General features: G+C 43.7%; 53 protein-coding genes (2 of these 53 cut by a window edge). 27 read left to right on the forward strand and 26 right to left on the reverse strand.

The features are described 5' to 3' along the window. The 3 genes in view from spoT to gmk are tightly spaced (at most 49 nt apart) and all read right to left on the reverse strand, a layout consistent with a single transcriptional unit that may run on beyond the window. Positions 1-234 carry the beginning of a bifunctional GTP diphosphokinase/guanosine-3',5'-bis pyrophosphate 3'-pyrophosphohydrolase gene (gene spoT, locus BM607_RS18635; protein ID WP_006079840.1) on the reverse strand. 1872 nt of this gene lie to the left of the window's left edge, so 234 of the gene's 2106 nt are visible here — the first part of the coding sequence; it begins with the start codon at positions 232-234; the stop codon falls past the left edge of the window. A 45-nt stretch (positions 235-279) separates the two neighbouring features. Continuing rightward, the gene (gene rpoZ, locus BM607_RS18640; RefSeq protein WP_006079841.1) at positions 280-558 is read right to left on the reverse strand and encodes a DNA-directed RNA polymerase subunit omega; all 279 of its coding nucleotides are present in this window, start codon (positions 556-558) and stop codon (positions 280-282) included. Positions 559-607: 49 nt separating this feature from the next. Next, complete coding sequence (gmk, locus tag BM607_RS18645) at positions 608-1240, reverse strand: guanylate kinase (RefSeq protein WP_071940436.1); 633 nt, start codon at positions 1238-1240, stop codon at positions 608-610. 252 nt (positions 1241-1492) lie between these two features. On the opposite strand from gmk, the gene BM607_RS18650 reads away from it, so the two are divergent. The 4 genes from BM607_RS18650 to BM607_RS18665 all read left to right on the forward strand — a co-directional run bounded on the left by BM607_RS18650 (position 1493) and on the right by BM607_RS18665 (position 6861). Further along, positions 1493-3139, forward strand: a complete 1647-nt coding sequence (locus BM607_RS18650) for a hypothetical protein (protein ID WP_071940435.1) — start codon at positions 1493-1495, stop codon at positions 3137-3139. A 192-nt stretch (positions 3140-3331) separates the two neighbouring features. Then, positions 3332-4204: an NTP transferase domain-containing protein gene (locus BM607_RS18655; RefSeq protein WP_071940434.1), complete on the forward strand. Its 873-nt coding sequence runs from the start codon at positions 3332-3334 to the stop codon at positions 4202-4204. Next, positions 4197-5261, forward strand: coding sequence for an aminoglycoside phosphotransferase family protein (locus BM607_RS18660; protein ID WP_071940433.1), 1065 nt, complete (start codon positions 4197-4199; stop codon positions 5259-5261). Before BM607_RS18655 ends, BM607_RS18660 begins: the two co-directional genes overlap by 8 nt. 181 nt (positions 5262-5442) lie before the next feature. Then, a complete protein-coding gene (locus BM607_RS18665; RefSeq protein WP_071940432.1) occupies positions 5443-6861 on the forward strand; it encodes an MFS transporter in 1419 nt (472 codons plus the stop codon). 10 nt (positions 6862-6871) lie between these two features. Here BM607_RS18665 and BM607_RS18670 read toward each other — a convergent pair whose 3' ends face one another. After that, entirely contained in the window at positions 6872-7825 is a 954-nt protein-coding gene (locus tag BM607_RS18670; protein WP_071940431.1) for a sulfotransferase family protein, read from the reverse strand. Positions 7826-8210: 385 nt separating this feature from the next. Here BM607_RS18670 and BM607_RS18675 point away from each other — a divergent pair, with 385 nt between their 5' ends. Together BM607_RS18675 and BM607_RS18680 are read left to right on the forward strand one after the other, a co-directional pair. Further along, positions 8211-9326, forward strand: a complete 1116-nt coding sequence (locus BM607_RS18675) for a Fic family protein (RefSeq protein WP_071940430.1) — start codon at positions 8211-8213, stop codon at positions 9324-9326. Between the two features lie 296 nt (positions 9327-9622). Continuing rightward, a complete protein-coding gene (locus BM607_RS18680; RefSeq protein WP_071940429.1) occupies positions 9623-10918 on the forward strand; it encodes a restriction endonuclease in 1296 nt (431 codons plus the stop codon). Here the strand turns inward: BM607_RS18680 and BM607_RS18685 are convergent. From BM607_RS18685 to BM607_RS18710, 6 genes are all read right to left on the reverse strand, one after another. After that, positions 10915-12804 (reverse strand): response regulator receiver domain, encoded by a 1890-nt coding sequence (locus BM607_RS18685; RefSeq protein WP_170927474.1) that lies wholly within the window; start codon positions 12802-12804, stop codon positions 10915-10917. The two genes, BM607_RS18680 and BM607_RS18685, sit on opposite strands and share 4 nt — an antisense overlap. After that, positions 12794-15766 (reverse strand): ATP-binding protein, encoded by a 2973-nt coding sequence (locus BM607_RS18690; protein ID WP_071940428.1) that lies wholly within the window; start codon positions 15764-15766, stop codon positions 12794-12796. Before BM607_RS18690 ends, BM607_RS18685 begins: the two co-directional genes overlap by 11 nt. Before the next feature lie 76 nt (positions 15767-15842). Further along, on the reverse strand, positions 15843-16988 hold the full coding sequence (locus BM607_RS18695) for a DNA cytosine methyltransferase (RefSeq protein WP_071940427.1): 1146 nt from the start codon (positions 16986-16988) through the stop codon (positions 15843-15845). 421 nt (positions 16989-17409) lie between these two features. Next, complete coding sequence (locus tag BM607_RS18700; RefSeq protein WP_071940426.1) at positions 17410-17640, reverse strand: hypothetical protein; 231 nt, start codon at positions 17638-17640, stop codon at positions 17410-17412. 116 nt (positions 17641-17756) lie between these two features. Next, on the reverse strand, positions 17757-18113 hold the full coding sequence (locus BM607_RS18705; RefSeq protein ID WP_140393433.1) for a hypothetical protein: 357 nt from the start codon (positions 18111-18113) through the stop codon (positions 17757-17759). Between the two features lie 174 nt (positions 18114-18287). Beyond that, on the reverse strand, positions 18288-19175 hold the full coding sequence (locus BM607_RS18710; protein ID WP_071940425.1) for a LysR family transcriptional regulator: 888 nt from the start codon (positions 19173-19175) through the stop codon (positions 18288-18290). 296 nt (positions 19176-19471) lie between these two features. On the opposite strand from BM607_RS18710, the gene yjjG reads away from it, so the two are divergent. Further along, the gene (gene yjjG / locus BM607_RS18715; RefSeq protein ID WP_087486579.1) at positions 19472-20152 is read left to right on the forward strand and encodes a pyrimidine 5'-nucleotidase; all 681 of its coding nucleotides are present in this window, start codon (positions 19472-19474) and stop codon (positions 20150-20152) included. A gap of 316 nt (positions 20153-20468) precedes the next feature. Here the strand turns inward: yjjG and BM607_RS18720 are convergent, their stop codons facing one another. Genes BM607_RS18720 through BM607_RS18730 form a run of 3 tightly spaced genes read right to left on the reverse strand, consistent with a single transcriptional unit; the run spans position 20469 to position 24445 of the window. Then, on the reverse strand, positions 20469-21350 hold the full coding sequence (locus BM607_RS18720; protein ID WP_071940423.1) for a hypothetical protein: 882 nt from the start codon (positions 21348-21350) through the stop codon (positions 20469-20471). A 23-nt stretch (positions 21351-21373) separates the two neighbouring features. Further along, positions 21374-23032: a VWA domain-containing protein gene (locus tag BM607_RS18725; RefSeq protein ID WP_071940422.1), complete on the reverse strand. Its 1659-nt coding sequence runs from the start codon at positions 23030-23032 to the stop codon at positions 21374-21376. Positions 23033-23041: 9 nt separating this feature from the next. After that, complete coding sequence (locus BM607_RS18730) at positions 23042-24445, reverse strand: AAA family ATPase (protein ID WP_170927475.1); 1404 nt, start codon at positions 24443-24445, stop codon at positions 23042-23044. 356 nt (positions 24446-24801) lie between these two features. On the opposite strand from BM607_RS18730, the gene hsdR reads away from it, so the two are divergent. From hsdR to BM607_RS21950, 13 genes are all read left to right on the forward strand, one after another. After that, positions 24802-28374: a type I restriction-modification system endonuclease gene (gene hsdR / locus BM607_RS18735; protein ID WP_071940420.1), complete on the forward strand. Its 3573-nt coding sequence runs from the start codon at positions 24802-24804 to the stop codon at positions 28372-28374. 303 nt (positions 28375-28677) lie between these two features. Then, positions 28678-29796, forward strand: a complete 1119-nt coding sequence (gene fic, locus BM607_RS18740; protein ID WP_071940419.1) for a protein adenylyltransferase Fic — start codon at positions 28678-28680, stop codon at positions 29794-29796. Positions 29797-29923: 127 nt separating this feature from the next. After that, a complete protein-coding gene (locus tag BM607_RS18745) occupies positions 29924-31516 on the forward strand; it encodes an N-6 DNA methylase (RefSeq protein WP_071940418.1) in 1593 nt (530 codons plus the stop codon). Continuing rightward, positions 31513-33162 carry a restriction endonuclease subunit S gene (locus tag BM607_RS18750; protein ID WP_083548652.1) on the forward strand — a complete coding sequence of 550 codons (1650 nt, stop codon included), beginning with the start codon at positions 31513-31515 and terminating at the stop codon, positions 33160-33162. The genes BM607_RS18745 and BM607_RS18750 overlap by 4 nt, the downstream gene beginning before the upstream one ends. Beyond that, a complete protein-coding gene (locus BM607_RS18755; protein ID WP_071940417.1) occupies positions 33162-34745 on the forward strand; it encodes an ATP-binding protein in 1584 nt (527 codons plus the stop codon). The genes BM607_RS18750 and BM607_RS18755 overlap by 1 nt, the downstream gene beginning before the upstream one ends. Next, the gene (locus tag BM607_RS18760) at positions 34732-35595 is read left to right on the forward strand and encodes a hypothetical protein (RefSeq protein WP_071940416.1); all 864 of its coding nucleotides are present in this window, start codon (positions 34732-34734) and stop codon (positions 35593-35595) included. The genes BM607_RS18755 and BM607_RS18760 overlap by 14 nt, the downstream gene beginning before the upstream one ends. A 710-nt stretch (positions 35596-36305) precedes the next feature. After that, positions 36306-36923, forward strand: a complete 618-nt coding sequence (locus BM607_RS18770) for a hypothetical protein (RefSeq protein WP_071940414.1) — start codon at positions 36306-36308, stop codon at positions 36921-36923. After that, the gene (locus BM607_RS18775) at positions 36923-37303 is read left to right on the forward strand and encodes a hypothetical protein (protein ID WP_071940413.1); all 381 of its coding nucleotides are present in this window, start codon (positions 36923-36925) and stop codon (positions 37301-37303) included. Before BM607_RS18770 ends, BM607_RS18775 begins: the two co-directional genes overlap by 1 nt. Then, positions 37296-37961 carry a hypothetical protein gene (locus tag BM607_RS18780; protein ID WP_071940412.1) on the forward strand — a complete coding sequence of 222 codons (666 nt, stop codon included), beginning with the start codon at positions 37296-37298 and terminating at the stop codon, positions 37959-37961. Before BM607_RS18775 ends, BM607_RS18780 begins: the two co-directional genes overlap by 8 nt. 74 nt (positions 37962-38035) lie before the next feature. Then, the gene (locus tag BM607_RS18785; RefSeq protein ID WP_071940411.1) at positions 38036-38293 is read left to right on the forward strand and encodes a hypothetical protein; all 258 of its coding nucleotides are present in this window, start codon (positions 38036-38038) and stop codon (positions 38291-38293) included. A 3-nt stretch (positions 38294-38296) separates the two neighbouring features. After that, positions 38297-38497: a hypothetical protein gene (locus BM607_RS18790; RefSeq protein WP_071940410.1), complete on the forward strand. Its 201-nt coding sequence runs from the start codon at positions 38297-38299 to the stop codon at positions 38495-38497. Between the two features lie 56 nt (positions 38498-38553). Then, the gene (locus BM607_RS18795) at positions 38554-38706 is read left to right on the forward strand and encodes an alpha-amylase (protein WP_071940409.1); all 153 of its coding nucleotides are present in this window, start codon (positions 38554-38556) and stop codon (positions 38704-38706) included. 10 nt (positions 38707-38716) lie between these two features. Further along, entirely contained in the window at positions 38717-38857 is a 141-nt protein-coding gene (locus tag BM607_RS21950) for a hypothetical protein (protein WP_170927476.1), read from the forward strand. A gap of 351 nt (positions 38858-39208) precedes the next feature. Here BM607_RS21950 and BM607_RS18800 read toward each other — a convergent pair whose 3' ends face one another. The 6 genes from BM607_RS18800 to BM607_RS18830 form a co-directional block, all read right to left on the reverse strand. Beyond that, positions 39209-39859 (reverse strand): HGGxSTG domain-containing protein, encoded by a 651-nt coding sequence (locus tag BM607_RS18800; protein WP_071940408.1) that lies wholly within the window; start codon positions 39857-39859, stop codon positions 39209-39211. Positions 39860-40070: 211 nt separating this feature from the next. After that, a complete protein-coding gene (locus BM607_RS18805; RefSeq protein WP_071940407.1) occupies positions 40071-40898 on the reverse strand; it encodes an inovirus-type Gp2 protein in 828 nt (275 codons plus the stop codon). Positions 40899-41326: 428 nt separating this feature from the next. Next, a complete protein-coding gene (locus BM607_RS18815) occupies positions 41327-41551 on the reverse strand; it encodes an AlpA family phage regulatory protein (protein WP_071940405.1) in 225 nt (74 codons plus the stop codon). A 96-nt stretch (positions 41552-41647) separates the two neighbouring features. Next, a complete protein-coding gene (locus BM607_RS18820) occupies positions 41648-42427 on the reverse strand; it encodes a hypothetical protein (protein ID WP_140393435.1) in 780 nt (259 codons plus the stop codon). Positions 42428-42508: 81 nt separating this feature from the next. After that, positions 42509-43726, reverse strand: coding sequence for a site-specific integrase (locus BM607_RS18825; protein WP_071940403.1), 1218 nt, complete (start codon positions 43724-43726; stop codon positions 42509-42511). A 182-nt stretch (positions 43727-43908) separates the two neighbouring features. Further along, a complete protein-coding gene (locus BM607_RS18830; RefSeq protein ID WP_071940402.1) occupies positions 43909-44772 on the reverse strand; it encodes a YicC/YloC family endoribonuclease in 864 nt (287 codons plus the stop codon). A gap of 537 nt (positions 44773-45309) precedes the next feature. On the opposite strand from BM607_RS18830, the gene rph reads away from it, so the two are divergent. Then, complete coding sequence (gene rph / locus BM607_RS18840) at positions 45310-46023, forward strand: ribonuclease PH (protein WP_006079862.1); 714 nt, start codon at positions 45310-45312, stop codon at positions 46021-46023. 176 nt (positions 46024-46199) lie between these two features. Further along, a complete protein-coding gene (gene pyrE / locus BM607_RS18845) occupies positions 46200-46841 on the forward strand; it encodes an orotate phosphoribosyltransferase (protein WP_006079863.1) in 642 nt (213 codons plus the stop codon). A gap of 226 nt (positions 46842-47067) precedes the next feature. Here pyrE and folE read toward each other — a convergent pair whose 3' ends face one another. The 6 genes from folE to coaBC all read right to left on the reverse strand — a co-directional run bounded on the left by folE (position 47068) and on the right by coaBC (position 53711). Further along, on the reverse strand, positions 47068-47718 hold the full coding sequence (gene folE, locus BM607_RS18850) for a GTP cyclohydrolase I FolE (protein WP_006079864.1): 651 nt from the start codon (positions 47716-47718) through the stop codon (positions 47068-47070). A 270-nt stretch (positions 47719-47988) separates the two neighbouring features. Beyond that, on the reverse strand, positions 47989-49968 hold the full coding sequence (locus BM607_RS18855) for a S9 family peptidase (protein ID WP_071940401.1): 1980 nt from the start codon (positions 49966-49968) through the stop codon (positions 47989-47991). Positions 49969-50084: 116 nt separating this feature from the next. After that, positions 50085-51313 (reverse strand): IS3-like element ISSba4 family transposase gene (locus tag BM607_RS18860; protein ID WP_087486581.1). Its coding sequence is split into 2 segments (ribosomal slippage): positions 50085-50962 and positions 50962-51313, totalling 1230 coding nucleotides; the frame shifts between segments, so codons are not numbered across the junction. A gap of 91 nt (positions 51314-51404) precedes the next feature. After that, positions 51405-51998 (reverse strand): nucleoid occlusion factor SlmA, encoded by a 594-nt coding sequence (slmA, locus tag BM607_RS18865; protein WP_006079866.1) that lies wholly within the window; start codon positions 51996-51998, stop codon positions 51405-51407. Positions 51999-52032: 34 nt separating this feature from the next. Beyond that, a complete protein-coding gene (gene dut / locus BM607_RS18870; protein ID WP_006079867.1) occupies positions 52033-52491 on the reverse strand; it encodes a dUTP diphosphatase in 459 nt (152 codons plus the stop codon). Next, positions 52488-53711: a bifunctional phosphopantothenoylcysteine decarboxylase/phosphopantothenate--cysteine ligase CoaBC gene (gene coaBC, locus BM607_RS18875; RefSeq protein WP_071940400.1), complete on the reverse strand. Its 1224-nt coding sequence runs from the start codon at positions 53709-53711 to the stop codon at positions 52488-52490. Before coaBC ends, dut begins: the two co-directional genes overlap by 4 nt. A gap of 122 nt (positions 53712-53833) precedes the next feature. Here coaBC and radC point away from each other — a divergent pair, with 122 nt between their 5' ends. The 5 genes from radC to BM607_RS18900 all read left to right on the forward strand — a co-directional run bounded on the left by radC (position 53834) and on the right by BM607_RS18900 (position 57346). After that, positions 53834-54511 carry a DNA repair protein RadC gene (gene radC / locus BM607_RS18880; RefSeq protein ID WP_006079869.1) on the forward strand — a complete coding sequence of 226 codons (678 nt, stop codon included), beginning with the start codon at positions 53834-53836 and terminating at the stop codon, positions 54509-54511. Between the two features lie 121 nt (positions 54512-54632). Then, positions 54633-54869 (forward strand): 50S ribosomal protein L28, encoded by a 237-nt coding sequence (gene rpmB / locus BM607_RS18885; RefSeq protein WP_006079870.1) that lies wholly within the window; start codon positions 54633-54635, stop codon positions 54867-54869. Positions 54870-54875: 6 nt separating this feature from the next. Beyond that, positions 54876-55049 carry a 50S ribosomal protein L33 gene (rpmG, locus tag BM607_RS18890; RefSeq protein WP_006079871.1) on the forward strand — a complete coding sequence of 58 codons (174 nt, stop codon included), beginning with the start codon at positions 54876-54878 and terminating at the stop codon, positions 55047-55049. A 323-nt stretch (positions 55050-55372) separates the two neighbouring features. Beyond that, positions 55373-56692: an amino-acid N-acetyltransferase gene (argA, locus tag BM607_RS18895; RefSeq protein ID WP_006079872.1), complete on the forward strand. Its 1320-nt coding sequence runs from the start codon at positions 55373-55375 to the stop codon at positions 56690-56692. A gap of 120 nt (positions 56693-56812) precedes the next feature. Beyond that, the gene (locus BM607_RS18900) at positions 56813-57346 is read left to right on the forward strand and encodes a PH domain-containing protein (RefSeq protein WP_071940399.1); all 534 of its coding nucleotides are present in this window, start codon (positions 56813-56815) and stop codon (positions 57344-57346) included. Positions 57347-57368: 22 nt separating this feature from the next. Here BM607_RS18900 and rarD read toward each other — a convergent pair whose 3' ends face one another. Then, on the reverse strand, positions 57369-57671 hold the end of the coding sequence (gene rarD, locus BM607_RS18905) for an EamA family transporter RarD (protein WP_006079874.1). It continues 582 nt past the right edge of the window; only the last 303 of its 885 coding nucleotides appear in the window; its start codon lies beyond the right edge, outside the window — the gene reads right to left on this strand; its stop codon occupies positions 57369-57371.

Raw genomic sequence — 57671 nt, forward strand, 5'->3', positions numbered from 1 at the left:
AGTATCTTCGATAGTGTCGTGTAGCAGTGCTGCCATCAGCGTCTCATGATCAAGACGCATGTCAGCAAGGATGCGGGCAACCGCAACCGGATGAGTAATATAAGGTTCGCCACTCGTGCGCATTTGCCCTTCGTGGGCATCGCGCGCAATCTGGTACGCCTGCTTGAGCAATTCTACCTGTTCGGGTTCTAAGTAACCGGAAGCAGACTCCTTTAGACCTTCAAACAGATACAAGTGGCAGCTCTCCTTTTACCTAAACAGGTGTTTACTCAACAACTCTTATAATGAACGGCCTTCAGCAATGGCTGAAACTGCTGCAATTTCAGCGGCTTCACGTTCACGTACCGTTTGACGCTCATCGGCATCTAAGGTGTGAGCGTTAACTAAACCTAGTTCGATTTCACGCAGGGCGATAACCGTTGGTTTGTCGTTCATCTCTTCAACCATAGGGTCTTTACCTTGCACGGCGATTTGGCGAGCACGACGCGCCGCAACCAAGATCATATCAAAACGGTTGCCGATTTGTTCTACGGCGTCTTCTACAGTTACGCGAGCCATGTGTTGAAACTCCAGTTTATCTAGGGAAAAAATGACGCAAAATTGTACACTATGACAGTTGGCCTGCCAACAGATCGTTAAGCATATCATTTTGCGCGTGGATCTGACTAGCACAGGTTAAGCGCTGACTGCGAATGATGGCACGCAAATCAGCTAACGCAGTGTCAAAATCGTCGTTGACGATAATAAAATCATATTCTTTATAGTGAGACATTTCCGATACGGCTTGTGCCATACGGCTGGCGATCACATCGCTACTGTCTTGTCCACGGCCAGTGAGGCGGCGTTCTAGCTCGGCTTTCGAGGGTGGCAGAATAAACACACCAACGGCATCGGGCATCACAGCTTTAACTTGCTCGGCACCTTGCCAGTCGATATCGAGGAAAACATCGATACCTTGTGTGAGCGTATGCTCAATCACATGGCGCGAGGTACCATAGTAATTGCCGAACACTTCTGCCCATTCAAAAAAGGCATTTTCAGCAATTAACGCTTTGAATTGTTCAACATTAACGAAGTGATAGTGCAGACCATCGACTTCACCTGGGCGTGGCGCGCGGGTGGTATGTGATACCGAAACCTGCATGTCAGCGGGCTTGTCTTTAAGCAAGGCCGAGATCAGCGAGGATTTACCTGCGCCACTTGGCGCCGACACAATAAATAAATTTCCGCGTGCGGTCATGAGCTAAATATCCAATTGGTTAACGCAAGAAGGGCCCAGAAAGCCGAGCATTATACCGATTTTGACCATAGAAATACTAGGGCTAGTAGGCCAGCAATTTAAGCCTATTTTAGATTTACTTCGATATTATGCGCATTTTTATCCGACTAGGGTCGTAGGCACTGACAATTGCGGGTAAATTGGTTACGCTCGTGCGAATAAGGCAATGAGTGTCTTTTTGTATCTCGTTTTTACAACAATAAAGGAAGGGTCGTGCTGTTAAAATCTCTTTTCTGCCTTCACGGGCGTGATTCTCGTCCCCGCTTTGTCGCAATCAGTGTTGGCGTTTACGTCTGTATTGCACTTGCCGCCGCTGCTTTTGGGGCTAATTTCCTGATGTATTTACTGGCATTGTTGGGCTTACCTTTATTAGGGCTCGCCAGTTTGCGTCGTTTGGCCGATGCCAATAAGTCAAAAGGCTTGATTGGCGTATTCCTATTACCCTTATTTATTTTCATCGGGCTGTTAACGGCCGATGTGCATATTGCCTTGATCGGCTTGAGTTTAGTGTTAGCCGCTGGACTGACGTTTTGGGGCTGGCGTTTACCAGCGCCAACCATAGTCGATTATCGCTACGGTTATTTCGGCCCTGAGCTGGATGCGCCGACATCGCAAGCTATGCCTAGGCGCCGTGTGGAGCCGACGATCGTTCCAAAGGCGGCGGCTAAAGAGATAGAAACTCAAGAGGTTGCTGCAAGACAGGCAGCTAAATCGACCGCCCATGTTCAAGCGCAGCCTCAAGTTGAGCGACATGAGCCGCATGTTGAGCAGTCGCATACACAGGCCATTAGTGCCGCAACGGCCTCTGAGCCTGAGGTGGATTTATCTGCCCATGTTGAACCCATTGCCTCTGAACCAATAGTCGCTGAATCAACAGTTGCAGAACCTATTGCCGCCTCGACTATGAGTGCGGCGGATGCCGAGCTTGAGGCCCAGCGCCAAGATGAACTGCGTTTTGATGCCCTTACTCGGATGACGCAAAATCCTGCCGATTTTGTGGTGCCCGACAGTCATGCGGATTTTCGCCCAGCTAATGCTAGCCGTGTCGAACAGACCAATATTGATTTAGTCGACGTTGATGTCGCCAATGTTGATTTAAAACATGTCGACTTTAACGCGGCCCAATTAGATCCTGCCGAACGCAGTACAGAACCGGGTTGGCGTTTTGCCGCCGAAGAAGATGACGAGCCGGACAGCTTTAACGATCAAGATCATGCCGAAGAAGTGCGTCAACGCCGCGCCGAAGCGAAAGATTCTGGCTCGATGACCGAGCTGTTTCGCGGTTTGTTCGAGTTTTTAGCGCCGCTGAAACGTTTCTTCGTACTACCTAAGATTAAGCTGCCTAAACTGGAACGCCGTTATTGGCGTCCTGCGGGGATAGGTTGTGGTGTTGTGGTCTTGCTCGCCTTGGTTTGGGGCCTTTGGCCAAGTGGCGACGCTGAGACAGGCGACGGCGCAGACGTGGTAACGGTTAACGCGATTGCGCCCTATGCGGGTGAACGGGTGACGCTCGCGTTACCTGACGGCTTTTCTGTAGCGCTGGAGGATGACATCTTGATCATGCGTTGGCTCGGTGAGAAAGGTAAAGCGCAAAATCTGTGGTCTTTAGCGACGGCAAAGGGCGATAAAACCTGTAGCCTGTTGTCCTTTAACAATGGCACTGACTACCGCCCTGTGACTGTGGATTTGAAAGCCGACTCAGCAACCGAAGCGCGATTCACCCCACTCGACACCCAAGCCATCATAGTGGACCTTGCGCGCCGTGGCAGTATCAGCTTGTGTGGTTATAAGTTCAGTCTTAAGGGCAGCCAAGCGATATTGGAACAGAATCGCACTTTTGGTGATTACATCGCGCGTTGATTTAGACTGCAAGTTAGGTCAGCAACATAAGTCGATAAAATTTCTGCTTAAATGCTAGTCACAATTAGAGGGGTAGATTACACTTTTGCTCCTCTTTTTCTCAAACCGCGTTTTAAATGCGTTATGCCTTGGTATTGGGCGCGGCGGTTTGGGGAAACATCTTTAAATTTGAACTGAATATATCAATCCAGCATGAATACAGAATTGACCTTAGTCATTATGGCTGCAGGGCTAGGTAGTCGTTTCGGCGGCGATAAGCAATTGGCAGCGCTCGGTCCCGCTGGCGAACCCATGTTGGTGTTATCGATCATGTCGGCCATTCGCAGTGGCTTTCAGCGTGCTGTGCTGGTGATCCGCCCAGAGTTAGAAACTGAATTAACTGAGATACTGACACGGTTTTTGCCCGCCGATTTCGCCTATCATTTTTGCTATCAAGCCTTAACGGATTTACCCGAAGCGGCGCAGCTGGCTGATCTCAGCCACAGGCTAAAACCTTGGGGCACGGCCCATGCACTGTGGAGTGCACGCCATCTCGTTAAAGGGCCAATGGCCGTTATCAATGCCGATGATTTTTATGGTGATAGCGCTTTTGTCTCGTTAGCCAAAGGCTTAAGCATGAGACCGACAGAGTGGATGATGGTGGCTTATCCCATAGAACTCACATTGTCGGAGCACGGCGGTGTTAACCGGGGTCTGTGTCAGGTTGAAAATGGTCAGCTTAAATCGGTTGCCGAATGGCTCAATATCGCCGATCAAGCTGGTCAATTGGTGGGTGATGGCCCACAGGGACATGCGAGTTTGCCGCCAGCGTCCTTGGTCTCTATGACTTGCTGGGGCTTCTCCCCAAGCATATTTGATGTTATTAAACGTGAATTAACCGAATTTATCGGGCAACAGGGTCAACAACCTAAGTCTGAATGTTACTTGCCCGCCATAGTACAAGCGGGCATTGAGCAAGGTTTGCCTGTCTATGTCGATGTTGCCTGTGAGCCTTGGCTCGGCGTGACTTATCCGCAGGACACTGTCTGGGTAAAACAAAAATTAACGGAGTTATTGAGTGATTAAACTCATCAGGCAGTCAGTGTTGCCTCATTTTGGTATTGAAGCCGCCGAGGCAAAAATTTCTGCCCTCGGTAATGGCCACATTAATGACACCCTTTTGGTGCGCTGGCCTGCGGGCGAATTAGTATTGCAGCGAATTAATACTGAGGTATTTAAAACGCCCAACGCTTTGGTCAGCAATGCCGATAAAATTAGCCATCATTTATGCGCTAAATCGTTGCAGCAACAATACGGCCTGAAAGTCGTTAGCCCTTGTTTAACCCAAGAGGGGGAATTGGCTATTGATTTAGGCGAACAAGGATTTTGGCGCGCGATCAGTTACTTGCCACATAGTCTCAGCATTGAAGTGGTTAAGTCGGAACAAGAAGCAGAAATGGCGGCCAAGGCCTTTGGTCATTTTGCTTCAGCCTTGAGTGACTTTGATGCGACTCAGCTCGAAGATGTGATCCCCCAGTTTCACCATTTACCGGGACGCATGGCCTTGTTGCAACAGGCCGCCGAGCTCGATAGCCAATACCGTTTAGATCTCTGCCGTCATTGGGTTGATTACGCGTTATCTCAGCAGGCTTTGCTGGATGAACTTGCGGAAATATCGCCAAAGCTGCCGCTGCGAATTTGTCATAACGACACTAAAATCAATAACATGCTTTTCGATAAACGCGACATGTCCAGCATGGCGATTATCGATTTAGATACCTGCATGAAAGGTCATCTGATGTATGACTTCGGCGACATGGTTCGCACTTTCTGCTCACCAGAGGAAGAAGACTCTACGGCCTTGGATAAAGTTCAAGTGCGCCAAGATATCTTCGCCGCGATTTGCCGTGGCTACTTGAGCGAGTTGGGTGATGTCTTAACGGAAGACGAAAAACGCAGTCTGTGGCTCGGTGCGCGGGTGATTTGTTTGATGATAGGCGTGCGTTTTTTAACGGATTATCTTAACGGTGATGTGTATTTCCATATCCACCGCGAAGGCCACAATCTGGACCGCGCCGCCAATCAGTTTACCCTGTACCAAAGTTTGCTCGACCAAGAGACGGTACTTAAAGCCTATTTCTAAGTCAGGATATGGATCTTGGTGATTGCGCCAGTTTATCGATCCAATGCACTGATGAACAAAACGCCCAAGGCTTTGCTTTGGGCGTTTTGCTTTAATACGATTGGTATAAGCCCTAGGCAGATGGCATTTCATCCGACATAATCGAGCAATATCCCTTATATTATATGGATTTGTGCTTGGTATGGATTCACCTGTGGCGCAGCCGTTAGTCACTTGTTCACGGCGCAGCGAACGTAACTCTTGGTTAAGATGTACCCTGCGTCGCTCGCAGCAGGAGGCGGTTGCCTCGTCTATGATGACGGCGACCAGCGATAACTTCTTCAATGCCTACGCTATTTTTCTCGGTGCCAGCCTAGCGCAGATGGGCTTTGTCACGGGTTTACCTCAGCTTTTTGGCGCTATCTCCCAGCTTTTATCTGTCTGGCTCGCCAGCCATTTCTCCCGCCGAACTTTTATCGTATTTTGTGCCGCCTTTCAGGCCTGTGTTGTGCTGGCGATGGGCGCGTTAGCCGCTTTCGGCCCTGAACATGCGGTGTGGATCTTTATCGCTTTAGCCGTTGGTTACCATGGCTTTATTAATCTAATTCAACCCCATTGGCGGGCGTGGATGGGCTCTATTGTTCCCGAACGGCGCCGTGGTACTTTCTTCGCCGCGCGCACTCGGCTCACTATGGGCGCATCTTTGAGTGTGTTCTTTATTGGCGGCGGCATACTCACCTTAACCGATTCGATACAGATGGCGTGGCTGGGCTTTAGTCTGTTGTTTTCAATCGCGGCGATGGGACGGTTTGTCTCGGCTTGGTTACTGCTGCAGATGCACGATCCCGATCCGCGCGAGCCCAAACAGCGCGGCGTATTTCTGCAGACGATTGGTCATTTTCGCGAGGCGTGGAAGGATAAAACTTTTCGTCAGTACAGTTTGTTTGTCGCCAGTATGCAGGGCATGGTGGCGATCTCGGCACCATTTTTTGCCGTTTATATGTTGGAAGGCTTGAAGTTTACTTATCTCGAATTTGTGTTTGCCAGCGTGGCTTCGATAGCGACTCAATTTGTCACCTTGCGATTTTGGGGTCGCTTTAGCGATCAATTCGGCAATCGTTTAGTGATGATCATCACCAGTTGTATGATCCCAAGCTTGCCGCTGATGTGGCTATTCTCGGATAACTATCTGTATATCTTAGCTATCCAAGCTTTCTCTGGCTTGGCGTGGAGCGGCTTTACCTTAAGTACGGCAAATTACCTTTATGATATCCGCCCCTTTCGCAGTGACTTTGCGACCTACGCCGCTTTGCAAGCAGCCTTGAGTGCGGCCTGTGTATTTGTTGGCGCGATATTGGGCGGCACTATTGCCTCCCATGCGGCGGACTTTTTAGTCTGGTCGGGTTGGGATAGCGTGTTATCTAGCCCTATCTTCGTGGTGTTCTTAGTCTCGACCGTGCTGCGAGCCTTAGTGACACTCTGGTTTATTCCGCGCTCGGTCGAACCTAAAGTGCGTCCAAGGCCGCAGTTACTGCAACTTATTTTCCGTATCCGCGGCTTTAATGCGATTTCGGGCGTGAGCCTCGATTGGCTCACTGTAGTGAAACGCCGCAAGCAATAAAGACGTGCGACTAAAGCGTATAGTCAAAAAACTTACGGCTTTGCGGGCCAGCGCTATTACTGTTCACCTTATTGGGATGTTTATATTCATGCCAAGCCGCGACGTGTGTACCAGCGTTTAATTTAGGGAAATCCAGTCCATGCTCGCTGGTGTTGACTGGCAGTGGTTGGACGGCTGCCTTTGCCTGACTCGTTCCTTCCAGTGATATCTGGGTTGGTGCACTTTTTATTTGAGGATCCGAGAATGCCCTATCTGTCACTTGACCTAAGGTTGGGCAATCCGTGGTTAACCCTAAAAATTGCAACAGGCGACTCAAGCTCCCCACATGGCTAATGTCGAGTGAGATAAAATCTTCTCGGCCATGAAAGTAAGCGAGCACTTCGTTTTGATGCCTTTGATAACAATCAACAAGATGTACCTCGTCAGCGGGATCCATCACTTTATCAATAGCAAACGTGTGCCGAAAACTGCGTTTCATAATCGGGTGAAATCGCCCCGATTTTGCTTCTAAATGCGGCAGCATTTTACCCAGCAGCATCTGCATTGAAGGCACCCACTTCGCCATTTCACGATCGAGGTAGACAAATTTGGCCTGCGGGAATAGACCATCAAGCTGCCGATAATCACTAAAACAGGGCACGTCAGAAATCGCATCGGCCAGCATAAACGCCTGTTTAGTAAAGGCCATGTGCGCCACTTTAAGCCCTTGCTCCAACAACGCCACACTCACACTCGTCGTACCCGTACGCGGTAGGCCTATGATAAAGACCTTCTGTTTTTCTACACTTGCCTGTTCACTACTGAGCGTATTCGACTGTTCGGGATGCATCTCATCTGGCTTGGTAATCTGTGAATGACCAGTGTGCTGCGTATTGGCGGCATGATCTGCATTGCCAATATGTTGTGCATTAGCAGAACATTGTGCGTGAGCAGAAGCTGTTGAATTGTTGGCATTATCAGGCATAGATTGGGCTCAGAATGTGTGTGAAAGCGGTGCGGTGTAAGCAATGAGTTTTCACATCGGCGTTTCGCATTGGCGTGTCAAATCAGCGGCGGCAGTATATCTCAGCACGAAGGCTTTGTCGGTGACTATACATAAAAGTCACGCACCACAGTAAAGGCGCCACTGTATTGTATGACAGCTGTACGATAAAAGTGGAAGCCCATAAGGCTTAGGATCTGAGTTCCCGGATTACCAACAAGACTCATTTCCCTGCATTGCATAGCCATGTTGGTATTGATGAGGCGATTATTAGCACTATTTGACTCATAATGTGAGGCGAATATGTTTGTTAATCGCCTCATTATGTGAGTAGAATAGGCTTGTTATTTGACTCGTGGGGTAAGATATGTGGATTTGGCAGCAAGCCGATTGGCCTAAGTTTCATTGGAATACTAGCAGCATTGATGCCTTGCTGCGTCAGGTCTATTTCAATCAGGGCCAGCTGCTTGGGAAGCAAATGCTAAGTCACGACGACAGCCTATTAACTTCAGATGCAGCACTCGACACCTTACTCGCTAACATTATCCATTCCAGTGCCATCGAAGGTGAAAAGCTCAATGCTGCTTCAGTGCGCTCATCCTTAGCTAAAAAACTCGGCGTGACTGAAGATAAACCGTATCCGACAACAGCGCAAACCGATGGTTTAGCTGACATTATGCTCGATGCCTTAAAAAATTTAGAGACTGAATTAACCCTCGAACGGATATTGGGCTGGCATCAGCAGTTATTTCCGCTGGGTTACACATTACTTAACCCTGTTATTGGTGGAACGCTGCGTGGCGATACACCTATGCAGGTTGTCTCTGGCCGCATTGATAAACCAACAGTGCATTTTGAGGCACCCTCTAGATCGGCATTGGATGCTGAACTCTCGCAGTTCATCGAATGGTTTAATGCTTCACGGCAAGCGCAGGTTTTAGATCCGCTTATCCGTGCGGCGATAACACATCTTTGGTTTGTTACTCTGCATCCACTTGATGATGGTAATGGGCGTATCACGCGTTTATTGACTGATTTAGCTTTGGCACAAGCGGAGAAGCGCTCGATTCGTTTTTACGCTATGTCGGTCAGTATTCTTGCCCGTCGCCAAGCCTACTATGACATTTTAGAGTCCACTCAAAGGGGCGATGTAGATATTACTCCTTGGTTAGTCTGGTTTTTTGAAACCCTCAATGACTGCTTACTCAATGCGATGGCAGATGTGAGCAGAACGCTGTCGAAAACTCAGTATTGGCAAAGTGTCGACCAATCTTTATTGAGTCAGGAGCAAGCTAAAGTGCTCAATCGGATGTTAGACGGCGATTTTGAACTAGGGATTAATAGTAGCCAGTACCAAAAAGTCGCTAAGGTGAGCCGCGCCACCGCCACCCGTCATCTTGCGCAAATGGTCGAACAGCGCTTTTTAGTAAAAGCCGACGCCGGCGGCCGAAGTACGAGGTACTTATTGCCGAGTGGGAAATAGCGAGATTTTTGATTTAAGGCTCAGCTGTGGCACTCAAATGGTATTGACGCAGGCACGCCGTAAACTCTTCCATGAGGGCTCCACCGCGCCATCCATGGCGCAGATGGCCTGCTTATCGATACCATTTTCCGCTGTGCAGCCCTCGTATCGCGTCAACTTCAGTGTGAGCCTTGAATGAGGTTACAAATTAGCTGTTGAATAAGCGCATACTCACAATTGATATCTACATTTCTTTTAATTAAATATCAGTATGTTATATTTCATCAAGCTTATTGAGTAAGGATTGGTGACGAATAATGGAAATTCAGATTGGTGATGTACTGAGATATAAAAAGCCAGCATGTGGAGAAAACATGTATGAAGATGGCTACCTCAATTTCCATTTTCTAACCAAATCCATCGATGCGAACAATCTGCAGCTTGAAAAGGGAATCAACCCTAGTGCCAAGATTAAAACCAGCTTGGGTCAACTCGTCCGCCCGGCAATACTCATTTCCAGTAGTCCAAATAAGAAAGGTTCAATAGAAACACCCTGGGAAGATTTTTATGACGTTGATAACGGTCATATCCGCTACTTTGGTGACAATAAAGAACCTGGTAAAGATCCTGCTACTGCACCAGGTAACAAAGCGCTACTCGAAGCTTTTCGATTAGCGCATTCACACAATGTGGACGAGAGATTATTAACTCCACCTATCTTGTTTTTTAGACGCGTAGTTATGAATGGTGTTGCTAAGGGGTATCCCCAGTTTCAAGGATTGGGTGTGATTAATAGCATAGAGCTAGTAACGCAATGGGATAACAAACTCGGGCGTACGTTTACCAACTATGCCTATGACTTTACAGTTTTTTGTATAGCCGCAGAGCATGAAGAGTTCGAATGGGATTGGATAAATAGCCGCCGTAAAAAAGCTTTTTCTCTAGAGATGACCAATCAAACAGCGCCTAAAAGCTGGCGACAATGGCTGAGCGAAGGTAGCAATGCTTTAAACAAACTACGACGCCGAGTATCTAAGTTAAAGCTAGAGAAAGCGATAAATCAAAAGCCTATTCCGGGTTCTGAGTCTGACAAAATTTTAAATCAAATTTATGATTACTACGCTAACAAGAAGCATAGATTTGAGGCGCTCGCTGAGGAGATTGCAGAGCGTGTTTTAGATAGAGAGCTAGGCATTTATCAAAAAGGCTGGGTGACTCAAGGCTCGGGTGACGGTGGTGCCGATTTCATCGGTAAGGTGACTTTGGGTAGTGGATTCTCCAAAGTGGAGTTGATTGTGCTAGGTCAGGCGAAATGCGAGTCACTCAATACGCCTACGGGTGGTAATCATATTGCTCGTACAGTAGCCCGCTTAAAGCGTGGCTGGCTAGGTGTGTATGTAACCACCAGTTATTTTTCAGATTCAGTTCAACGAGAAGTGATTGAAGACAAGTATCCGATAGTCTTGATCCATGGACGCAGACTTGCAGAGGAAGTTGCTAAAATAGTCTATGAAAGCGAAGCGTATTCGAATGTCACAGAGTTTTTAATCGCGATGGATGCAGTGTACCCATCGCGATTAAAGCAAAGGCAAGCAGAAGAAATTCTAAATTAGTTAATGAAATCTAATCCAACTCTAGATTTTGATACCCCAAGTTTACCTAGTAGATTCAATGCATATTCGTATCTTAATTCTGCAACTACAGTACCTTCCAGTGGTGTGATTTTTAGCTCAAGACCTTTGTCACATGGCTGAGCAGAATATAGCTTCAACTTTCTATCTTCTATGTTGAAAACCCCTTGTTTTTCAACATAAAAATCCTTGGCTTTAGGGTTTGCTTTGCCATCGATTCCTACTGTGAAACTAAGGATTCTAATTTCATCTGAATCTTTATTTGGTTTGATAAATATCATATTGTTAGATGTCGAGTGTTCGAGCAGTTGTACCATTAAATCTTCATCTGAAAAGCTTGGGATATTTTCTGAGGTAATTTTTAAGCTCTTTATCATACTGTCTCTAGTACTTTTTAAAGCTTCTTTAGCATCATACATTTGGACTAATGTAACGGGAATAAGTTGATCAAAGGGATCAACATCTTGAATTTTAGGATTATGAGAAATATTTTTCTGTCCAGGTACTAAATCACAGATTGGAGTTAAGCAAAGCCAATAACTTCGATTAATTTCTAAAATATGCCCAGTGATTATATGATGTGTTGTTATTGTTCTAGAACAACTAAAACAGTTAGCATGTAAGACCTGTTCAACTTCATTTTCCATAACTTTAGTATCTACAAAGTAGTTTAGTGCACTTTGTTTATCAGTTTCTAAAGTTTTTATTTGGTTGACTAAGTTTGCCGTAAATGTACCAAGATCATATTTTATTTCTGTAGCAAGTTCCTCCCATAGCTTCGATACTGTGCCCCATGCGGCAGTTTGTATTTCACTATTGTTTTCAGCTTTTAATAAATCCTTAAGCCAAGCGGCTTGCAAGTACTTCTTATTGAGGATGTTACTTGAGGCTGATACCCCTTTACTTTCGATTTCATTTCTTAATTTAGATAAGATGAGTTTATGTGGGTGTGGTCGCCAATCTTCCATAGCTTCTAACAGTTTATCCGGGATTTCACTAACAGGCGTTTGTTTTTTTCCTATTACGGTCAGAAATAAATCTTCAGTTTTAACCCAAGTAATTGTTTCATTTTTTCCCCAGTCAAAATGTTTCGCAGTTTCTGAAGCAAACTTATCATCATATTCTTTTAATATTTCGATACATGTCCATCGGATTAATAACTTTTTACATAAAGCAATATCTTCGGGTTTTTCATCATATATAGATGAGAATTCATCAAAAAAATCATGTTCAAGCAAACCATTGGTCAACTCAATTTCGTATTTTTTCAGTAAGAATAGAAGATCAAGTTTTGGAATTGAATTAATTAGGTTTACTCTAATTTCAGGCTGTTCAATTTCCCATTGGTCTAATGCATTATTTACTAGTTTTAATGGTTTTTGATGCAAGCTGGCCAATTTAGGTTTGGCTTGTAAAGAGACAATGATGTCGGTGAAAACATCATTTACAGTGCCTTTTTCACCAGTATAGCCTTTAGTATGTACTGCAACTATATTAAAGTGTCTGTTATTGGATAGGTTTTTTATTATATTAATTGATTTTTGGCAGAAGCCATCATCTTCACCATCTAAATGATAATCCAAAATTAAAAGGTCACTGTGATGAAGTCTACTAGATACATTGTCGACAGATAGTTTGTCTTCTTCACCATCATAAACGTCTAATAGCCAGTTGTATTTTATGTCACGGCTAACTGCAATGATTTCTGAGAGACGATTAATATCATCACTATTAAATTCTTCTCTGCCTTTCGTAACAAGTGCATCTAAAGTTGGATATTCGTCATCAATGACAGTTACAGTTCTTATAGGATCAATATAAGCCTGTTTAAGAAAAGGTTTGTAATCAAATTTAATATTATCCAACATTTTTTATTCCCTTAAAATCAATTACAAAATTAGCACCATTTAATAGTTTATGTTGTGGGCGTGATTCATAAAATATTTTATGACCACCTGCTGCTAAATTCATCTTACAGAGGTACAAACCAACCCCACGACCTCCACGTTGTTTCTTTGTAAAGAAAATTGTGAATAAGTTATCAATATCATCGACATCAACACCTGAACCGTTATCACTGACGTAAACTAATCCGTCCTTGATATCTAGAGTAATTAGGCGATTTTCTTCAGTTGATTCTTTGACCCAATATCGAGCGTTGTTTATTAAGTTTATGAAAACAGGGTATATTCTTGAAGGTTGTTCATAGATAGATATTTTTGAAAACGCTTCTGTTTTTACAAAATTAATCCCCGCTTTATCTAAGCGCGATTTGAAGAAGTCATTTACATATTTGTATATGTCATCACCAGTTAATCTAGCTTTCACTTTTTCACCGGATAATTTCAACGGGCTTAAAAATCGCCATGAATCACTTAATGACTGATGAGCCTGAGTTACATTGACCAAATCTCTACTCTGTGATTCAGTAAGCTCACTTTTGCTTAATGAGTTAAGGCCACGCTCTATAGTCATGTCTAACCCTTCAATCTCATGACCTATTATTTCAACAGAAATACCTAATTGGGCTAAGGCGTGAATTTGATCAAGTTTTTTCTTTAATTTAGTATTTTCATTTACAGATTGAATCGCCAGGCCTTCAAGATCTATTTGTTCTCTTAAGCTTTCAATTGCGGTGATGTATGGCTTGAGAGATTGTTGTATTTCAATATCTTGCTTCTCATACTCGGTATCTATTAGTGCCATTACATGATCAAGTGTTGTTCTTTTGGCCGCTAAATCATCAAGATGGATAGCAAGGTTTTTGTGGAATTGCTTATTCGCGGTATCAACAAGTTCATCAAATCTGGATATTTCTGCTTTTAATAATTCTCTACCTTCGTTTGCATACTTTCGTATTTTTGCATGAAGAACACCAGCTTTGCTCTTGAAATCCTTTTCAGCAATTTCAATATCTTCTTTAGTCGTTAGTTTTTCAAGTGCAAGATTAATCGAAGAGCTTATTTGCTTCACTAGCTCCTTAGCATTCAACTCCATATCTCTATAGTCTCGATATGCTGTTTCTATACTACCTAATGTTCTAGGAATTGGGCTTAGAGAAAAGTCTTTTAAACGTCCATCTAGTTCGTTAAGTTCGTGTTTGAGTCTAGTTAATTCATCTTGACTATCAAAGTCACGATTTTCTGTCAGGATATTTGCGAGTTCTGTAAGCTCATTTCTAGCTATTTCAAGATGAGCCTTGTTTTTATTAATAGTGCTTTTTATTCTATCTTGTTCTTTTTTTAATAATTTTACTCTGTCTTTCGCTGCTTTATCGGCAGCGTGTTTAGAATTTATTTCTTCTAGTTTATCTGCACGCACTTGAGATGCTCTGCCAATAAAACGCTTTGCAATTTCAATAAGGATATTTTCAACAACTTCACGGAATAACTTTGAAGCTTTATTATCAATAATACCTTCACGTCCAGCTTTATCTTTTAAGTTCGGATTTCCATACTTTGTTATGTTAACCCCGCCAAAACACGCTCTATTTGTAAAAACGTATAAACCAGCATTTTTAGATCTTCTTTTTTCCATTTCAAAGAAGTCATTATCCTCTCGACCATACGGCATGACTCTGAGGTTATCTCTAAATACCATACAGCCACCAAAAAGCTCTCTCATTTTGAAGAAGTTGCTATATTGTTCATCAGAGAGAGAGCTGTTTACTCTTGTTACTTCAAAAGTACCAAGACGGATTGAAAAGGCACCAAAATGAGTATCTTTTCTCATTTTATACCGTGACTTAGGTTTTACAGTAACATCGTTAAACCATTCACCAAATGCCTTTACATTTCCTTTAAATAACCCTTCTTCGCTGATATCGCCTTCGATAATATGCTCAAGCTGATCAAAGTTAGAAATATCGAAATTTCTTACTTCATCGATAATAAAACGTTGCAGGTGACCATTCCAGGCGACAACCGAAGTACTAAAGTCGGTAATTCTGTCTTCACCTGGGCGGCAAAATGGGTTGACAAAGCTACTTAGAGTTTGAATGAATCTTTCTTTTGCTCGTATTTCTGTGCCATCAGACTCAGAACCGGAATCTGCAGATAGTTGCGCTGTTAGATCTTCATTAATAGAGGCAATAAACATGCCCGTGCCATGGCTTGAGTTGCCACTCCAAACAGGCCAAGTATCTAAATGTCTATCGGTAAAACAGGTACCTATAACTGTTTCTTCAATTGCGATTTTAGTAGAGTCTTTTTTCTCAATAAGCTCTTGTTCATGGAATGACTTCCAAGCCAATTCGACTCTTGAGTCTCGTTCATTGTCTGAGCCATCACCCCATAAGTTCCCCATGAGTTTATCGAACATATCAGGTAATAATGTTTGGACTTCGGAGCGAGTTTCGAATTCAACAATAGGCAATTTAATATCATGAAGCATAAGATATGGGTTTTCGAATAAACGCCAATCTAATAGACATGCAACAAATTGCTCATTTTTCTTCTTAGATATTAATAGCATTAGTGAACCTAATGCTGCACAAGATAAGCGGCCTATGCCTTTTTGACCTTGTTTTACCCGAATTCTGTCTATTTCATTTCGATCTTCTAAAGGGGTTTCTGTGCCAGTTGCTTTTGATTCTGTGCCAACAGTAAGCCACTTATTGCGAAGGTCATCTAGTGACATGCCATGACCGTCATCCACGAGTGTGGCTACTGGGATTTCCCCATCAAAGATGTTCAATGAAACATTACGGGCATAGGCATCATAAGCATTTTTCCAAAGCTCAGAAATTGCCGTTGGACAATCTGCAATTTGTTCTCGACCTAAATGGTCAATTGTACGAGCACGAGTTTGAAATGAAACTGATGAGAGCATTTGGCTTCCCTAACTAAAATTCCTTATTAGTCAGGATAATATGCTTTTTTATTCGCAGAATAAATAGTCAATTAGGTTAGGGTGTGATGATTGTTTTGATTTCACTGATAAGTTTTCTTCCCAATTCAACAGGAACAGCATTACCAATTTGCTTTGCTTGTTCGCTGCTATTGCCTAAAAACTCAAAATCATCGGGAAAGGTTTGTAGGCGAGCTGCGTGCCTTAAGGTGATACCGTGATCGAGCCATGGATGAACAAAACGGCCTTTGGAGGGATTATTGCAGCCAGTCGTAATGGTATTACTGGGTTGATCGAGTATGATGCGGCCATAAACATCTTTATGGCCTTTGTAGTCATTTGAATGACATTTTAAACGAAACTCAATGTCACTTCTGCTGCCATTGAGTGGCGTTTCACGAAAACGTTGAGCGACATTATCTGTATGCACCATATGAATGTTGCATTTATCGTTTTTAGGTAATTGAGAGCCAAATTCTAGATTTGCGACATGTAGCTCGGCTTCTTGCTTTGGCATGGTCTGTTGATAAAGTTGCACATACTCTTTCAAAATCGAGTTGGTTGGTTTTTCAAAAACAGTAGAGGCGGCTCTCCATGTGGGGTTACCTTTTTTAGGTGCAAAATGCGTCGCAGCAGGAGGAAAAATTAAGGCTGCGTCTTTAATATCTTTTCTTGTGCCTAGAATAAAAACTCGCTTTCTGTTTTGTGGCACACCATATTCTTTAGCATTGATTGCGCCGCAAAATTGAATGTTATAACCTGCTTTTTTGGCCAGTTTCAAGAATTTATCTAAATAGGCGGCATGGCGTTGCCAAAGTAAACCAGTGACATTTTCTACTAAAAATGCTTTTGGCTTAAATGCGTGTATAAAATCAAAATAGCGCAATAGCAACTGATTACGAGGGTCGTCGACCCCGGTATTGTTGATTCTGTGGGTGGAGAATCCCTGACATGGAGGCCCACCCAAAATGATATCAAGCTCGCCTTCATTAAGATTTAACTTACCCATTAATTCAGCTATGTCGACGACATTAATATCGTCATTGATTAATGTCGTTGGTGCGCTTAAACGAGAGATCAAATTTTGCTGGTAAGTTGCTGCGGCTGCGCTATCTAGCTCTATGGCTGCAACGACATCAATACCACATTGATGTGCAGCTAGAGAGAAGCCACCGGCACCTGCAAAAAGATCTATCGCTTTCATTAATCATCAGTCCAAACGCAAATTTCGAACCGCAAATTATACATGGCAAGCACTATTCCGCTAGCTTTTAGTTGGTGGTTGAGGAGTTTGTAATTGTGATAAAAGTTAATGACCAACTTATGTTCAAATCGTACAAAGTAACGACACATACTTAGAATCTAGAGCGTTTTTTTTTCAAAAACGCTTTTGGGGCTATAAGTACAGAAACCTGATAGAGCAGAGGCCATAATAGAATCGACATTGTTGCACCCGTGACCGTCTAAAACAGGGAGGTTTTAGTCGAGCCTACATGGAGGTATGAACGGCGTGTCACTGGGGAGACAATGTAGGTTAAGTGACTCATTTTATGTATCACTGTTTGCTCTCATTTTTAAATTTAACTTTTATATCAATTGGTAACGAATAATCCATCCATAAGTAATTAATCCTCTTTCGCCCTAAAACTAATAAATTGTTGTGCTTCTGCCAGTGCAAAATCAAAATGAAACGCTAGCCCTGATTGAATTTCTTCATTATCAAAGCATACGGACCATTCAAAGCCTCCCCTGAACCGATCTGGATTTCGTTCGATGTAGATTACGTATCCACACCATTCTTCTTCATAAGATACAAAATAAGCCTCTTCAAACTGGCTAACGGATTGGTATTCCATGATGTAAACCTAGTGTATTAGTGGGCTTATATTTTCAGTCATCGCTGTTGTATGTTCCACGGACTATGAGTCACATCGAACAGTTTTCTTTTGTTAGTTGAGCATTTATGTTGTGGTTACCGTATTGAAACGACCTTGGCGCTCAGTTGCAGTTTTATCTGCTCTAAATAATCAATGATTGCACTGGGCTGTTCAAATTCAAGCTGTAATGTTGGCAGGGAAGCAGTACGGATTTCTGGGTGTATGTTGTCGCCGTCATTTACGGCTGAAATGATGGTGTAGCGGGGATAATCTTCTTCGCGACAGATGGGGTCGGCATAGTCTACCCAAAGAATAAAGTAGTCGCTTTTTCGTTTGAAATAAAAGCTTGGACACATGTCATTTTGATAGCTTTTGTCGATAAGAAATGGGTATTGGCTCAGGTCGAAACCAAGATCAAATTCATAGCCAAATGTTTGATGATAAGCACTCATATTTCTGCCTTAAATAGTCAGCTAGACTGACTATCATTATAGTTGGACAGGCTATTTAATGTGCTGTTTTATTTGGCTTAAGTCCGTTTTAAGTTAGTCTTTTTTAGCTTTGCAGCTGTGTTCTTTATAACCATTTTTAATCAATTTTTATCTTTGAACCTATTGAGTAATGCCCTACCTTGCCATCAACAACTCCATCAAAAACTCAATCAATACACTCACCTTAGTCGGCAAATATTTCCGCTGCGGGTAAACCGCGTAGATGCCATGTTCTGGGAGGGGATGGTCTGCGAGCAAGGCTTGTAGGCGGCCTGTTTGTAAGTCGGCTTCGACCATGAAATGGGGTAGGTTGGCTATGCCTAAACCATCGAGTGTGGCTTGGTGGATGGCATCACTATTATTGACTTGGTAGTTACCGTTCGGCTGGATACGAGTGGGACCCTGCGGGCTTAAGAAGGTCCATTCAACACCATCACGAAAGTATGAGTAGAACAAACAGTTATGTTGGCTGAGTTGCTGCGGCGTGTGTGGCACAGTGTGGCGAGCAAGATACTCGGGTGAGGCGCAAATGACACTTAAACAAGGGGCAATTTTACGGGCAATCAGGCTCGAATCTGGCAGTTCGCCGATGCGAATCGCTAGATCGAATCCGCCAGCAATTAAATCGGTGGTCTTATCATCCATCTGCATTTGCAGCTGTATTTTCGGGTAACGGCGCAGAAACTCGGGGATTAAAGGGGCGATATGCAAGCGGCCAAATACCATAGGGACAGCGATGCGCAGATTGCCCTGAGGTACTTGCTGTAGCTCTGAAATAGCGTCCAAGCCGTCTGCTGCGAGCTTAACTGCTGGGCGAACGTAGTCGAAGTAGCGGGCGCCTGCCTCGGTAAGACTCAAGCTGCGAGTGGTACGGTGCAGGAGTTGAATACCCAGACTTTGTTCTAATAGGGTAATGCGTTTACTCACCGCCGATTTACTCAGCCCAAGCTTTTGACCTGCCAATGAAAAGCTACCGCATTCCACTACAGTGACAAAGATAGGTAATGCCGAAAAGTGCTCCATGGTGTCCTTAGATTATCGCGTTCCCCAGCCATTATTGTTGATGATACCTCAACAGTCAGTTTTTATTATCGTGGTTATCATTGCCCTTGATGCAAGGTAGACTAATGCACTTGCTGATTGCGGGTGTCGACAGTGAAGCCTAGTTATTTTCGGGCTCATCGCTCATGTTTATCGCTTATCTTGATTACTGCTAGGCAGCTAGCCACAGCATTGCCGCAATCGCCGATGTACCATTCTCGATGCCACTGAACGGCATGGGGATGAGTTTTAGCTATTTTGTCAGAAAGAGAGTTCCTATGTCCTTGCCTTACCAATGGATTTTGTTCGATGCCGATGAAACCCTATTTTATTTTGATGCCTTAAAAGGGCTTAAGTTGATGTTTAGTGAGTTTGGGGTCGATTTTACCCAAGCCGATTTTGATGAGTATCAGTTAGTTAACAAACCGCTTTGGATCGATTATCAAGATGGCAAGATAACCGCCGCCGAGTTGCAGACTATACGTTTCGAACCTTGGGCAGCCAAATTAGCCGTTACGGCCATGACGCTCAATAGTGCCTTTTTATCAGCAATGGCCGAAATTTGTTCGCCGCTACCCGGTGCTCGCGAGTTATTAGCCGCGCTACAAGGTAAAGCTAAACTAGGCATCATTACCAACGGTTTCACTGAACTACAAACCGTGCGATTAGAGCGTACAGGCTTGCAGCATCATTTTGATATTTTAGTGATTTCAGAAAAAGTCGGCATAGCCAAACCCGATGTGGGTATCTTCGAGCACGCCTTCGAACTCATGGGTCATCCTGAGCGCGAGACTGTGCTCATGGTCGGTGATAACCCGCATTCAGATATCCAAGGCGGCATCAATGCTGGTATTCATACATGCTGGTATAACGTCCACGGCCACGACGTACCTACCGGTATCACCCCGCACTATCAAGTGAGCTCGCACCAAGAGCTGCAAAAAATTCTGTTACCGTAAACGATTGTTTCCTGAGCCTAGCTCAGCACTTTGCACTCGATATTTTTGGCTAAGAGTGAGTGCTTTAACTGATATTCCCTCAGTGCCATAAAATACAAAAAGCCCTTACATTAAGGGCTTTTTGGTATCTAAAACGCGTTAAATATCATTACTCAACGTTTTGGATCTGAATGTTGATTGGTGTTTTTATTTTATTTAAAATCAATAGTTTGATTTTATTTTTGCGTTTGTTTTTTGGTTTTAGTAACCGATTTAGTAACCACTTGGTTGTCGTTAACATGCTTGATTCTAAATAATGCGGCTTAATATATAGGTTCTAATAAACAACCCCATATACGCCCGTAGCACAACTCTGGCAGGTATCATCATCGAACATATGCCCTGCATTCATAGACTCATTACAGTGCTTACACTTTCCACGGGCAATCTTACTATCGTGGATAGCTTTTGCTGCAGACTTAACCTGTCGCGGTGTAGAACTAAGAGCCATTTTCCGTTGAATAACCCATTCAAAGCTCGGTTCATGCGGATGCGGCCAAGTGATTAAACCAATGGAGATGGCTATGTAATCGTCAAATATATCGATACTTATATCTTTATCATATAAGGAGCTTGTGACTTTATCGGATAGAACATCAAAGTGTTGTTCCACAAACCTGCCGCAAGCGCTGTAGGCACATGTGGCCGTTCCATCTTGAGACTTAAAATTGGCATCAATTAATTTATTGCACTTAGTGCAGATAAAGAATGCTGGTGACTGGTCTATTGCCCGCGTTACCGCTTTTAGACTGTGCGTTAACCTTTTAGGGTTCACGCCAATTTTTTTGTGGATTAGCTTATCAAAATAACCATTATTACACCGGACATGTGCTGTTACGATGAAATCCTCATCAAGATGAACGGTATAAATAGGTCTATTAGGTAACGTAATCGACCCCTTTAGAGAAAGGTCATTGCAATCTAGTGTTGGAGACTCTCTCACTTTGCTGTTCTTCGTTTCAGAGCCGTAAATGTGATACGAATTCCACTCAAAAGATTTGAAAGGGCTGCCTATTTCATCAAGCAGTGCCATCGTTTCTATTGGTATTATTAAATCCATTAAAACCAGATAGCGGTCAATTAAATCCGGACGCCCAGTAAAGCAGATGGCGTTTTGCTCTAGCAGTGATTCAATAGTTGGAATGCAATCGAGATCCATGGCAGCGCCTCTTAAAAATTAACCTACAACAGAATAATCTCATCACTGAAATTATCTTCGACCCTTTTTCCATCGCATAATACTGAGTAGATAGAACAATCTAACAGATTTTTCTCAGTATCTAGGGAACCAATAAATTCTGTCGATAAAATGCAGTCACCATCAGAAATCATCAGGATATCTGCCTTAATAAAGTCTTCATCATTCTTGATTATTTCCAACGCACGTTTTAATGGTGTCTCAAAATCAGTGCCGCCACCAAAACTTTGTTGTAAGAAGCTCAGTAAACCAGACGAGTTGTTTACTTCATTCATTGAAAACTCTTTTAACTCACCATTTGAGCCAAAAAGCAGTACATGGAGTGATCGTTGCTCTTGCTTGAGAATGTTCGCTATGGCCAGCAATGAGGCTTTAGCTTTTAATAATGGCGCACCAGCCATGCTGCCCGAAGTATCTAAACAAGCCACAACTGGGCCCGTTCTTTTTTGACTAGTTTGTTGCTCTTCACCATTAATATAAGTGACGCCTTGAAGTTCGTAAGTTAGTAAGTTGTGTTCCAACAGTCTTGCATAAAACAGTACTTCTAACGTTTCATCTTCAAGGTTTACCAGCTCACTTGGGAGCATTCGCATCAAATCATTGCTTCTATGAGTACCATGAACTTCGTTTTTACTCGCCTCTGGGATTTTAGTCGCTTTCTTTTTCTCTTCCGAAATATAGATTCGCCCCATTTTATGAGCAAGGTCTTTAATTCGTTGATTATCATGTAATAGTCTAGCTAATACAGTGAAATCATCCTGACTATTAATAATGTCTGTATAGGAAAAATTAGCGCCTGGGCATTTAGCTAGAAACTCTTTAACCTCCTCGTATTTATCAGAAATCTGCGTCAGAGTGCTATTGAGTGAAGTTAGCTTGTTTGTGATGTGTTGAGGTATATTTTCGTCTTCCAATTCGCTTTGGTAATCTTGTAGCTCATTGAGTTCAGAGCGGATAAGTTCAATACTTTTTTCATTCAGCGGCAGATGTTGGAAATACTGTTCTTGTGTTGGCCAATCAGGTTCAGTCACTGGATTTTTAGCTAGAGAGTTGTCCCAATCCCATAAGCGCCATTTCGTCGCGCCTAATTGCTTGCGTGCGGTATTTTTAAGCTCTGCGAGGGTCGGTTCCCATGTTTCAATTGGCACTAGCGATGTGATAGCACTAAAGCCCTTTTCTATAAGGCTACTGTCTTGTAGCACTTGGTCAGCATAATTTACACATTTAGCCGAAAACTGATGGCAGTTTTTAAACACAAGGCCATAAAAGGCTCTCTCACCAATATGGAGATCTGCTCCATGGGCTACGCTTGAATGTCCAACAGCGCCGTATTTATTGCATGAAACATAAATTTTACGGCCTAATGTGCTCTTAGATGTGAAATCTGCTGCGTCACTATAGCTAACAGTGCTTTCCGCTATACCATCGACAATGATATTCGATATCTTTCCATCATCGACATAAATGCCAGAATGCTCTATCGCTACCCATAAGTCGCAATAAAGGACACTTCCTGGTACAGGGGTAACGGGGTCTCTAAATGTGCTATCGACAAAATATTTTATGGCTTTGAAGCCAATAGGGGTGGCGGCCTTAAATAAATTTGCTCCAGAGCGAAGGAGATTGAATGCTGCACTTATCATTCCAAGCTCCTATAGCCAAATATTTGATTCTATTTGAATCATCAATAATTCTTTTGTCTTTTCTATAGTCTTTTCAACATCAACTTTATTACTAGGTGATTTATTGCTGTCTAAATCTGTACATTTTAAGGAGAAACCCACTAAGTGCAGATTACTAATGCTAGACCGTGGATTAACATATCCAAAAAGAACATTTTTATTATCCGGCCCATATATAGTAAAGTTATTTCCATCATAATGCCCTATAAAATATATAGATTGCGTTGCTGTCACGGGTAAACTTTGAATGTTATTTGTTTGTTTGAAAAAATATCCCTGCTGCCCAATCTCAGGACGTCGAATGTCTTCTAACTCGGTGTCGGTCCTAATCAAGATGGGGTCATGTTCTGTTCCACTTCCTCTGTAACCATTAATTACATTTATACTACTGGGTGGTGTCAGTAAATCATCGGCTTTAGAATGCTCAGGTTCGCTATCTTCACTATCAATTTTTACTCTCTGACTGTACCTCAATAATGTACTACGAATTATCTCTCGTATTTTTTCAGCATTATCCGGATGATTCCATAAACAATCTTTAAGAAGTAATACATCAGAAAGGTCTACTTCACTTCGGTCATTGGTTGCGGCAGATACTCGGAGTAGCTTGATAACTTTGGTAAAACGACGATCTGACAGTACTTCACGGCGGTCTTCTTTAAAAGTGTCTTTATGTTTTTCCCAGATTTCTAATATGGCCTTTCTAATTTCAGCAGAAATAGTGATGTTTTTAATGGTGTCATCCAGCCAATTTAAATCTTCTTGGGTAAGCGGGTCTTTAATTTCTACTTCTTCAATTAAATCAAACAAGTGAAGTAACTTATTAGCACTAATATAATCAACAAAGCTTCTGATTAAAAATCTATCGTAGAGAGCACTAAGCTCTTCTTGCCCTGTAGGTAGTTCATTTGATGCAGCGATTAATGCTCTCAACGGGACTTTTACTGCTTCAGTACCATTATGATAAATACGCTCATTCATGATGGTGAGGAGTGCATTTAGAATGGATGAGCTGGCTTTAAACACTTCGTCCAGAAAGGCTATTTTCACCGAAGGTAAATACCCATCGGTATTACGCTTAAATCGGTCAGCTTTTAATTCGCTTATTGAAAGAGGGCCAAATATTTCTTCAGGTGTAGAAAACTTAGTTAACAGATATTCAAAGTAGGTACTATCTGCTAGATTATTTTCATTAAAAGTTTTAGATATACGCCTAGCTACAAGGCTTTTTGCGGTGCCAGGAGGGCCAATCAACAAGATGTTTTCGCCAGCTAAGATGGAAAGTAAAGCTGATTTCATTGTCGCTTCACGGTCAACTAACCCATGATTAAGTTGCTCTAAAAGTAATGCTAATTTGGCTTTTATCTTTGTCATATCAACGACGTCCATGTAATGAAAATAAAAAAGGGGATTTAACTCTTTGTATTGAACGATGCTAACACGGGCAACAAATATCGACCAGTGGTCAATCTTATTTAATGCCTTTCTAAACAACAATTTACAGGTTTTACGTGTTGAAGGTCTTGATCACTCAGTTCACTACTTTTTAGTTGAATGTGAAAAGCGGCTTGGCTGTAGCCTTTTACAGGACAGCTTCATTCGCTTGAATATTAGAATCTTATCTTTTTGATCTCTATATACATCTTCGTTAACAATCCACGTGATTGTTCATTTTTGGCAAGGTATGATGGCTGTCTAAAGAAGAATTGCAGTAGCGCTACGAGGGAATGATGGCATTAGACACACAAGGCCAGAGTACTGAAAAGGACTCTGCTAACTTTAGTTTTCTCAAACCATACGACCCTATTTTTATCGATTTGGCCAGCAGTGCTGAACGTGCGTTTACCAGCGATCCCAACACCACCTTAATTAAGCTGCGCCAGTTAGGTGAAGCGATGGCGCAAGATATTGCGGCTCGGTGCGGCATAGAGTTTGATGACAAAACGACTCAAGCAGATTTACTCTTCAAAATTAATCGTGAGTTAACCTTAGAGCCTGTGGTCCGCCAGTTATTTCATGCCTTAAGGATTGAAGGCAATAAAGCAACTCACCAATTTCGAACCCAACATAAAGAAGCATTAGAAGGCTTAAAGCTAGCTCGTAGCCTAGCGATTTGGTTCCATCATACATTTGGCGATCAAAAGACCGCATTTAAAGCTGGCCCGTTTGTCCCACCTGAAGATCCCAGTAAGCAACTGCAAGAGTTACAAACTCAAATTGAATTATTGCGTAGCGAACTTAACGATAACCACCAGCAATTAGCAGATAATCTGCAATTAACAACATTACTGGCCCGTGAGAAAGAAGAGTACGCGGTATTAGCTGAGCAAATGGATGCAGAGGCGCGAGCGTTGTCAAAGTTGGCCGCGCAGCATGAGCAAGCTCTCGTAGAGCAAAAGCATCAATTCGAATTACGCATTAAAGCGCTACAAGCTGAATTAGTACTGCTTGCTCAAGTCGATAACCAAGCGGCGACAAAAAACAAGAAACAACTTAGTCAGCAAGCGAGTAAAGCGGGTAATCACATTGAGTTAAGCGAAGAGTTAACTCGAGTGCTGATTGATCAGCAACTAAATGAGGCCAAGTGGATAGCGGATACCCAAAGGTTGGATTACCGCAAAGGCGCTCGGCCTGAAAAAGGTAAAAACCTCGCGATTGCAGAGTGGCCAACATGGCATAAAGGCCAGCAAGGCCGCGCTGATTATGTCCTATTTTGCGGCTTAGTCCCCGTTGCTGTGGTGGAAGCAAAAAAAGAAAACACCAACGTTGCCGGTAAAATTTCCCAAGCCGAGCGTTACTCCAAAGGCTATAAACTGATAGCGCCTCAACAAGGTGCATGGGAAATTGAGGGACGCACCGTTGCATGGGCCGATGACGCAGACGGCCATTACCATATACCCTTTGTCTACTCCTGTAATGGCCGCGAGTTTAGTAAGCAACTGGCGGAGTTATCAGGCACTTGGTTTCGCGATACCCGTAAACCCAGTAACACCAAGCGGGCGCTACAACAGTTTCATTCGCCTGATGGCCTGCTTGATAAATTAAAGCGCAGCCGCGAAGCCGCCGAGCAAAAACTTCAACAGGAAGGCTTTGATTACCTCGGCCTGCGCGATTACCAGCAAAAAGCTATCGCAGCTGTAGAGTCGGCTTTAGCGCAAGATAACACTCAGTGTCTGCTGGCAATGGCCACAGGTACAGGCAAAACCCGCACTATTATTGGTTTGATGTATCGATTTTTAAAGGCTGAGCGTTTTAGGCGTATCTTGTTCCTCGTTGATAGAACCGCCTTGGGTGAGCAAGCGTGCGACTCCTTTGACGAAGCCAAGCTTGAGCAAAACAAAGTGCTGTCGTCTATCTACAATATTGCCGAGCTTGGTGATATGAAAAGTGAAGCCGAAACTCGCATTCAAGTCGCGACAGTACAGGCCATGGTTAAACGGATTTTTATGTCGGATAACCCGCCCCCGCTAGACGAGTTTGACTGCATTATTGTCGATGAAGCGCACAGAGGTTATGCCTTAGATCAGCAAATGACCGAAGGTGAACTTGCCACTCGCGATGCCAGCCAATATCTGTCCAGTTACCGTCGGGTGCTCGATTACTTTGATGCGGTGCGTATCGGCTTAACCGCAACGCCTGCCAAGCACACAAGTGAGATTTTTGGTAAGCCCGTATACACCTACAGCTATCGCGAAGCGGTTGCCGACGATTGGCTCATCGACCATGAGCCACCGATCCGCTATGAAACTCTGTTAAACAAACACGGCATTAAGTTTGAAAAAGGCGAAACCGTCACCTCCATCAACACCCAAACCGGTGAAATTGAAACGGCCGATTTAGAAGACGAATTAAAGTTCGATGTTGAATCCTTTAATAAAAGGGTGATAACTGAGTCGTTTAATGAGGTCATCTGCCAAGAATTAATCAAAGAGTTAGACCCTTTTGGCGATGAGAAAACCATGATTTTTTGTGCAACCGATATGCATGCAGACATGGTAAAACGCTTATTAGATAAAGCCTTTCTTGATATGTATGGCGATGACTACAATCAAGCGGCTGTGGCTAAAATCACCGGTCAAAGTGATAAAGTCAGCCAGTTGATACGCCAATATAAAAACGAGCGTTACCCTAATATCGCCATTACTGTTGACCTATTATCAACCGGTATCGATGTGCCTAAGATTTGTCATTTAGTGTTTTTACGTCGAGTCAAATCACGCATTCTGTACGAACAAATGATGGGGCGTGCCACTCGCCGCTGTGACGACATAGGTAAAACGGCTTTTAAGATTTACGATCCGGTTGATATTTACAGCGCGCTTGAAGCCGTTAACACTATGAAGCCGATAGTTAAAGATCCCAACATCACCCTTGAGCAGCTGGTGGACGAGTTAAGTGACGATTCTTTTTTAGAACGCGCACTTAATACCCCAGGTGAACAAGTCGGTTCTGGTGCAGATGCAGATAGTCACACCAATAGCCATGCCCACGACGTGCTTAATCAACTTGGGCAGAAAGTGATGCGGGTGATGCGAAAAGCGACCAAAAAAGCCGAAAATAAGCCAGAGCTTAAAGCCAAGCTCGAGCAACTTGAAGAGTTATGGGGCGTAGCACCAGAGAAACTCCACCAGCATCTACATCAAATTGGCCCCAGAGATGCGGCACAATTTTTTAAGCAGCACCAAAGTTTGATTAATCAGTTAGCCGAAGTCCGTTATCTGGTGGGTAGCGACAATATGCCGATCATCTATGAAGGGCGTGATGAGTTCATAGAGCGTCAGCAAAATTATGGTATACACGAAAAGCCCGCTGATTATCTTGAAAGCTTCAGTCACTTCATTAAGCAAAACATTAACCAATCAGCAGCCTTGTCCGTGGTGGTAAATCGACCTAAAGATCTCACCCGAGCTCAGCTAAAAGAGGTCAAATTACTGCTTGATGAGGCAGGCTATAGCGAAGCCCACCTGCAAAGTGCGTGGCGTAAAAACACCAACCAAAATATCGCCGCCAGTATTATCGGTTATATTCGCCAAGCCGCATTGGATGAGGCCTTAGTCCCCTTTGCCCAGCGGGTGAATAACGCCATGCAACGCATTTACAGCGAACATGATTGGAACCCAAACCAACGTAAGTGGCTAGACCGCCTAGCAAAACAATTGGTGCATGAGGCTGTGATTGATAAAGCCTTTGTGAATAATCGTTTTGCCAGTGACGGTGGTGCCAAACGCTTTAACAGTGTACTCAATGACCAACTCGATACCATTTTAGACGAGCTCAATGCCTACCTGTGGCAAGTGGGTTAGTGGGCAAGTAGGCTATCGAGCAGTGTTAAGACTGTTGTCGTCTGCACGTGTATAGATAGTCGTATTATCTATACACGTGCACTGAATTTGTATAGATATTGGTACTTTCTATACATGTCACTGAACACAAAACGGCAGCCCTAACGCTCCCTTGATGTTGATACTATCGACATGAGTCCCAAAAACAATCCAAACATGTCGATTAAACTAAGTTTTGTAAACATGTTTTCTTTACATGTCGATTGAATCGACATAAGCTCACCACAATCTCTATTTATGTCGATAAAAGAAGGTTTTTTAAACATGGAATGGCAAGCTGAACAAGCATACAACCATTTACCGCCACTACCGCTAGACAGCGCACTCGCGGAGTTGGCCGAAACCTTACCCATACTCAAAGCCTGTATTCCTGCCCGAGCAGCCCTTGCAGAGCTAAAGCAAGCGGGTGAGCTACTGCCCAATCAAGGCTTGTTGATTAATTTATTGCCCCTGCTCGAAGCCCAAGGCAGTAGCGAGATTGAAAATATCGTCACCACCACCGACAAGCTGTTTCAATATGCTCAAGAAGACAGTCAAGCCGACCCTATGACCAAAGAGGCGTTGCGTTATCGCACTGCGCTTTATCAAGGCTTTACTCAGCTAACCAATCGCCCCCTGTGTGTCACTACCGCATTAGAAATTTGCAGCACTATTAAGTCCGTGCAGATGGACGTGCGTAAAGTGCCTGGTACTAGCTTAACGAATCAGGCAACAGGTGAGGTTATTTATACGCCACCCGCAGGCGAGAGTGTCATTCGTGACTTACTCAGTAACTGGGAAGCCTTTTTGCATAATCAAGATGATGTTGATCCACTGATCAAAATGGCTATGGCCCACTACCAGTTTGAAGCTATCCATCCTTTTATCGATGGTAATGGCCGTACAGGCCGTGTGCTCAATATTCTCTACCTTATCGACCAACAACTGCTTAGCGCACCTATCTTGTATCTGAGCCGCTATATCGTCGCGAATAAGCAAGACTATTACCGTTTATTGCTTAACGTGACGACTCAGCAAGAGTGGCAGCCGTGGATCATCTTTATCCTTAACGCTGTCGAGCAAACGGCTAAATGGACCACCCATAAAATTGCCGCAGCGCGCGAACTCATCGTCCATACCACAGAATATGTACGTCAGCAGCTACCCAAAATTTACAGCCATGAGTTGGTACAAGTTATTTTTGAGCAACCTTATTGCCGTATTCAAAACCTTGTCGAAAGTGGCTTAGCCAAACGTCAAACCGCTTCCGTTTACTTAAAGCAGCTATGCGACATCGGCGTGCTTGAAGAGGTGCAATCGGGTAAAGAGAAGCTGTTTGTCCACCCTAAATTTGTCACCCTGATGACCAAAGACAGTAACCAGTTCAGCCGTTATGAGCTTTGAACAGGGTCATTAAAACAGAGTCATTAAACGATAGGCCATGACAGCCAATAAGCCTGGACCTATCTATAAACCAAATACATAAGCCTAATGCATCAATCATTAGCCAAATTACAAAATTGAGAATCCAATGAGCATAACGAGCAGCAACAGCGAAATCGTCCAAAAACTGTGGAACCTGTGTGATGTACTGCGCGACGACGGCATTAACTATTCCGATTACGTTACCGAACTCGTGTTATTACTGTTTATCAAAATGGTGCATGAAAATACCGAGGCAGGGTTACTCAATAAACACACCTTGCCAACCGGCTGCCGTTGGACCGACTTAAACGATAAAGATGGCCTCAACCTGCTCGATGATTACAAACGCATTTTACTCACCCTATCGACGGGCAAAGACAGCGAAGGCAATACCCTACACGCCGATCCGCTGATTTTAGCCATTTATGCTGATGCCCAAACCCGCCTGCGTGAGCCACGGCATTTAAAGCAGCTGATAAAATCACTGGATTCGATTGACTGGTTCAGCGCCCAAAAAGACGGTTTAGGTGACTTATACGAAGGCTTGTTAGAAAAAAACGCCAACGAGACCAAATCCGGCGCAGGCCAATACTTTACTCCCCGTGCGTTAATCGACTCTATGGTGCGGGTCATTAATCCACAAGCGGGCGAAGTGATTCAAGATCCCGCCGCGGGTACTGCTGGCTTTTTAATTGCCGCCGACAGCTACATTAAAGCGCAAACCGATGATCTGTATGACTTAACCGACAAACAAAAAGAGTTTCAAAAAAACCACGCCTTTGTCGGTGTCGAGCTAGTGCCCTCCACCCGCCGTTTAGCGTTAATGAACTGTCTACTCCATGGTATGGAAGGTGACGACGAAGGCGTAGTGCATTTAGGCAACTCCTTAGGCCAAGTCGGTATGAGTTTACCCAAGGCCGATATTATCTTGGCTAACCCGCCTTTTGGCACCAGCAAGGGCGGCGATGCATCCATCACCCGTGACGACCTAACCTATCCCACCAGCAACAAACAGTTGGCGTTTTTACAGCACATCTACCGCAACCTAAAGCCTGGTGGCCGCGCCGCCGTGGTATTGCCAGATAACGTGTTATTTGAGGCGGGCGTCGGTACTGACGTGCGCCGCGACTTAATGCACAAGTGCAACCTGCACACTATTTTGCGTTTACCGACAGGCATCTTCTACGCTGCAGGCGTGAAAACCAACGTCTTGTTTTTCACTAAAGGCAGTGCCAAAGACAAGTTACAAGAGGAAAACTGCACCACTAATACTTGGGTGTATGACTTACGTACCAATATGCCTAATTTTGGTAAACGCACTCCCTTTGGTGAGCAACACTTAACCCCGTTTGAAGTTGTGTGTAATGTCCCACTTACTGAACGCAAAGAGGGAGAGTGGAGCTTTAATGCCGAAGAAGCGGAAGTTGATGATTCAGTTGTTAATCAAGGCATAGACATAAGCGAGAAAGCGCAGCAAAAAGTAGCCCAAAGCCGCTGGCGCGTATTCAGCCGTGAGTTTATTCGTGACACCAAAGGTGACTCACTGGATATCTCATGGCTAAAGGATGCTAACAGCGTCGATGCCGCCGACTTAGGCACCCCAGAAGAATTGGCATGCGAAGCCATGACAGAACTTAAAGGCGCATTGACTGATCTTGAGGCTTTGGTTGCTTCGTTAGCTGGTGGAGTAAAAGGATGAGCCAAGTGATTCCTGAAGGTTGGTTAGAACTGCCCATTGGCGAGATCGCGGATGTGGTCGCTGGTGGTACTCCAAAAGCCGGTAACCCTGATAACTTTGCAGAACCAGGTAGCAAAATTCCTTGGCTTACGCCTGCAGATTTAAGCAAATATAAAAGTAAATTTATTGCGCATGGTGCTAGAGATTTAAGCCAAGAAGGTTACGACTCAAGTTCAGCGAAATTAATGCCAAAAGGAGCGCTGTTATTTAGTAGCCGTGCACCAATTGGCTATGTTGTCATAGCTGAAAACCCAATCTGTACCAATCAAGGTTTTAAGAACTTTGTTTTTACTGAGCAAGTTGACTCAATTTATGCGTTTTACTACCTAAAAAGTATTCGTGACTTAGCTGAGAGCTTAGGTTCAGGAACGACATTTAAAGAGCTTTCAGGTGCTACCGCTAAGACGATACCATTTTGTTTAGCACCTCTAGCCGAACAAAAGGTCATTGCCGACAAGCTGGATGAATTGCTGGCGCAGGTGGAAAGCACCAAAGTCCGCCTAGATGCCATCCCCGCTATCTTAAAATCATTCCGCCAATCCGTCCTCGCCGCCGCCGTCAGCGGCAAATTGACAGAAGAGTGGCGTGGTACCTCTGACTATCAAAGTATAAATGAGTATTTTTCAGCTCCAAGATGCTGGGAGAAAAGCAAAATAGAATTTGTTGTTGAGTATGTAACAAGTGGATCTCGAGGCTGGGCAAAGTACTATTCCGACTCTGGCTCAATATTTATCCGCTCGCAGGATATTAATTCTGACGAATTAAAGATCGAAGACGCTGCATTTGTCTCTCTCCCTGATCAAGCTGAAGGAAGAAGAACCAAAGTTCAGAAGGAAGATTTGCTGATAACTATCACAGGGGCAAATGTTACTAAGTGTGCACGAATAAAGGATTCAATCGAAGAAGCCTACATAAGCCAACATGTGGCTCTTTTGAGGTTGAAAGACACTTCTAACTCAGTTTTTATCGAGCTGATGCTTAAAGCTCAAAACGTGGGAAGAAAACAACTCACAGAGATGGCGTATGGTGGTGGGAAGCCTGGATTAAACTTACAAAATATTAAAGATGTAGAGTTCGCTTTACCTAAATTAAAAGAGCAAACCGAAATCATCCGCCGTGTCGAAGAGCTATTAGCCTTCGCCGATAAAGTCGAGGCTCAGGTCAATGCCGCGCAATTACGGGTCAACAACCTCACTCAGTCGATACTCGCTAAAGCCTTCAGAGGTGAACTCACCGCCGACTGGCGCGCTGCGAACCCTGAACTGATATCCGGTGACAATAGTGCTAGCGCCCTGCTTAAGCGAATCAAAGATGAACGTGAAGCCCTTGATAAAGCTATCAAAGGTGCTAAGAAAAAGTTTGTGAAAAAAGTTAGTACCAAGAAGGTGACAACTAAGAAAGCTCAAGATACCACTATCAATAAAAATCTGAGCCCTGTGGAATCTGTTATTGCTGATGGTATTGCAAATAAACCACAGGAAATTTTTGATAAGCTGACCCCTAGCCTATCTATGGCTGAAGTTTTTAATGAAATAAGTAAATTGCTTAATGATAATAAGATTGAAGAAAAAATAGTTGATGGAATAACAGGATTTTTCATTAAATAATGAAACTACAATATTTAAAAATTAATTCAGAGTTTAAAAACCTGAATGGTGTAGAGATACGGTTTTCTGATAATGAAAATCGTACCGTTATCATAGGCCAAAATGGCACTGGGAAATCAAATGTCATTGAGGCGATAGTACACATTTTTAAGCATTTAGATTTAGGAAATTCACCACCATTTTCTTATGAGATGAAGTATAAAATTGGTGATGCTAGTTTAGAAACTTGGCTGGATATCAATGCAGATTTATCGAAAGAAATTGTTTATGAAATCAAGACTCAAGAGCATTCAAATGAAGCTACCTCAGAGTGGCTTCATATTGATATTAGCAAGGTCAAACGAGATAAAGATGGATTATCACATTACCTTCCTCGAAATATCTTTGCTTATTATTCAGGACCAAGTGATCGGTTAGAGTCACTATTTTTTGACTCACGAAGAAACTTTTATCTTCAAGTTATCAAAGAGGGAGCTAATATTCGAGACAATATTAGACCTTTCTTTTATGCCAAACCCTTCCATAGTCAATTTTCATTATTATCATTTTTTGTAGCACGCGGTGTACCACATGCAACAAAATTTTTGAAACAAGAGCTATCTATCGCTAACTTTGAATCAGCCACATTTTACTTAACAAAGCCAGTTAGTTGGGGGAGCAATGATGCAAATGATTTCTGGGGGGCCACAGGTGCAATACGAGATTTTCTAGAATTATTGAAGAAATACTCTATCGGGCCTATTGAGACACAAGAACCTCAATCAGATTTGCTATCTAAAAGGGTTAAGAAAAAGCAAGTGGTGAGTTTTTTCTTACCGAATAAAACCAAACTAGACGAGTTATCTAAAAACATGCGCCCCGAGGATCTGTTCAAAATCCTCGAAGCGACTTATCTCTCTGAAATTTTGGAGAGAGTAGAGATACAAGTGAAACAAACTAAATCTAACCAAAATGTAGCTTTTAGCGAGCTAAGCGAAGGCGAACAGCAGCTACTCACTATTTTTGGGTTACTTCAGTTTACGGCAAAACGAGATGCGCTATTTTTACTGGATGAACCTGACACTCACTTGAATCCTTATTGGGCTGCAAAATACCATAGATTTTTAGAGTTGTTTGTCCCAGAAGGGTTTGGTAGCCATATTATCATGACGACTCACCATCCTCTCTCTATTGCAGAGTTGAATAGGGAGCAAATACAAGTCGTATCAAGAAATGATACAAGTCAGAAGATTTCAGTCAAAACACCAACCAAAAGCCCTAAAGGCATGAGTGTAAACGGCATTTTAACCAGTGATATGTTCGGTCTTTTGACCACATTGGATAATGGTACTCAGGACTTAATTAGAGAGCGAAGGTGCTTGGTCGCAGAAGGCTCCAATCTTGAACGATTAGAAGAGCTGAATACTCAACTTGAACAACTTGGGTATGGCTATATTCATCCTGATGAAGATTATCGCCAGTTTTTGATTGCTCGAAGTAAATATCTTGAATACGGTAAAGAAGTTGCCTCGGTTGAAGCTAGAAAACAGATGATTAAGAATATTCTCAAAGACATGAGGATCTCTCCGAATGAGACATATTGATAAGTCTAAATTCGTAAATTGCAAGACTAAAACTTGGGATAAAAAGTCTAAGCAATGGTCTGATAGGGTCAAAGATGCAGCGGACCCAGGTGCAGAAATAAAGGCTATTGGTAATAAATGGAGCTCATTGAAGCGAGCTTTTGTAAGTGAGTTCGGGGCAAAGTGCTGGTATTCGGAATCACCTCAGATAGGTACTGATTTTGACGTTGATCACTATTGGCCAAAAGGTAGGGTTAAAGATGCTGATGGCGCTATTATAAAACAAGGTGATCAACAACACCCAGGATATTGGTGGAAAGCTTACGACATAAGTAATTATCGCTATTCATGTATCTTTGCAAACCGAGCAAGAGATGAAGGAGGCAAAGTTGATTACTTCCCAATCAATGATGAATCAATGCGTTGCTGGGATATCGATGCACCCTGTGACTATGTTCATCACTTAATTCTTGACCCATGCTGTTTAGATGATGTGAAGCTTTTATCCTTTGAGGTTGAAACGGGTCAAACTTCATCGGCTGTAACCTATGAAGAAAACCCTATTGGTTTTGAAAAGGTTAGACTCTCTAAGACCTTATTGAACCTAGATCATGAAACAATCACACCTCACCGATTACGAGCCATTAAAGCTGCACAATCCGCTATAAGATATCTAAAGTTAACATCCAGTCTTAATGATGACGATTTAGATGATGATGACCGTAGTGGGATAACTGAAGCGAAAGATAAATTAAAAGAACTCTGTAACCGTAAAAGCTCTTTTAGTGCAGCAGCAGTTCAACACATTTTGCCAAATAAAAATGCACCATATTTAGCAGATGTAATCGGTGAGTTAGACCTTACGCCATAGAGATACTGCTAACCGCAAGACGATCTTAATGCTTGGCGACGTCAAGGTGCAGGTAAGAAACCCAAGCTGGCCTTAGAAATATTAACACAAAACGGCTCAGTAAACGTGGCTGTTCATGCTTTAGTAAATTAGCAGTGGTGTGAGCTAGGTACGAGACAAATTGAACGTGACTGGGCAAGCTTACTTTTTGAAGCACCAATATTTATTCCATGTCAGCAATGCGGTGATACCTTCTACCGCCATAGTCTAGCCTACGAGCAAGAATGTATGGAATGCATCAATAGGCCTGGTTAGTTCGATAAAGCTAACTGACGTACAAGATAATATCTCACCCTATCGAGTGTTTGTGTGTGTTCTGAGATACGAGTTTTTGTAGTTGATTCAATAAATTAAGGAAATTAATAATGACTATGCCAGCGAATGAAATTGAAGTAATTTGTCCCAACTGCGGCATAAAATACGACGACTGGACTCGTGGCGCGATTAATATGGACTTGGATAACTTTGATGATGCCTACTTAGACAAATGCAGCAGCTCCGTTTGCCCCCAATGCAAACATAAGGTTCATCATAATGTGCTGATTGTCAAAGAGGGTGTTTGGCGCCTTTCATGAGACGCTAGCCGCTGCTAAGCCTAAATAAGTTCACTAAACGATGTAATTTATATCAAGTAGTACCTTTTACAAATTTTTGCACCATCAAGGATGAAAATGAAATCAATGTTAAACACGCTCGACATACTTCTGGGGCACCTTGTCGCAGGGATTATGACCTTTTTGCTGTACCTTAGCTTTGGCTGTATTGCCGCACTTTCTCTAATTGCTATTCCAGCTGCTTTTTTTGAATATGGCTTTGGTATCGATGAGTTAGATTTGACCGAGATGAGTTCGGTTGTTCTTTTTGGGCTTGTCACCTGGCGCTTTTTTAGCAGAGGCAGATCGCAACAATGGAGTAAATGGCAATTAATTCGCCGTTTTATTTTTGTGGTTGCTATTACCTCTTTGATTGTGACTTTTATTCTATTTTTTATATTGGTCGCTGCCATTATTATAAATGGTACCGTTGAGCTAAGTAGTCTGTATACATTCGATAAATTTACAACCTTATTATCAAACTTGATAATAATTGCTGCCATCTATGCAGCAGCTCCTCTGGCTCTCTTTTACAACTCAGCCCACGATAAAAATTCAACTGTCACGCCTTCTACTGAAAAATTAACACCCGAGGATGAGACTGGACCCGCCGATTCCCAATCAATGGGTAAAGAAAAGTTTGAAGAGAACCTGAAAAATTACAGAGCACCAGAGAACCCTTGGGAAAAAGCATAATGAAAGTAGTTAAATATATAGTGTTTAGCGTCTTAGTATTTAGCTGCTCACTGCAAGCTAAAGAGTCTCCTTTTGAATCTGATGACGCTGAGTTTTTGCAGCACTCTTGCCGAGATGTGGTAGAGATATTTGACGGTAAAGACAAGACTGGCAAGTATGCTGCCCTACATACTTCTATGGCCGAAGCTATGCGTGCCGGTTACTGTATAGGCGTGCTGCAGCAGTATAATAAGCAACCGCACAGTTGTTATTCTTCTCGATACCGAAGCAGTAATTGGTTTGAAATGGCAAAGGCGATTGCAAGCTTTTCAATTGGGCAAGAAGAGTTTCCGCGAATACAGGTTAGTACACTGTTAGAAAAGGCATATTGCAATGGCTAGTCGACTTACCATACCAGAGGCGATGCGACAGTTATTTGGTATCGATGTCGCAAGTCAAAGCCAGCTACTAAAAACCAAAGCTGATTCACTTGTCCGCAATAAGCTCATAAAAATTGAAACTGAACAGAAAGTGCAACGGCGGTCCAAATATCTAGCTCCTGGTCAAATGACTGTACTGTTTAATGCGTTGTTGCTCAATGCGGTGTTTCATGACCCTAAGGACGTGAAACGAATTTTTGAGAATAAAGCTTATCGGCAGGAATGCGCTAAAGCGGTGAGGGCTTTGTTTGGCAGTAATAATTCTTTGATGGGGATTGCTTTAAACAATGGGTTCGCCGTCGCGTTTGCCGATGCTTTGGCTGGCGATTTCGATTTATATCAGGACAAGTTACCCAATCCGTTTGCCGTGCTACCTCAGTTGGCATTGGGAAAGAACCAAAGCTTATTACATGCCTTGCTTGCTCAGGCTGCTGCTATGGGTCCTGCCGACAATTTACTGCTGGCTTACTTACAAGGTGATCTCGATAAAGCTGAACAAATGGCATCCCTGATCGATACAGATAATGACGCGGTAAACCACTTAAAGCGGCATGTTGAAAAGGTATGTCTAGAAGCGGTCGAATTTGAAGATTTGTTGACGCATTTCAGAAATATGTAATTTATTCATTTGAAGGCTTGTTAGTGCATTGCACTAGGTGATTCTGCGTTTGTCCTCAACAAACGGAGTTAACCATGACAAGTATGAATGAAATGGTCATCAATTTTCGTATAACCGAAACCTGCAATGATCGCTGCAAATACTGCCCTGCCACTAGGGAAAGCAAAGATCCGCAAGCGGAATTACACCACGCATCAGGGGATATTCAATCCCTGATGCTAAAATCCTCAGACTATTTTTTTTCTAAAAATCCCACTCGTGAGGTTTTAGGTTACCAGACGGTCAAGATCAATTTTACGGGTAGATCACCTGCGATGGCTGGCGGGCGCTGAACAATGAAAAAATACAGTAAAGATAAAAATATTAATGCTTTAGTGCATCAATTACTGCAGCGTGATGAGTGGGACATTCGTAGGGGGCGTCATCCTGTTTTGACGGCCCCTACTGGCAAAAGACTCACAGTCCCCAGCACACCGAGCGATCATAGGGCATTTTTGAATTTCAAACTTGATGTTCGCCGATTGCAGGGGCTTTGACTTTAGGTGTTAGGGCCCCTTGCAATCGATAAATCATTAATTTTAGGAGAATAAACATGTCAAATAGCAACAATAATAGTAATCACAAGGCTAACCAAGCTAACTCGAATAAGGGCACCTCTGGTACTAACCCTGCTTACCAGAAATCGCAGGATAACCGTAGCAATCAGTTGAACCCTAATAACCCCATCCATAATGGTAAAAAATAAGGAGCTGGTTATGCCTGATACATCTGAAATGTCACAAGATGAGTTAGATACTTGGTCAGATATTAATAACCCCAACAATGACGCCGATATGGATGATTGGGCGGATGCCCATAACCCCAACAATGATGCTTACTTGGCCGATGATGAATAAGTAAGTATTTAATTAATCTTAAGTTATGTTTATCAAAGGTGTGGCATTGCTACACCTTTTTATCACTACTTACAAGATATTGGAAACAGTGATCCCAGTGCTTTGCAGAAAACCCTGAATAGGGGCTGTAAAGTATCCATGCCTTATATAAAGCTTTAGTAAATATAAGATGTTCTAGCTTATTTCGCGGGTTTACGCGAGTAAGTTGAGTGTTCAGTATCCTCACGCTAATTTACTCAACTAAACATTACCTCCATTATCTGAAAAAGAAACTTGAATAAAGCTGTTGGTTCAAATTAAGTCAGGCACCGCAAAAGTGGGTGCCAACTTGTTCTAGATTGAGCGACTAGATTATATCTGATGGGCAGCTTTGGATTTCTTTAGCTGCCTTTTTAGTGCTTTGTGTATAGGGTCAACAGGTATGCGGCCAACGTAACAGAATCCCTTTTTTCGTTCGGCTTTGGCAAATATTCGCATCTCATTTTTTAATTCCGCAATAGAGCCATGTGAACTGTTGAAGTATGGTGTTGGATACACTGCTGAGTAGATGTGGAATTTAAGATGCTCAGCCGCCGTATCCTTATAATAATGATCCAGCGCGGACTGGATAATGAGCAGCGCCTCAGAACCATCAAATTCAGCAATGTAATATTTTGTGGTTTCTAATTCAAATCTGTATTGACTGACTATCTCTGTGATCTCATCTAGTCCACGAGCCTGGAGTTTAGTTAGCTCAATTAAACGTAGGTAAGCACTTAAGGCGTTTGCTATATATGCCTGTTTTATTTCAAGATTGAACCGTTTATTAAAATGCCACATGAAGGGATTAAGTAATGCGTTAACTCGTACCGCCAACTTTCCTTCCTTAGTTTTTGCACCTGTAGAGCGCCCACCATGCAATTTGCAGCGCCCATTAGTTTTGTTGCCATAACGCTGGCATGGGTTGCCACTTCGGGTCTTTGCTCCGCAGCGGGGAAGCGTTTCTAAATTAAATCTACTCATTAATATTTTTCTCTTTGGATCAACAAAAGTGGATCTACAACTGTTGGATCTGCTTCGGTTCATGGGCTTTGTTTTGCATTTCAAACAAATACGCGCTGGGATAACATCGTCAAATACCTCTGACAGCAGTGAGCTATTGGTTTTTGTGCGTTTTAGTTTGTTTTAAGCAAATCTGCTGGTGGATCATCTTCCGTAAATGGATCATGAACTTTTATCGGTTCATAGGGTGCTGAAGCTGTGATCCACTCAAAAGCTGATCCACTATGTGATGTAAACTTGATGTTCTCGAGCTAATGGATTCTTTGAGTTGCTGGGCATGGCTTAGCTCGTTAAACCAAGCAAATGTTGTCCACCTTCTGTTATTGATAGTATTTACTGCGTTATCAGTGTTTTCTCGTTTCTTCTTTCGCTGATTCATTTCAAAAGTGATCAAAGGATTAACCAAGAGAATGTCTTTGGTGTCATCAAATGACACTGATGGCTGGAGCTTATTGCTGAGAAACGTGCGCGCTTTGATATTGAGCTCCTTTGTAAATGCTTTCGCAAAGTAACTAAGGCGGTAAATGGCATTCTTGAGTGATGGCTTATTTCCTCGGCGCATAATGTTGAAAGGGCTATCAACTAATGAAGCCGTTCCACCAGCACGCTCCCATTGTGATTTAAGCTGATTTAACAGCTTGTGTGGATAATGGATCTTGTGTCCGCTAAGCATGAGTGCAACATGATAGTGTTGCGTTTCTGAATGATGTCGCTCTCTTGCACAAAGGTATTGCACTTTGCATTTGTATTGCTTTGATAGCTTTTCGACCTGCAGATCAAGGAACTGAGAAATTTGATTATTATCAGCAGAAAACTGGTGTGGATGTAGATCAATTCTGACAACCATCACTTTGCTGTAGTGACTTAGCATCGTTTCACAACTTGAGATGATTTTGTTCACCAGCTGTGGCTTAAGCCCTTGAGATTTAGGTTTATAGACATGGTACGCATGATTCTTATACGCCATTAATGTTGAATTATGCTTACTGATACAGAACATAGCTTTGCCTTCTATTTTTGACATCCCAATAATAGGCGACCATATATTATTTAATATCCGCCGTTGTATCGGGTTTGATCTATGGTGTTTCTTGCAGCCCTAAGGGGTTTTAAGGCTTTTTAGTCGGTTTTGATTAGCGTGAATAGTGGGTCAAACTGTGTCATCTCGTTTGGTAAAAAAAGCAGGCTAAGCCTGCTTTAATCCCGTAGGTAGACAACATGCTTACTTCAACAGCCATTCGCGCACATTTTTGAACAGCCAACATGAGCGACCATTCTCAATCAATGACGGTTTGGGAAACCTCCCTGATTTAATTCTTCGTCCTAAAGTTGACCGACTGATGCCGAGTAGCCGCTGGATTTCAGGTTTTTTGACTATTCGATACTCATCAATGAATAGCGCTAAGTGATCGTCATTTGGGTTCTGCATTAGCACTTTCCACCGCCATTAACTGTTTGACGAGAAGCGACCCACTCAGTTAGCTCTGATAAAAGCCAGCCAACAGAAGTACTCTGTGGATAGAGCTGCCTGCGTTTAGGGAAAAGGCCTCTACGCTCAAGTGACCATGCAGTAGTACGTGAAATTGAGGTGATTGATTTGCGTTCCGCTTCACGAACGATGCGGTCTGTAGATGTTGAATTAAGTTTTTTCATAGTCACTCCAGTACATGACGGGTTGTACAAGTTACGGGAGTGACTTTAATTTTATGTGTGGTTACAAAATAGAAGTATGGGGGGGGGATAGGGTAATTAATTTTTGAGCAGTAGATACCCATACTCTTTCGCAAAAACATCTTCATTTATTTCACTGTAGCCCTTCATGCTTCGTCCTCGCTTTCGAGCTTCAATTGGCGCAAACATAGATATTTTATTATAAAAGTGAATAAATGCTTTACTTTCTAGTGATTTTGGATATGGCACTCTTTGATTAACGCAAAAATTGTCAATTGCTTTGATGAGTGTTTTTAATTTATAGGGCCTATTATTCTTTGATTGATAGAAGTGGGAAACAACATCTGAAGTAAATCTAAGCGCGATATCGAAATCATTTTCAAATTTATGGTATTCATTAAACGAAGCTTTAGCGTCTGCAAGTTTTGTGCGTGCGATATACTGGTAATCTTCAATGAACTGATTAAATTCACCTATTAACTTAAATAACAACATTAAGTTGTACATTAGAGCCACATTACAATCATTAAGGGCCTCTCTCATTGGTTTATCAATCCCATCTGATGATTTGTAAATATCATTCAGGGCTTTATGATATACAGCAAGGGTCTTAACCACACTATTTTGTCTGGTTAACTTATGGAGGAGGGTAAAGTCTACCTGTTCTTCTTCATAAGGATTTGGTGTAAAAAATTCAAATGGTGATGACTCAACTTGCTTTAATTTAACAACTTGCACATCAATTGCAAAAAGTTCAGAGTAGATAAAATCCATATCGACACTTTGTAAATATGTGTTTTTGTTGCTGGTTTCAATTTTGAACATTGAGGTAATGGGTATGTATGTATTCTCATTCATATTTTCTAAGTTCGTTAACAGCTGAAAATAAAGGTATGGCTATACTTTCCTGCGATATTTCGTGTGGAAAGTAGTGCTGTGTTAATAAGCATTAACCATCGGAGCTACTATATTAGAGACTATATTTAGGGCTTTTCGACGTTCATCAAGATAGTCATAACGGTCGTAAATACCTTCCACACCTTTAATTTTATGGTTTAGGCATCGTTCGGCAATGTGACTGGGCACACCTTGCTCAGCGAGTAAGCTTCGGCAAGTTCTTCTGAAATCGTGAATCGTAAAATAGGGGATGTCTCCCATCCGATGGAGTGGTTTTTTCGTTTTGCTCGAATCCTGTCCGAAAAGAGCTGCAATTGCTCTATTGAGCGTATCGCCTGATACGTGAGGATTCTTGCTAGTTTTGCGATTAGGGAAAACATACTCTGAACCACAACCCCTGATCTTCAGTTCTTCGAACCATGATACAACCGTATCTGGAAGTGGGATTGATATTGCTACTGAGCTTTTTGTCCTTGGTTGTGGTAATTTCCATATCTTTAAATTTAGGTTGACCTCACGCCAAGTTAGTTTGAAAAGCTCACCTTTTCTAACCCCCAATGAAACTAATAAAGCTGCTGCTAAGTAATTATCTCTCCCAAAACTGCTTATATTTTTTCTGGCTACATCAAAAAAAAATTCTAGTTCTTTAACAGACAGAGCTCTTTCCCGACTTTTTTCAGCCCCGCCAGCATCAGCAGGTTTAAAGTGGCTCGCTGGATTGCCATCTTTTAAGCCAAGCTTACAAGCATGAGCAAAAAGCTTTTTGCAATGAAGTAGGGTGTCGTTAGCGATACAGGGACGATTACTATGAGCGACCTTTTGAATTATGTTTCTGATATCAAGGGGCGTTACATCTTTAATTTGCAATCGACCAATATATGGTTTGACTTCTTTTGTATAGATTCTTAGTGGGATCTCGCTGTGTTTAAGCTGTTTTTTGGCATCTACAAACCAGTCATCGAATAGATCATCAACAGTATGAATTTTTTCTTCACTGAGTTTTGCTCTTTCAGCTAAAGGATCAGATCCTTTAATAATAGACTGTCTAGCAATTGCGGCGGTTGCTCTAGCATCAGCAAGTGACATGTGAGGATACTGGCCTCCCTCTAAAGTCATAAAACGCCTTTTGCCATTGACTGAATATCTTATTTCCCAGCTGGCTATGCCTGCCGTCTGTACTCTAATGTAAAGTCCATCACTAACAGCCTTTCTACCTACCTCTTTACTGCGAATAAATGCCTTTATTTGCTTATCATTCATTGTTTTAGGCTCTAAATGGTTACTAAGTTAACTTTAAGTGGTTACTAGCTTGGTTTAGTAACCACTCTAGTAACCACTTTTGACATGACAATAGCAAACAATCACGAACCTGTAAAAACATAAAACCCAGCAAGTGCTTGGTTTAATTGGTTATTTATAACCTGTTAGAACAAGTTGAAACCTTATTCCACGTTCTGGATCTGCTCGCGCATTTGTTCGATGAGCACTTTAAGTTCAACTGCGGCTGAGGTGATTTCAGTGCAGATGGATTTAGAGGCGAGAGTGTTCGATTCGCGGTTGAACTCTTGCATCATAAAATCTAAACGACGACCTTCGCTGCCGCCTTTTTTGAGGATGCGGCGCGCTTCGGCGACATGAGCTTCGAGGCGATCCATTTCTTCGGCCACATCTTGTTTTTGTGCCAGTAGCACCATTTCTTGCTCGATGCGGGCTGGGTCGAGTTCACCTTTGATTTCCGCAAGGCGGTTGGTGAGCTTTTCGCGTTGATACAACATCACAGTTGGCATGTGCTCGCGTACGACGGCGATTTGCTCGCTGACGCCGTCTAAGCGGCTTAGCAGCATGTCTTTGATAGCTTCGCCTTCACGGCCACGGGCTTCGATGAATTGATCTATGGCTGAGTCGAAGGCTGTCATCAGATCGGCTCCGATTGCATCCATATCTTGTTCACCGCTCGCTAGCACGCCTGGCCAGCGTAGGATGTCGGTCAGATTGACATCGCCTTGTCCCGCTTCTTGCTTAAGCCAAGTGGCGGCGCCCAATAGCTGTTTGGCCAGCGCTTGATTCAATTGCAGCTCGTTGTTGCTGTTGTCTGCAAGTTCGTAGCGCAGATTGACTTCAACTTTGCCACGGCTTAAGCGTTTACGTAGGCGGTCGCGCAGTACGGGTTCGAAACTGCGGAATTGCTCGGGTAAACGTAGGTAAGTTTCGAGATAACGTTGATTGACTGAGCGAATTTCCCAAGAGGCAGTGCCCCATTGTGCTTTGTGCTCGATACGAGCGTAGGCTGTCATGCTTTGGATCATGGGTTGTCCTAATGGTTTAATCGTCATAATGAGAGGCGATTATAGAGTCAATGGCTTTAGGATTAAAGGCATACAGCAAATATACCCAAGCTGCCTGAAGATACGAGTTTCAGAGCGCCTAGTGTGCTTCAATTCAAGGCGCAGCAATGACAGAATGTCGGCTACCTCTTGAATTGATGCAACACGGAAGTGAAGTGCCCTAGGCGCTCCGTCCCGGCGGCTGATGTTAACCACGGGGTAACGCACTTTATGCTGCGTTGGTTATTTTTAACTTAGTCCACTAGGTCCGCAAATAACCGCAATCGCCATGGATGGCGTGAATGCCATTTATGCAGGAGCAATAAATGGCCTTGCCTAAAGTGCGTTAAACTCCCGCTGAATTCAGCATCTTCAGGTTGTTTGGGTATAAGGACACGGATTTGGCGTTTGAGTGTGATGAGTTTGCCAGAGAATCACCCTAAGCATGGCATCCTAAGGCTCAAGCCCTTATAATATGCAGCCAAAATCGGTCAATGACTCAGAATACAGGAATCTCGCATGCGTCCAAGTAACAGAACGCCAGCACAAACTCGTCCCATCACTATCACTCGCCAGTTTACGGCCCATGCCGAAGGTTCTGTGTTAGTGGAATTTGGCGAAACGAAAGTGCTTTGTACCGCCAGTTTTACTGAAGGTGTGCCACGTTTCCTTAAAGGTCAGGGTCAAGGCTGGGTGACGGCGGAATACGGCATGTTGCCACGTTCTACCCATAGCCGTATGGATCGTGAGGCCGCTCGCGGTAAGCAATCTGGCCGTACGCAAGAAATTCAACGTCTTATCGGCCGTGCTCTGCGCGCTTGTGTGGATATGAAAGCCCTAGGCGAAAACACTATCGTGATCGACTGTGATGTGATTCAAGCTGACGGTGGCACGCGCACTGCCTCTATCACTGGCGCCTGTGTGGCCTTAGTGGATGCGTTGAACTGGGCGCGTGGTAAAGGCATCATTAAATCTAACCCGCTGAAATTCCTTATCGCTGCTGTCAGCGTCGGTATTTACAAGGGTGAAGCGATCAGCGATCTAGAATATATCGAAGACAGCGCCGCTGAAACTGACATGAACGTGGTGATGACGGAAACGGGCAAGATCATCGAAATTCAAGGCACCGCCGAAGGCGAGCCATTCAGCCATGAAGAATTACTCGAACTGTTGGCATTGGCGAAGAACAGTATTCGTGAAATCGTCGATGTGCAGAAAGCCGCACTGAACTAATAGTGTGGTGATGAAAAAGCCCCGTCATGTTATAGAGTGCGGGGCTTTTTATTAGCTGCAACTTTTTATCTGCAGCAAGATGCTAGTGTTAGACAAGCCCTGTACCGAATTAAATGTTGCCCAATAAAACATTACCTAATAAAAACCAATAAAAGACAAAGCCGTAAGGAGATATTGTGAAAGCCTATCAACGTGAGTTTATTGAATTTGCCTTAGAACGTCAGGTGTTGCGATTTGGCGAATTTACCCTTAAATCGGGTCGTATCAGTCCTTATTTCTTCAATGCGGGTTTGTTCAATACTGGCCGCGATCTAGCACGTTTAGGCCGTTTCTATGCCGCTGCATTAGTGGATTCAGGCATTGATTACGATTTGCTGTTTGGCCCAGCTTATAAAGGCATTCCAATTGCGACCACTACGGCGGTTGCCCTGTGTGAACACCACGATATCGATATCCCTTATTGCTTTAACCGCAAAGAGAAAAAAGATCACGGCGAAGGTGGCAGCTTAGTCGGTAGCGAGCTGAAAGGCCGCGTTATGTTGGTGGATGATGTGATCACTGCCGGTACTGCGATTCGTGAGTCGATGGAAATCATCGAGGCCCATAAAGCTCAATTAGCGGGCGTATTGATTGCCTTAGACAGGCAAGAGAAAGGCAAGGGCGAGTTATCTGCTATTCAAGAGGTTGAGCGTGATTTTGGCTGCGGCATTGTTGCGATCATTAAACTTGCCGACCTCATTAGCTATTTATCAGAAAAGCCTGGAATGGAAGTGCAACTTGCCGCCGTGAGCCAGTACCGCGAGCAATACGGTATTTAAGTCTAGCGTTTGACGGCTGGTATTGATCAAGTGGCTATTATTGGCGTGGTGAAATCAGTTAATCAGCCGGCATTCATCTTAGCTAGGCCGAGAAAGGTTTGATTGAGTGGGTATGAAAACAAAAAACGCTGCGATTCTATAGAAGGAATCGCAGCGTTTTTTTGTTGAGTAGTATTGATTGCTATTGATTTAGGCACGTTTTAAATAGCGTTAAGTTTCAATACATTTATTTAGACTGGTGCAAAAACTCGGCGCGGGTCGCAGGGTTAGACTTGAAAATACCGCCCAGCGCTGTGGTGGTGGTTGAACTGGTTGAGTCCATCACGCCACGGGATTTTACGCAGTAATGCACTGCATCCATTTTAACCGCAACGTCTTTGGTTTCAAGCAAGGTTTGTAGCGCGACTAACACTTGCTGAGTCAAACGCTCTTGCACCTGTGGACGTTGGGCAAAGAAACGCACGATGCGATTAATCTTTGATAAACCAATGATTTTTTTGCGTGGTAGATAAGCTATGGTCGCAGTGCCATCGATCGTCACTAAATGGTGTTCGCAGGTACTGGTGAGGCTAATGTCTTGCACTCGCACCATTTCATCGAAGCCCATCTTATTGTCGATAACCGTGATCTTAGGGAAGTTCGCATAATCTAAGCCGGAGAAGATTTCATCGACGTACATTTTAGCAATGCGGCGCGGCGTATCGGCAAGGCTATCGTCTGACAGATCCAATGACATTAACGTCAGGATTTCTTTCATATGATGTTCAATCTTGTCTTTACGTTCTTCACTGCTGTAAACGCTTGGGAGCATTGGGGTTTCAAGTCCACGTTCTAATAACGCGGCTTGTACTTTTACTGCTGCTTCACTTAATGCCATCTTATCCTCCACTACGTCGTAGCGGCTATAACAGAAAACCTATGCTGAGCATCGAGTGGTACTTGGGCTGTTCAGCATCAGATACAAATTATTGTTATTCTCGCTAGGGCAAGAATAGGGGGAGGAGGATAGCGCGAATTGCAGATAATTCATACCGAAAAACGCTCATGGGTCACATGAAAAAGCCGATAGTCCTTATCGGATATCGGCTTTAAATCAGTCACTATTAATCGAGTTTAGACTGGCAGTGACGGCAAGTTTGAGTAAATCCTAAAGTTTTAGATTGGTTTTTAGGAAGCTGAGCATTTGTTCATAATATTTCGCTCTATGCTCATCGTTATAAAAACCGTGCCCTTCATTGTCCATTACCAGTTTTTGGTAAGGGTAATTGTGAGCTTTTAGGCCTTTTTCGAGGGATTCGAGTTGCTCAATTGGCGCTCGCTCATCTTCACCACCGTGAACGAGTAAGAGGTTCGCTTTTAATTTGGCAACGTTTTCTGAGGGCGACATGGCTTTTAGGGTGGCTTTGTCTTGGCCAAGTACGTCCTTAAGATAGCTTGTTCCTGAACGTGTTCTGGCTACGTCACCTTCATCAAACATTAACTCCAGATCATACACACCGGCAAACCCAACCGCACATTTAAACATATCGGGCGCTAATATGGCGCTTTGCAGTGCGCTATAGCCGCCAAAGCTACCGCCAGCAATACACACCCGTTCTTTATCGGCAAAGCCTTGGTCAATGACGTACTGAGTCGCGTCTATAATATCGTGCTGAATATCTGAACCCCATTTTTGATAGCCAGCTTGCTCGAAGCTCTCACCATAACCGCCAGAACCGCGGAAGTTAACCTGCAACACCGCCATACCATTTTGGGCGAGTAATTGATTTTGTGGATCAAATCCCCACCAGTCACGAATGCCATGGGGACCGCCATGGGGATTGACGACCAAAGGGAGATTTTTGCCTTCCTTACCATAGGGCAAGGTTAAATAACCATGGATTTTCTGGCCATTGCGGTTGGTGAAACTAATAGGTTTAACCTCCGCCATTTGCTCTGGGTCGAGCCATTTTCGGGCGGTGGCGAGGTACTCGAGTTTGAGCTTTTTAGTATCAAACACATAGTAATCACCGGGATTGCGGTCGTTAAATGCAATCACCACCAGTTGTTCACCATTACGGGTTTCGCTGACAATCCGTACTTGATGTCCCGGTAGAGCAGCAATTAAATCCTTGAGTAGTTTGGCGTGGTTGTCGTTGTTATCGACAAAGGCATAGCTTGGATAGCCATTTTCAAACTCAATGGCGTAGAGCTGCTTATTGGTGCCGTTGATCCAGAAGTTGCTGGGATCAACGACCTCATCTTGAATGATCTCGGCCTTTTCACCTGTTTCTAGGTTGATGCGATATACACCTAAGGTTTCAGTGCCCACGCGACCCGCAGCATAGATGGTATTTTTATTATCAGCGAAGGAGATAGGCGTAAAATCACTTAAGCCTAGGTTGAGTTTATCGGTGTTTATCCATTCGCTATCTTTGCGGTAAAAGACTTTAGTGATGTTTTTGCTGTCTTCCCCTGCCACAAAGCGGACTTCACCATCATGGTCGGTCATAAAGCGAGCTCGGCCTATGGGGGAGCCTGTTATGCGTTTGCGAACCCCGCTAAAAAGGTCAACGCGGTAGACATCCTGGCGTGTTTCACTCAAGTCCGGGGCACCAGTCCATGGGAGCGCATTGACCAGCATATAGCGCTCATCATCCGGTAGAGGGTCCAGTATGAATGCTGTGGCATTTATGGCGGTATTTTTCCTGAGATTTGAACCCGTTTGCTGCTCGCCGCTGTTATAACCAAATAGATATTTAGGGCGAGAACCATCGGCGTTGACCGCCATTAATTCGCCGTAGTATTGGGGGACATCGCTCCAGCCCTTAAGGTATTCTTTTGCCAGCACAATGCGCTCGCTATTGGCCCATTCATAGGTGCCTACCTGGGCGTTGCTTGGGAAGCGAATCGCATTCAGCAGTTTTTTGGTTTGAGCATCTAATACTATGAGTACATTTTTACCCTCGACACTGGTAATTGCACTTAAGTATTTGCCAGTAGGAGATATTTTTACGTTCGCGTATTCATCTCCTCGGCTAAATAATTGTGATAATGCATTCGTGGCCGAGGTCTCAGCCGCAAATGCGGTGATAGGCATCATGGGTAAGCAAATGGTGGCCAAAACGGCAAAAGGCAAAGTTTTCATCTGACATCCTTGTAAAATCATTGTGTTTTTTGTTCTGAAAATGTTTTCGAGGATAAAACAAAAGAAGTAGTGAGACAAGAAGGGAAGTGTCCCATCCTAAGATAGGTTGACAGTTTCTAGGCCAGCTCCAGTAGCTGGCCTTTTCTATTATGCACCTGATTGGGTGTTTCCATATCCAAACTCAGGTGCGGTCTCATTTCGTTGTATATCGCTATCGATTCTCTAACAAGTCTCTTCAGCTCTTCCAGCGTTTTACATCGATAGAGTAAAAACTCCTGCTTCAGGATCCCGTTTACTCGTTCTGCTAACGCATTTTGATAGCAATCATAACCGTCTGTCATCGACGGCTGAATATGGTTGGCCTGCAGTTCATCTTGATAAACAGCTGAGCAGTATTGCGAACCTCGGTCTGAGTGATGGACCGCATTAGCGCTATAGCGCTTATCTTTGACCGCCATTTTCAGTGCTTTCACTACGCTTTCTGCTTTCATGTCCGAACTCAAGTGATGACCGACTATCTTACGTGTCGCGGCATCGGTCACTAGTGACAAATAGTGCACGCCTTGGTCTGATTCGAGATAAGTGATATCGCTGACCAGTACATGCTCGGCATCGTGTAGTCCCTCTTCCTTCAGCAGGTTGGGATGCTTCTTCATCCAATGCTTGCTGAATGTCGTTTTTGTTAAGCTTCTCTTGGGCTTAACTAGCAAGCCTTCACTTCTCAAGTAGGTAAAGAACCCGTCTCGCCCGAGTTTGATATCATGTTCAACCAGCTTAGGCTGTATCAAAGTATAGAGCTTACGCGTCCCCAATCGTGGCATATAGTTACGCCAATATTGGACCCAGTCTTTGATAACCGATAGCTCAGCGCTTCGGCTCGCCATTCGGGCGACAGCCTGATAAATACCTTGCCGTGAAATACCGACGGCGCGACACGCAACGGCGAGGTTTATTTTGCTTTGGGTTTTGGCTTGCCAGAGATACCGGATAAGTACTTTTTTCTGAGGCCGGCTCCGTATTCATTGTCCATGATATCGACCATACCATTGAGAATTTGGTTACGCAGTTTCGCTTCGGCTAACTCACGCTCAAGGCGCTTGATAGTTTCGGCTGGGGTTTCTTTCGAATGAGGCATAAGGGGATGCTGAAAGGGTTTCGACCAATCGAGTTTACCATGCTTTCTCAGCCAGACGAGTACTGTTGTTTTACCCTGAATGCCAAAACGAGTCTGCGCTTGCTTGTAAGTCATTTCGCCTTTTTCAACACGTTCAACAACGCCTAATTTAAAAGCTAAGGTGTAATCGCGTTGAGTACGCTTACGGCTTGAGTTACTTGATGTTGTCATAAAGAAGTCCTCTTTATGTCAACGTATTTCAGGACGGGACAAAGGTTAAAAATAAAGGACGGTAGTTACCGTCCTTTATGTTGAAAAATCATTAGCTTTGTAAAAGCTGATGTTGGATAAAACGCCACTGTTCATCGAAGTGTGTAGTAGGTTTGAGTTTGAATTCACTTCGTACAAACTGAGCGATTCGCCCTTCGGCAAAGGCTAACAGTAAATTGGCTAATATGGCTTCGTCTAAGTTGAAGCCTTTGCCTTCCCGCAGGGTTTTTTCCCGTAAAATTTGCTTTAACTGGGTTTCAATTTTGGCAAATAAATTACTAATGCGGCTGCGCAAGCGTTCGTTTTCGCCGAGCAGCGCATCACCATTGAGGACGCGGGAAATACCCGGGTTACGCTCGGCAAAAATCAGTAACAGTTGCAACACCAGTTGGCAGCGCTTCATTGTGTCTTTTTCGTCATCCATGATTAAATTGATGCGCGACAATAACGACTCTTCGATAAATTCGATTAAGCCTTCGAACATCCGTGCTTTACTCGGGAAGTGACGGTACAGGGCGGCTTCCGATACACCGACTTCTGAGGCCAGTTTCGCTGTGGTGATCCTTTGTCCTGGGTTGGTTTCTAGCATCTGTGCTAGACATTGCAAAATATGTTCACGACGATTAATTTTTGGGCTTACAGCCATTGCAGTATCCTTGGCTCAATAACGACTTAGGGGATTATTTAGTGCCTGAATGGCCAAATCCGCCTTCACCACGATCTGAGCTGTCGAACTCATCAACGAGTTTGAATTGTGCTTGTACTACAGGAACAAACACCAGTTGTGCGAGACGATCGCCAATTTCTAAGGCAAAAGGACTGTCGCTACGATTCCAGCAAGACACCATTAAGGGGCCTTGGTAATCGGAATCGATGAGTCCGACCAGATTCCCCAGTACGATACCGTGTTTATGGCCAAGACCTGAGCGCGGCAAAATCACTGCCGCCAGTCCTTGATCGGCAACATGAATGGCAATTCCCGTTGGAATAAGCACTGTTTCACCCGGTGCTATAGTCAAAGTCGTGTCGATCATGGCACGAAGATCCATGCCTGCACTGCCAGGTGTAGCGTAGGCAGGTAAAGGAAATTCTGAGCCGATACGGGAGTCGAGAATTTTTAATTCAATCGGTGTTTTCATGTATTTGTTTTTTCTTTCACTATCAACGAAAGTAATTGCCGTGCCAGCGTGAGTTTGTCAGTAGCAGGCAAATCTTGACTGCCGTGCGGCCAGAACACTCGCAGGGCATTGGCATCGGCATTAAAGCCTAGACCAGCAACGGAAACGTCGTTCGCGGCGATCATATTCAAGTTTTTACGTTTGAGTTTATCGCGCGCATAGGTTTCTACATCATGGGTTTCTGCGGCGAATCCCACCACAAAAGGACGGTTAGGTAAGCTCGCAACCGTGGCTAAGATATCAGGATTCCTCACCAGCGCAAGTTGCATTTCTTCTGCCGATTTTTTGATCTTACAGGTGGCGATGTCGCTAATGCGATAGTCAGCAACTGCGGCGCAGCCAATAAAAATATCTTTTTTATCAACGTTATCCATCACAGCGTCAAGCATATTTTGCGCCGATTCAACATCAATGCGGGTCACTCCTTCTGGGGTACTTAGATTTACTGGGCCAGAGACTAAGGTGACTGTTGCGCCCATATCTGCCGCGGCTTTGGCTAAGGCAAAGCCCATTTTTCCAGAACTGTGATTCGAAATGTATCTGACGGGATCAATTGCCTCACGGGTTGGCCCTGCGGTAATCAGTATTGACTGTCCTGCGAGTGGCTTAAGTTCAACGGCGTCATGAGTGGCAAAAAACTGCGTAGCCCGTTCGGCGATGTCTAATGGCTCTAGCATACGACCAGGGCCGACTTCACCACAGGCCTGACTGCCACTTGCAGGTCCCCAAAGGGTAAAGCCGCGGGATGCCAGGCTGGTTAAATTCGCCTGCGTTGCCAGATTACGGTACATCTGCTGATTCATTGCCGGACACAGGGCGATAGGCGCCTCAGTGGCAAGACAAGTGGTGGTGATCAGCTCATCGGCCATGCCGGCATTAATCCGCGCCAATAGGTTTGCGGTTGCAGGGGCGATGATGACGAGATCTGCCCAACGAGCGAGTTCGATGTGACCCATGGCTGCTTCTGCCGCAGGATCGAGTAGGCTTGAGGCAACGGGATGTCCAGATAACGCTTGCAGCGTCAAAGGCGTGATAAATTCCATCGCACTTTGGCTCATCACCACGCGTACATCAAAGCCACGCTCTTTTAAGCGACGGACTAAATCAGCACTTTTATAGGCCGCAATACCGCCGCCAATGCCCAGCAGGACGTTTTTATTTGTCAGACTCACAGACATCATCCGAGATAGAAATAATGCCGCCAACAATATCACAAAGCGGTGAATTTTAGTGACTCTCCCAGTTCAAAAAATCTCGTCCATACTCAGTAAAGTGAAAATATGTGAGATGACAGGGAGGTCGCATGGGCATTAAAGATTGGCCTGAGGGGGAAGGTCCCAGAGATAAACTGTTACAAAAAGGGGCGGGGCAACTGTCGGATGCGGAGTTATTGGCGGTATTACTGCGGAACGGTTTGGCGGGATTAAACGCGGTTGATCTTGCAAGGTCGCTTATTAGCGAGTTTGGCGGCCTCAGAAACCTGCTTTGTGCTCCTCGAAATCAGGTGTGTCGACTTCCGGGCGTAGGACCTGTAAAATACGCCCAGCTTCAAGCTGCGGCCGAATTAGCGCGGCGTGTAGCGCAGGAAAATCTGCAAAGAGGTCAAGTTTTAACAAATCCCGATTTAACTCGGGACTATTTAATGAGACAATTGGCCGATCGCTCCTATGAAGTGTTCGCAGTTTTACTGCTGGATAGCCAGCATAGAGTGATTCAATTTGTCGAATTATTCCGCGGTACAATAGACTCAGCCTCAGTGTACCCACGTGAAGTGGTGAGCTTAGTGCTGGAGAAAAAGGCCGCAGCAGTTATAGTTTGTCATAATCATCCGTCTGGTATTGCCGAGCCCAGTCAGGCTGACCGACGAATAACTGAGCGATTAAAAAATGCGTTAGCAACCATAGACGTATCCTTATTGGACCATATGGTTGTAGGTGATCGAGAGATAGTTTCTTTTGCAGAACGAGGCTGGATTAATTAATCTAACACTTGATCTTCACTCTGTGATCGTGTATAAAATGCGCCCTCTTTGTGCCTCGGGCGACGGCCATACGAGGCACATTAATGCTCGAGCGTTAAAATTGTTTTTGGAGAAGATTGACATGTCAAGAGTATGCCAAGTTACTGGCAAGAAGCCGATGGTTGGTAACAACCGTTCGCACGCAAAAAACGCGACCCGTCGTCGTTTTTTACCTAACCTACAAAACCACCGTTTTTGGTTAGAAGAAGAAAAGCGTTTCGTACAGTTACGTGTATCTACTAAAGGTATTCGTCTGATCGACAAAAAAGGTATCGAAGTTGTTGTTGCTGAACTTCGTGCTCGTGGCGAGAAGGTATAATAGATCATGGCTAAAGCTAAAGGTAATCGTGAGAAGATCAAATTAGTTTCTACAGCTAAAACTGGTCACTTCTACACAACTGAAAAAAACAAGCGTAACATGCCTGAAAAAATGGAAATCAAAAAATTTGATCCAGTTATTCGTCAGCACGTTATCTACAAAGAAGCAAAAATCAAGTAATCCTTGGTTAGTGTTTCGAGAAAAGCCCCTTATTTAAGGGGCTTTTTTTTGCGCTTTTTTTAGTAGTTAGTCATCAAGTTGAGATAATTGCCTCGCAAACTTAAGCCGCTGAATCATCCCCTGTGAAGTTAAAAAAGTGTGAACACTTGCTGAAAATATAAAATAGTGCGGTTCTAAGCACTTTAAATCATTAAAACTGCACTTTAGTGAGAATAAATTCTTTATATGTGAATTAAAATGCAATACCATACGCGAAAGTTAGCGATTCATTCCTGGCATGTCATCGTGACGCTGCCAGCTCAAAAATGAGGTGTAAATAACGCGTGCGTACCACTGAACTGGTTGATGGATTTCGTCACTCTGCCCCCTATGTTAATGCTCACAGAGGTAAAACTTTTGTGGTCATGCTGGGTGGTGAAGCTTTGGCTCAGAATCACTTCCGCGCCATCTTAAATGATGTCGCCCTGCTGCACAGTTTAGGGATTAAAGTGGTGTTGGTGTATGGCGCTAGGCCGCAGATTGATGCTGCATTAGCCGTCAATGGTATCGAACCTGCCTACCACGAAGGCGTGCGTATTACGGATGAAGACTCGCTCAAAGTGATCAAGCAAGTTGCGGGTGCACTGCAATTTGATATCACAGCGCGTTTATCCATGAGCTTAAGCAATACGCCAATGCAAGGTGCGCAAATTAACTTAGTGAGCGGCAACTTTGTGATTGCCCAGCCATTAGGCGTGGATAATGGCATCGATTTTTGTTTGAGCGGTAGAGTGCGTCGTATCGATGTGCAAGGCTTAAAACGTCAGCTAGATAATCACTGTATCGTGTTGATGGGGCCGATTGCGGCTTCTGTGACCGGTGAAAGCTTTAATTTAACCGCTGAGGAAATCGCGACTCAAGTGGCGATCAAGCTCAAAGCCGACAAGATGATCGGTTTTAGCTCACAGAACGGTATTCTCGATCGCAATGGCGATGTGATTGCCGAGTTGATGCCAAACGATGCGCAAAACATCATGAGCAAGCTGGCCGAGCAAGGTTCTGCCTGCGTTGGTACTATGGCTTTTTTGAAAGCCAGTATCGATGCTTGCCGTAATGGCGTACCGCGTTGTCACTTAGTCAGCTACCTCGAAGATGGCGCTTTGCTGCAGGAACTGTTTTCTCGCGAAGGGATAGGCACGCAAATCGTGACTGAGAGTGCCGAGCGTTTACGCTGTGCGTCGATCGCTGATATTGGCGGTGTACTGAACCTTATTCGTCCATTAGAGGAACAAGGCATTCTGGTGCGTCGTAGTCGTGAGCAGCTCGAGATCGAAATCGAACAGTTCATGTTGATTGAACGCGATGGTTTAGTGATTGGTTGCGCCGCACTCTATCCTTTTGAAGAGGACAATGCGGGTGAGTTTGCCTGTTTGGTGGTGCATCCCGATTATCGCGATGCCGACAGAGGCAGCTTGCTGCTGAAGAACATAATCAATCAGGCCAGAAACCGCGGTTACTCACGCTTGTTTGCGCTGACCACTCGGAGCATTCACTGGTTCCTCGAGCATGGTTTTGTGATTGAAGATGTTGAAGCACTGCCACAGAAGAAAAAGCAGTTGTATAACTATCAACGTCGTTCAAAAATTCTCGCGCTCGATCTCTAAGCCGTTCTAACTCAATCCAATCAATGCCAGCCTAGTACTCATATTAGCGCTGGCATTTTTTGTTGACATAATATGTCTTTATTGGCAGATTAAGGCTTCACTGCACGGGAGATGTTGCCAATGAGTCCTCAATCCTTCGAACTCGCCCCTTTCACCCAGACCTCTATCTTCAGTTTTATCGTCTTATTGCTCGGTTTAGCGGGTATCTTGCTGATGTTATGGCTAAAAAATATGCCTAAGATAGCGAAGTCGGCGAGTTTAGGCATATTGCTGGTGATGATGGGCGGATTTTCATGGGTTTTTTATCAATCCAATAGTGCCGAGTTAGTGTTAACCGATGCTGAACTCACAGTGGATGTGCCCTTCTATAAAGTGCAGTTATCCCGCGCGGATTTATTGCCTGCCGAGGCGCGGATAGTCGATTTACAGCAAGAGGCAGATTTAACGCCGAGCTTTAAAACCAACGGCATAGGTATGCCAGGGTTTCAATTAGGCTGGTTTAATTTGCAGGGAAAAAGTAGAGCATTTCTGGCGATAACAGATAAATCGCAGTTAGTGTTAGTGCCAACGACTAAAGGCTACAGTTTATTACTGACAGTGCCACAAGGGAGTGAATTTTTAGCACAGTTACAGAAGTCATCATCACTTCTGTAACTGTGTATCGGCGTGATAATGATCACGCCGCTTTGCGTTTATAGGCCATATCTAAGGTAAAAACGAGCAGCGCGCTCCAGATAAAGCCGAAGGTCACGCCTTTTTCTGCATCGAAGGGCTCATTGAACAGACTCACTGCTAGGATGAACATAATACTTGGGCCGATATATTGGAAAAATCCAAGCATAGACAATGGAATCCGTACCGCCGCCCCTGCAAAACAGAGTAAAGGAATCGTGGTCACTATTCCCGCTGCCATTAACATCAGATTCAGTTGCCAATCGTTGGTCAGCATGCTCGCTGTTGCTGTGTCTAAGGTCGCGAC

It is taken from the genome of Shewanella sp. SACH (genome assembly GCF_001887095.2).
Taxonomy (GTDB): Bacteria; Pseudomonadota; Gammaproteobacteria; order Enterobacterales; family Shewanellaceae; genus Shewanella; species Shewanella baltica.

Bases quoted from the DNA above. Each gene is read 5' to 3' on its own strand.
- BM607_RS18760 (WP_071940416.1), top strand. From the start codon at position 34,732: ATGAGACATATTGATAAGTCTAAATTCGTAAATTGCAAGACTAAAACT.
- BM607_RS18665 (WP_071940432.1), top strand. From the start codon at position 5,443: ATGGATTCACCTGTGGCGCAGCCGTTAGTCACTTGTTCACGGCGCAGC.
- BM607_RS18790 (WP_071940410.1), top strand. From the start codon at position 38,297: ATGAAAAAATACAGTAAAGATAAAAATATTAATGCTTTAGTGCATCAA.
- rph (WP_006079862.1), top strand. From the start codon at position 45,310: ATGCGTCCAAGTAACAGAACGCCAGCACAAACTCGTCCCATCACTATC.
- BM607_RS18655 (WP_071940434.1), top strand. From the start codon at position 3,332: ATGAATACAGAATTGACCTTAGTCATTATGGCTGCAGGGCTAGGTAGT.
- BM607_RS18830 (WP_071940402.1), bottom strand. From the start codon at position 44,772: ATGATCCAAAGCATGACAGCCTACGCTCGTATCGAGCACAAAGCACAA.
- BM607_RS18825 (WP_071940403.1), bottom strand. From the start codon at position 43,726: ATGAATGATAAGCAAATAAAGGCATTTATTCGCAGTAAAGAGGTAGGT.
- BM607_RS18775 (WP_071940413.1), top strand. From the start codon at position 36,923: ATGAAAGTAGTTAAATATATAGTGTTTAGCGTCTTAGTATTTAGCTGC.
- gmk (WP_071940436.1), bottom strand. From the start codon at position 1,240: ATGACCGCACGCGGAAATTTATTTATTGTGTCGGCGCCAAGTGGCGCA.
- dut (WP_006079867.1), bottom strand. From the start codon at position 52,491: ATGAAAACACCGATTGAATTAAAAATTCTCGACTCCCGTATCGGCTCA.
- radC (WP_006079869.1), top strand. From the start codon at position 53,834: ATGGGCATTAAAGATTGGCCTGAGGGGGAAGGTCCCAGAGATAAACTG.
- fic (WP_071940419.1), top strand. From the start codon at position 28,678: ATGGAATGGCAAGCTGAACAAGCATACAACCATTTACCGCCACTACCG.
- BM607_RS18725 (WP_071940422.1), bottom strand. From the start codon at position 23,032: ATGATAAGTGCAGCATTCAATCTCCTTCGCTCTGGAGCAAATTTATTT.
- BM607_RS18780 (WP_071940412.1), top strand. From the start codon at position 37,296: ATGGCTAGTCGACTTACCATACCAGAGGCGATGCGACAGTTATTTGGT.
- BM607_RS18855 (WP_071940401.1), bottom strand. From the start codon at position 49,968: ATGAAAACTTTGCCTTTTGCCGTTTTGGCCACCATTTGCTTACCCATG.
- BM607_RS18745 (WP_071940418.1), top strand. From the start codon at position 29,924: ATGAGCATAACGAGCAGCAACAGCGAAATCGTCCAAAAACTGTGGAAC.
- yjjG (WP_087486579.1), top strand. From the start codon at position 19,472: ATGTCCTTGCCTTACCAATGGATTTTGTTCGATGCCGATGAAACCCTA.
- BM607_RS18750 (WP_083548652.1), top strand. From the start codon at position 31,513: ATGAGCCAAGTGATTCCTGAAGGTTGGTTAGAACTGCCCATTGGCGAG.
- BM607_RS18705 (WP_140393433.1), bottom strand. From the start codon at position 18,113: ATGAGTGCTTATCATCAAACATTTGGCTATGAATTTGATCTTGGTTTC.
- coaBC (WP_071940400.1), bottom strand. From the start codon at position 53,711: ATGATGTCTGTGAGTCTGACAAATAAAAACGTCCTGCTGGGCATTGGC.
- BM607_RS18770 (WP_071940414.1), top strand. From the start codon at position 36,306: ATGAAATCAATGTTAAACACGCTCGACATACTTCTGGGGCACCTTGTC.
- BM607_RS18785 (WP_071940411.1), top strand. From the start codon at position 38,036: ATGACAAGTATGAATGAAATGGTCATCAATTTTCGTATAACCGAAACC.
- BM607_RS18815 (WP_071940405.1), bottom strand. From the start codon at position 41,551: ATGAAAAAACTTAATTCAACATCTACAGACCGCATCGTTCGTGAAGCG.
- rpmG (WP_006079871.1), top strand. From the start codon at position 54,876: ATGGCTAAAGCTAAAGGTAATCGTGAGAAGATCAAATTAGTTTCTACA.
- rpmB (WP_006079870.1), top strand. From the start codon at position 54,633: ATGTCAAGAGTATGCCAAGTTACTGGCAAGAAGCCGATGGTTGGTAAC.
- BM607_RS18755 (WP_071940417.1), top strand. From the start codon at position 33,162: ATGAAACTACAATATTTAAAAATTAATTCAGAGTTTAAAAACCTGAAT.
- folE (WP_006079864.1), bottom strand. From the start codon at position 47,718: ATGGCATTAAGTGAAGCAGCAGTAAAAGTACAAGCCGCGTTATTAGAA.
- slmA (WP_006079866.1), bottom strand. From the start codon at position 51,998: ATGGCTGTAAGCCCAAAAATTAATCGTCGTGAACATATTTTGCAATGT.
- BM607_RS18685 (WP_170927474.1), bottom strand. From the start codon at position 12,804: ATGTTGGATAATATTAAATTTGATTACAAACCTTTTCTTAAACAGGCT.
- BM607_RS18720 (WP_071940423.1), bottom strand. From the start codon at position 21,350: ATGGATCTCGATTGCATTCCAACTATTGAATCACTGCTAGAGCAAAAC.
- BM607_RS18805 (WP_071940407.1), bottom strand. From the start codon at position 40,898: ATGTTCTGTATCAGTAAGCATAATTCAACATTAATGGCGTATAAGAAT.
- BM607_RS18900 (WP_071940399.1), top strand. From the start codon at position 56,813: ATGAGTCCTCAATCCTTCGAACTCGCCCCTTTCACCCAGACCTCTATC.
- BM607_RS18675 (WP_071940430.1), top strand. From the start codon at position 8,211: ATGTGGATTTGGCAGCAAGCCGATTGGCCTAAGTTTCATTGGAATACT.
- BM607_RS18700 (WP_071940426.1), bottom strand. From the start codon at position 17,640: ATGGAATACCAATCCGTTAGCCAGTTTGAAGAGGCTTATTTTGTATCT.
- BM607_RS18730 (WP_170927475.1), bottom strand. From the start codon at position 24,445: ATGACAAAGATAAAAGCCAAATTAGCATTACTTTTAGAGCAACTTAAT.
- BM607_RS18820 (WP_140393435.1), bottom strand. From the start codon at position 42,427: ATGAATGAGAATACATACATACCCATTACCTCAATGTTCAAAATTGAA.
- BM607_RS18710 (WP_071940425.1), bottom strand. From the start codon at position 19,175: ATGGAGCACTTTTCGGCATTACCTATCTTTGTCACTGTAGTGGAATGC.
- BM607_RS18695 (WP_071940427.1), bottom strand. From the start codon at position 16,988: ATGAAAGCGATAGATCTTTTTGCAGGTGCCGGTGGCTTCTCTCTAGCT.
- rpoZ (WP_006079841.1), bottom strand. From the start codon at position 558: ATGGCTCGCGTAACTGTAGAAGACGCCGTAGAACAAATCGGCAACCGT.
- BM607_RS18800 (WP_071940408.1), bottom strand. From the start codon at position 39,859: ATGAGTAGATTTAATTTAGAAACGCTTCCCCGCTGCGGAGCAAAGACC.
- BM607_RS18670 (WP_071940431.1), bottom strand. From the start codon at position 7,825: ATGCCTGATAATGCCAACAATTCAACAGCTTCTGCTCACGCACAATGT.
- BM607_RS18795 (WP_071940409.1), top strand. From the start codon at position 38,554: ATGTCAAATAGCAACAATAATAGTAATCACAAGGCTAACCAAGCTAAC.
- BM607_RS18690 (WP_071940428.1), bottom strand. From the start codon at position 15,766: ATGCTCTCATCAGTTTCATTTCAAACTCGTGCTCGTACAATTGACCAT.
- BM607_RS21950 (WP_170927476.1), top strand. From the start codon at position 38,717: ATGCCTGATACATCTGAAATGTCACAAGATGAGTTAGATACTTGGTCA.
- hsdR (WP_071940420.1), top strand. From the start codon at position 24,802: ATGGCATTAGACACACAAGGCCAGAGTACTGAAAAGGACTCTGCTAAC.
- BM607_RS18680 (WP_071940429.1), top strand. From the start codon at position 9,623: ATGGAAATTCAGATTGGTGATGTACTGAGATATAAAAAGCCAGCATGT.